We start from the raw sequence: 46,836 nt of genomic DNA, 5'->3' as shown, positions 1-46,836 counted from the left end.
CATCTGCGAGATGCCCTTCGTAGTGGCCGAATCTTTCCCTAGACAAGATTGATTCTTTCACCACGACAGGGCATTTCGTATTCACAACTCGCGCTCAGTTGTCACTTCATCGGTGTATTCAGGTTTAAAGCCGTCAGGTCGAAGCGATGGTGGCCTCGGCGACGGTTTCGAGAGGTACGGTCGGGTCCCCGAAGAGCAGTTCACTGGTCTTCGCCGGGCGGAAGTACCTGTGCAACGGGCATTCCCGCACATCAGTGGTCAATGAGCACCGCTCTGGTGCAGATCGGCGTCTAGCTGTAGCGGGTCATGAAGTTGTAGTCACGAGCTGATGCGTCCCCGATACGGGTATCTCACAGGCCTGCACCACCCGTGGGTGCAAGCGCTACCCGGGAGTTCGGCGACCTCGGTCTCGAGGACCGCGCCTCTGCTCCACACCGTCAGCCCACGGCGGCGCAGACGGTGAACTCACACTGACCGAACAAGCACGCCGAACCCAGCGCCAACGAGAAATCGGACATTCTGCGCAGAGACAGCACTTGATTCTCGACAAGGCCGGAAATTCAACGTCGAATGCCACTCGTGCAACGCATCTCGCTCGATAGCCTCCGTTGAGCTGGAGACTCCCATTAGGCTCGGGAGGTGACAGACGCATCAGAGGACGGATATGTGCGTGTTCGCGGTGCCACCGAGCACAACCTCGCCGCGGTGGATGTCGATATCCCCCGCAATGCGTTCGTCGCGTTCACGGGTGTGTCGGGGTCCGGAAAGTCGTCGCTGGCGTTCAGCACCCTGTACGCCGAAGCGCAACGACGCTACTTCGAGTCGGTTGCCCCCTACGCCCGTCGGCTACTGCAGCAGGTGGGCGCGCCGCACGTCGCCTCCATCACCGGTCTGCCCCCGGCTGTTGCGCTGCAGCAACGCCGGGGATCGCCCAGCTCACGTTCCAGTGTCGGCACCATCACCACCTTGTCCAACCTGCTGCGCATGCTCTACTCCCGGGCCGGTACCTATCCGGCCGGGGCGTCGCTCCTGGAGGCCGAGGCGTTCTCCCCCAACACGGTCGCCGGAGCCTGCCCGCGATGCGGTGGGTTGGGCGTTTTCCATGACGTCACCTTGGAACTGCTGGTCCCCGACCCGTCGCTGAGCATCCGCGAGGGGGCGATCGCGGCCTGGCCGGGAGCCTGGCAGGGTGCGAACCTGCGCAGCATCGTCAGCGGTCTGGGTATCGACATCGACGCGCCGTGGCGCACCCTCGGACGGAAGGACCGGGAATGGCTTCTCTACACCGATGAGCAGCCGAAGGTGTTCATCAAACCGCAGGCCGACCGTGTCGACCACAGTTATGAAGGCAAGTTCTGGAGCGCCCGCCGTCATGTCATGCATGTCCTGTCGGACTCCGCCAGTCAGCGGATGCGTGACCGCGCTCTGCAGTTCACCGAGAGTGTCCGCTGCCCGAAGTGCTCTGGCAGTGGGCTGCGGGCCGACGCACTCGATGTCACCGTCGCTGGATATTCGATAGCCGGGATCAACGCACTCTCGCTGATCGAGGTTGCCGGAGTATTGCGCCCTGTCGCCGAACAATCAGGGATGGCCGCCGCGACGCCGTCGGCGTCGTCCGGGGAGGCCACGGAGGTGGCGGTACGTATCACCACAGACCTGCTCGCCAGGATCGAGGTGCTGCTGGGGCTGGGTTTGGGATACCTGTCGCTGGGACGTAGCTCGACGACGCTGTCTCCCGGCGAAACACAGCGACTGCGAATTGCCACCCAGCTTCGATCCGGGCTTTTCGGTGTTGTGTACGTCTTGGATGAACCATCCGCCGGACTGCATCCAGCCGACGCCGAGCCGCTGCTCGACGTCCTGGACCGACTGAAGGCATCAGGCAACTCGCTGTTCGTCGTCGAGCACGACATGGACGTTGTCCGGCGGGCCGACTGGGTAGTCGATATCGGCCCCGCCGCAGGTGAGGGCGGCGGCCGCGTGTTGTACAGCGGGCCAGTGGCCGGGTTGGAACAGATCGAGGAATCGATCACCGGCCGGCATCTTTTCGGGCGTGCGGAGCAAGTCCACCGTGACGCGCGCGCGACCCATGACTGGCTCACTTTGACCGGCGTAACCCGGCACAACCTGTACCAGCTGACGGCATCGTTCCCACTGGCGGTTCTGACGGCAGTGACGGGGGTGTCGGGCTCAGGGAAGACAACGCTTGTCACCCAAGTCTTGTTCGAGGTGGCGCGCCATCGACTGGAGACTTCGGCAGAGGAGGATGGGGAAGCGCAGATCGAGATCGATGTGGCCGACGTCTCCGGGATCGAGACGTTCCACCGGCTGGTCCGAGTTGACCAGCGGCCCATCGGGCGCACGCCTCGCTCGACACTGGCCACTTACGTCGGAATGTTCGACATCGTCCGCAAACTGTTCGCCGCCACCGACGAGGCCCAGGCGCGCGGCTGGGCGCCCGGCCGGTTCTCCTTCAACGTCCCCGAAGGACGGTGCCCCACCTGTCAGGGCGACGGTTTCGTCGAGGTGGAGCTTCTATTCCTCCCCGGCACGTATGGACCCTGCCCCACATGTCACGGTGCCCGATACACCCCGGAGACGCTCGAAGTGACGTGGCGCGACAAATCCATTGCCGAGGTGCTCCACATGTCGGTGGACGAGGCTGCAGGATTCTTCGCCGACATCACCGGCGCATCCCGCAGTCTGGAGACGCTGCGCGATATCGGGCTCGGCTACGTGCGTCTCGGTCAACCCGCGACCGAGCTCAGCGGCGGCGAAGCACAGCGAATCAAGATCGCTACGGAGTTGCAGCGCGCCCGCCGCGGCAACGCCCTCTATCTATTGGACGAACCGACCGCCGGGTTACATCCCGCTGACGTCGCACTACTCATGCGACAACTTCACCGCCTCGTCGACGCAGGCAACACCGTCGTGATGGTGGAACACGACTTGGACGCGATCGCCTCCGCCGACTGGGTCATCGACCTCGGACCGGGCGGCGGCAACAATGGCGGCACCGTGGTTGCCACCGGGACGCCCGCCGAAGTGGCGGCGTCTGCGGACAGCATCACGGGCCCTTACCTGGCCCGACGCCTCCAATCCTGACCGTCTGTCTTGGGCAGGCGTGTAGTGCTTCGGCCGGCCCTAGCCATTTCGGACCGGCCGGCGCTGGGTCGCGGCGTTGTCTGGCACTGCACCGACGTTCGCGATGAGGCCATCGTCGGGCCCGGACCGGATCGGGTGAACTGCACCGGCTATCCACGGTACGAGACTGCGGCAGTCGGGCAGGCTCTTTCGGGCGTGGGCCAGGTCAGCTCAGCAGGCGCGCCAGTTGCGTGAGCGACGTCGCTTCCACGTCCGGGGTGTGGAAGTAGTGCGGGTACACACTGCCGGTGCGGTTGAGCCATGTCGTTGCCAAGCCGGCTCGGTGCGCTCCGTCGATATCCCAGGGATGGACCGCCACCAGCATGGCGTCGTCGGGATCGATGGCGCACTGGTCGAGTGCGTATTCGTATGCGTGGGCGGCGGGTTTCCACGCGCCGGCTGCGTCGACGGACAGCAGCATCTCGAAGTTGCTTCGCACCCCGGCTGAAGTGAGTAGTTCCTCGGCGACGTGTGTGGAGCCGTTGCTGAGGGTGACCAACCGGATTCCGAGGCTGGCCAATGCTTCGACCCCCTCGGTCACGTCGGCGTGCACGTCGAGGCCGATAAACCCACTCATGATGTGCTCCACTGCCTCGTCGAGAGGCCGGTTGAGCTTTACGTCGGGGAGCATGACTCGCAGCAGCCCCGAACCGACGTCCGCGAATGGACGCGACGCGCCTGCTGCCGTGAGCGCGAAGCCGTCGCGTAGGAGGCGGGCGAACCACAACGAAGCCAAGTGGATGGGCGCTCCCACGTTCGTGAACCGTTCCGACATCGCCGTCATGTCGGACAGCGTTTCGTTGACGTCGAACACGATTACCAAAGGTCGACGGGGCTTGGGGGCGCCCACCGAGTGGTCGGGGCCGGGAACAGCTGGGACAGCATTCACGCGAAGGTGCTCCTTGTCGCCGGACCTTCCGAAGTATCGGGTTCACTTCGACCGTACCTACAGCGCTGTCCGATGTTGGCCCATGGAGGGAGTTCCGGATTCGCACACGCGGAGTCCGGCCGATATCGACCGTGTGAGCGCAGCTCGGGCCAGCGGCGGTGTGTGCATACTCGAGTCCATGGGTCTTTCCGTCGATGATCACCTGCCGTTCACGCACAATCGCGGCATGGTGCAGCAACGAGCACGCTTCCGCCGACGAGGGATACCAGTCGGCCTACGACCTTCGGTCCAACCGGGTGGCCGCGTCGTCGAGCCCCCAAAGCCGACAGGAGCCGATCCGGCATGATGTGGTCGAAGATTCGTGCGGCAGTGGGCCGCGCCGGGACGAGTACCCGCCCGGTCGACCCTCGGACACGCGCGGCACTGGACGAGCGGTGGGCGGCCCTGCCCGCAGCGGTACGGACGCCGTCGCAAACACTCGGCCGCCATGCGGTGGGGTGCGAGGGCACCCACGGTGTCTTTCCAAAATGCAACTTGACGTGCAGTCCGTGCTACCACAGTGCGGACGCCAACAAGGTCCGGATCGACGGCGAGCACACCCTGCGTGAAGTGGCGGCACAGATGAGACACCTCGCCTCCCGGCGAGGACCGCGAGCGCACGCTCAGCTGATCGGCGGCGAGGTGAGCCTGCTCGCACCGGGCGTTCATGCGGCCGCACTGACGATCATGCGCGAGCACGGCCGCGAGCCGATGTCGTTCACGCACGGCGACTTCGACTACGAGTATCTCCAGGCCGTCGTCGTCGGCGAGGGCGGGCATACCCGCTTCGGACGTGTCTCGTACGCAGTTCATTTCGACAAACTGATGCGCGGCCGACGGGGAATTCCGCGTCCCAGGTCGGAGGCCGAACTGCATCCGTACCGTCGCCGATTCGCCGAGATGTTCGCACGATTGAAGAGCGAGCACGGAGTGAGCTCGTATCTGGCTCACAACATGACCGTCGCCCCGGACAACATCGATGAAGTGGCCGACGTTGTCGACAGCGTGGTCGGAATGGGCGGCTACTCGATGGTGTCCTTTCAGCCTGCGGCGTTCGTCGGAGACGCCCGCCGGTGGTCCGGCGGCTACGGGGAGATCGATATCGATACGGTGTGGAATCAGATCGAACTGGGAATGCGGCAACCGATTTCCTACCACTCGATTCAGTTCGGTGATCCACGTTGCAACAGAACAGCATTGGGATTCATGGTTGGCCGCAGGTGGCACCCGTTTCTCGATGTGACACAGCAGGCGGAGGTCGATGCCCGAGACCAGTTCTTCACCCACCTCGGTGGAGTGAACTTCGGCGGCACCCGCCCACCTGTTCTGGTTGTCAAAGTGCTCCGAGTGCTCGCCGGATATCCGCAAGGTGTGCTCGTGGCGGTGCGTTGGGTACGTAGTGCACTGCGTCGATGCGGCGGGCTCCGGCAGTTGTTCATCGCATTCGCTCGCCACCAGGTTCGCCCGATGACATTCGTCGTCCACCGATTCATGGACGCCGACAATGTCGGTCCTGCCTGGGACATGATGAAGTCCGGTGAGAGAGCATCCGATCCGGTGCTGTTGGAAACGCAGCAAAGGCTGGCAGCGTGCACCTACTCGATGGCGCATCCCGAAACCGGAGAACTCGTACCTGCCTGCGTGCAGCATTCGGTCCTCGACCCGGGTGAGAACCAGCAATTGCGCCGACTGCTTCCGCTGACCGTCGCGAAACCTCCGTCGCCTGGCTGCTGCAGCTGACGAAGCCTCACCTCTTGACCACGAACCTCGCCTTGGCCGGAGTGTCAAGTCCCACAACATCTCCTATTTCAAGACTGGAACCGGCCGGCAGTTCGACCTTCACGACTGTCGAACCGACGGTCACGTCCGCGATGCTACGAAAACCGGTTGGCCGCAGCGCCGAGACGAAGCCGGGAATTCCTTTGTCTCCCAACCGAATAAATTCGTGCCGGAGCAGCAGCACCGCCGTGCCCGCGTCCATCGCATCGACACCGTCCACCGTGAGTTCGCCGAGATCGGATCGGTGCACTCGGGTTCCGTCCCAGTGCCCCTCGATTTCGTTGATGCCGCCCATCAGTCGCGATACCGCCAGTGTGCTCGGTCTCGTGTAGGCGGTGGCGATATCGGAATGATGTTCGAGCCGGCCGCCCACGAGCACGGCCACCAAATCGGCCAACACGGCCGCTTCCTGCTGATCGTGGGTGACGAGCAGCAACGTCTGATCCAACGACGAGCGCAGTTCGCGGACGAGATCGTGCATCTCGGTGCGCAGGCCGGGATCGAGCGCGCTGAACGGTTCGTCGAGCAGTAGCACCCGGGGCGCGCCTGCGAGCGAGCGAGCCAACGCCACCCGCTGGGCCTGTCCGCCGGACACCTCGGACACGGCGCGATAGCCGATGTCCCCCAGGTGCACCAGATCGAGGTATTCACGGGCACGCTCGCGCGAACGTCGGCGACTGTCCCCGGCAGCCCGAAACGAGAAGCCGATGTTGTCGAGAACCGACATGTGAGGAAAGAGCATCGGACGCTGGAACACCATTCCTACTCCCCGCTCTTCCGCAGCCGTACCGGTGATGTCAACCCCGTCGATGTGCACCGTGCCGTCCGTCGGGACATCCAATCCGGCGATCAATCGCAATGCGGTGCTCTTGCCCGAGCCCGATGGGCCGAGGATCGCCGTGCACGAACCCGGCGGCACCGTCAGGTCCATTCCATTCAGTGCCGCAACCTGCTGACCCGCATGCACTTTGGTGAGCCCGCGAACGGACAACTCGACACTCATCGGACCACCCTACGGCGCAGTCGAGCGAGCATGAGCACCAACAGCAACGGCGGAACGACGGCAGCGACCGACAGTGCGGCCACCACCGAATCGTTGCCGGTCCCCGCGGCGAAGGAAGCAACGAGGACGGGAACGGTGACCAGTCTGCCTCCTCCGATCAGTAGGGTGATCACGTAGTCACTCCACGCCACCAGGAAGGCCAACAAGGCCGCACCGGCCAGCGCCGGCGCCAGCAACGGAATGCGGATACGGCGCACGATCATGGCGCTCGACGCCCCAAGTGTGCGGGCCTCCTCCTCGTAACCGATGTCGTACGCGCCGAACGCCACTCGCATCAGGTACGTCGTGTATGGAAGCGCCGCGACCGTCAGCAGGGCGATCACCGCCACCGTGCTGGGGATACGCGACCGCAGCACGAGCACGTCGAGACCGAGCGCAACAGCGAAGGGAGGCAGCGCGAGCGGAGCAAACAGGATTGCGGCGACCACCCCCGGGATGTGTATATCTCCGCGGACCAGCGCGCGAGCAGCCAACGCGCCCAGCGGGGTTGCAATAGCCGCCACAGCGAGAGCGAGAGACGTCGAGCGGACGAACGCGTCGACGCCGCTGGCTGCGAGCGCGCTGCGCACCCCGTCGAATCCCCATTGTTGGGGCGTGACAGCGGGAAACGACCAACGATTGCTGATGGCCCACAATGCGACCGGAATCAGTGGCAGCAGAAACCACAGGACCAGCAGCGCCCGGCCGAGGCCGGAGAGAAATCGCGCCCGCGTCATTTCCATGCCGCCGATCTGCGCAGAAAATGCAGGGCGGCGGTGGCCACGACGATGGTCAGGGCGGCGGCGATCGTCGCGGCGGCCGCGGCCTGCGGACGGGACGCGAGGTCGATGGAGGTGAACAACCGAACCGCCATGACCGACAATGGCTCCGGATACGGCCTGCCCAGAATGCGGGCCACTTCGTAGGATCCGACGGTGTACGCGAAGGAGATCGCCGCCGACGCGATCAATGCCGGCCGAGCGAGCGGCAGGGTGATCAGACGCAGACGTGCCCACCGACCGGCACCGAGGGTCGCTGCACTCTCGTCGTACGCCGCCACCCGGGTGGCCAACGTCCCGGCGACGACGACGGCGACGAATCCCGATTCCTTCCAGGCGTATTCGAGCACCACCGCGATCCACCACGGTCCGCCGACGACCTGCGGCCAGCCGCCGTCGGTCACCCCGAGGACGCGCGCCAGCATTCCCGAATCAGCGAGCAACAGCGCCATCGCCGCCGCGCCGATGAGGTGGGGCACGCTCACCGTCAGTCCCGCGGCGACCAATGCGCCGCGTCGACCCGACAGTGCCGTCAACGCGACAGTGAGACCGATCACCGTAGCCAACGCAGTCGACACGACCGCGATAGACAGGGTGAGCGCCACCGACCGCCACAGCTCATCGCCCAGAGCGGAGTACGCATCGACCGACAGCTCCGGTGTGCCGACCAGCGGCATCAGTCCCAGGCTCTGCAACGCGACGGTCCCGAGACCGCCGCCGACGACGAGGGCAACCAGCAGCACGGCAGGGATCACCCCAATCGTGGAGCGCCAGCTCTTCGGGGATGCGTTCACTGCCCGGCGAGCACGCTTCGTCGCCATCCCTCGTCCAGCGGTGATACCCAGTCCGCCGAGAGTTCGGTATGAGCATTCGCCGAGATCTCCTCGTACGGCGGCACCACCGGGGAGACCGGTAAAGCCTCGAACTGCGCCCGAGCCTCAGGGGTCAGACGCGAGATGTCCAGGGCGGTGAACTGGCCCCACACATCCGGTTCGGACTTGGCAAGCTGCTGCTCCGGAGACAGAGCGAGGTTGGCCACCACCTGCGCGGCAGCGGACTTGCCCGACGTGGACGGGATCGCGAGGAAGCTGGCGTTGCCGACGGTGCCCTCGTCGAGAGCGAGTACACGGGTCTCGGGGGGATAGGTGCCGTCGGCCACCAACTGAGTGAGGGTGGCCGGTCCGTAGGTCATGGTCATGTCCACCTGGCCGCCCGCATAGAGCGCGTCCAGTTCGGAGGACGATTGCGGATAGGTCGTTCCCTCACGCCACAGCGAAGGCGCAAGCGCGTTCAGTCTGTCGAACAGTGCCGGCGTGAGGCGATCGTAGGATTGACTATCGAACTGCGCCGGAATCTCGTCGACGCCGCCGGAGGCGCTCGCCAATGCTTCACGCACGAAGACCGATCCGGTGAAGTCCGGCGGTGCCGGGTAGGTGAAGCGGCCGGGGTTGGCCTGCGCCCACTCGAGCACACCCTCGAACGTCGTCGGCGGGTTCGGGATCGCTGCCGCGTTGTAGACCAAGGTGAACTGCGCTTTGTGCCAGGGGGATTCGCATTGGTCGACTGGCGTCCCGAAGTCGTCGAGCAGCAACGGGTCCTCGGGATCGGTCAGTTCCATGTTCGGCAGATTCTGCGTCCACCCGCACAGCCAGGCCCCGGCCTGTTTGCCGGTGCCGAAGTTCGCGCCGTTCACCCACACCAAGTCCACCTCGCCGTCGGTGACACCGGCCTGACGTTCGGAGAGGATGCGGTTGACGGCATCGGCGGTGTCCTCGACTGGAACCCTGCGCAGTGTGACGCCTTCCTCGGCGGCTGCAGGGGTGAGGACGTCGTCGACGTAGGCGTTGCCCTGTTCGTCGCCGCCGTACATCCACAGCGAGACGGTCTGCCCTTGGGCCTGCTCCTCGATCTCGTTCCAGGGCAGAGCTTCGGCGCGCGGCGCTGCGGAGTCCGGAGCCGAACAGGCGGTCAGGAGCAGCCCGGCGCTCGTGGCGATCACTATGGTCGATACGGAGAACCTTTTCGGCCGAGAGGTGAGAGATCGGAAGAACAACGGGGGCCTCCTGGTCCGAAGATACTGCAGACACCGATGACGCTGTCCGATCCACCGTAACTGTTCGAATCCGGCGATACGGGAACACACCGGGTGGCCGATGCTTCCCGTATCGAGAAGAACGAATCGCTTTTGACGCTTCGAGAGGTATCGATGGTCCAGCAAGATCCAGATTCCACAGGTGAACACGCCACCGATCAACGCGCGGCCGCTCAACCCAGTACCGGGAGCGAAAGCTCACGCGGGGGCAGGTCCGTGGTCAAAGTGGTGGCTATCGTCGCGGTGCTCATCACGGTCATGGTGGTGGCCAATACCATCGATCTGCCCGATCCCGAGTCGATACGTTCCCGGGTCTCCGACGCAGGCTGGTGGGGCATCGCGGGGTTCGTCGTTGTCTACGCTCTGCTGTCGGCGACCCCGTTCCCTGCCAGCACACTGACCATCGCGTCGGGACTGCTGTTCGGTCTGGCCGTCGGTGCGGCGGTGGTGGTCGCGGCTGCGACGATGGGTGCGTATCTGGCGTACTGGATGGCGCGGTCGCTCGGCCGCGGCCAAGTCGCGCGTTCGGAATGGGGGAAACTTCGCAAGCTCGATGCCCTGCTCGTGCGCCGCGGATTGATGTCGGTGTTGATCGTGCGTCTGATTCCGCTGTTCCCGTTTTCTCTGGTCAACTACGCGGCTGGTATCAGTGCGGTGGGCCAGCGTGATTACGTGTTGGGCACGCTGATCGGCATCGTCCCGGCCACCATCGGCTTCACCGCTCTCGGTGCGTACGGCACATCCCCGCTGTCCTGGCCGTTCGCGGCTGCACTGTTGGCGGTACTCGCCCTCAGCATCGGTTCTTGGCTCTTGGCCCGGCGCCTCGGCCTGACCGCGGATTCAGCAGGCACCGACCCCGACAGCACCGGCCCCGTAGCAGCCCGATGATCGACAACTACCTTCGCGGCTGGCTGGAAGGCCCGCTGGACCGCTGCGCCCGCACACTCGACAAGGGCCCGATCACCCCGGACCGCATCACCGCGGCCGGACTGGCGCTCGGACTCGGCAGTGCTCTGGCGGCGGGACTGCAGTTCTGGTGGCTCGCGTTGGTGTTGTGGATCCTCTCGCGCATCGCCGACGGTCTAGACGGGCCGCTGGCGCGAAGACGGGCAACACACGGCAATGTGGATGGTGGCGCGGGCGGATTTTTCGACATCACAGCAGATTTCGTGGTCTACGGCACGACGGTGGTGGGCGTCGCGGTGGGAGCCTCGGCGGGCTACGACGCCCCGTGGTGGCCGTTTCTTCTGGTGCTGCTGGCGTACTACATCAACGGCACCGCCTTCCTCGCATTCTCCTCCATCGCCGAGCGCAACGGTCGCCAGATCGACGACGGGCGCTCACTGTCCTTCCTCGGAGGTCTGGCAGAGGGCGCAGAAACCATTGCGGTACACAGTCTCTGGCTACTACTGCCGGGCATCTCGCCGCAGATCGCCGTGGTGTGGGCCGCGGTGGTCGCGATCAGTTCCGGTCAACGCATCATCGCCGGCTACCGTGCCTTGTCCTGATGCGCATCAGGACAAGGCGCGGTCGTTACCGGTGTTCAGTCCCGGGTGGACCGTTGCGTCGCTGAATGGTTCAGGGAGCAGAACGTCGTCGCACCCAAGTGTTGCGGATTTTTGCGACGGCGCGGAGAACGCGGGCGGCGACGGGAGACTGGAGTTGCGTGCGAACGTCAGCGATGGCAGCGTTCCACGGACCGTCGTTGTATGTCGGGTACGGGTGCGTGGCGGCGGCGATATCGCGTGTGCGCAGACCGTGTTTGACGGCGAGCACGAGTTCACCGATGGTTTCACCCGCTCTCGGACCCACCACGCAGGCACCGACGATGCGATGCTTGCCGTCGAGGACCAGGGTAGTGAAGCCCCCGGAATTGCCTTCGGTGACAGCGCGGTCGACCTCCTGATGCTGGAGTGTCTGCAACCGCAGTCCCGGGATGCGGCGTGCAGCATGGACATCGATTCCCGCGGAGGCGATCTCGGGGTCGGTGAACGTCACCCGCGGGGTGCCGGTCGTGTCGATACTGCGGGGAAATCCAAAGACAGCGTTGCTCGCCGCGAGGCTGCCGTGCATCCCGGCGGTGTGGGTGAACTGCGGGTGACCGGTGAGATCTCCGGCGGCCCGGATGCGCGGATTACTAGTAACTAGATGGTCGTCGACCGTGACGTATCCGCGTTCGTCGACGGCGACGCCCGCGGCATCGAGGCCCAGTGAATCGGTACGCGGGGTGCGGCCGGTGGCGACGAGGACCTGATCGAACTCGATCCTGCGTCCGGAATCGGTGAGTGCGGAACGGGCGTCGATCTCGACGACCGAAGTGGAGGTCAGAATACTCACTCCGTCCTCGCCGAGAGCGGTGGCAAGCACCGCTGATGCGGACTCGTCCTCCTTGGGCAGGACGGTCGCGGCTCGGCCGACGAGGGTTACGTTCGAGCCGAGTCGGGCGAAGGCCTGGGCCATTTCGCTGCCGATAGTGCCGGCGCCGATGACTAGCAGGCGCGCAGGTAGCGAGGTCAGGTTCCACAGAGTGTCGCTGGTGATGTAGTCGACGGATCCGAGCCCCATGATCGCTGGCACGGTGGGACGAGCTCCGGTGGCAAGGATCGCCTGGACGAAATGCAGGGGCCGCGAATCGACGGTCAGGGTGTTCGGTGCCGTGAAGACGGCGTCGCCGTGTACGACGGTGACCCCGCCGGCGGTGAGGGCTTCCGGCGAATCGATGGGTGCGATGTGCGCGATCGAGCGGTGCACGTGGGCCATCACCCGTGGGAAGTCGATCCTTGTCGCGCCGGTGTCGACACCGAATCGGTGGGCGGATCTGGCTCCGGCGGCGGCCGATGCGGCTGCGATCAGCGCTTTCGACGGGACGCAGCCCGTCCACAGGCAGTCGCCGCCGGTGCGGTCGCGTTCGATCAGTACGACGCTGACGCCGAACCCTGCTGCGGTCTTCGCAGCAACGATGCCGGCGGTACCGCCGCCCACCACTACGAGATCGACGATCGCGGGCCACTCGTCGCTGCGAAACTTGTGTGCACTCATGCGGTGTCGCCTGTCAATCGGTCGAGGAAATCTCGGACATGTTCGACGCTGTTCTGGTCTGGCATCGTCTGCACGGACAGCGCGGCACTGATCTGCTGTAACTCTTGCTCGGCACCGCGGCATGTCTCACACACGGTCAAGTGCGCTTCGAGCCGTCGGATGTCGGTGGGGCCGTCTGACGCAGCCGGGTCGGCGTCGAGGTAGCGCTGTATGCGGCGCGCCGACCAATGACACGTCAACATCATTCGTGCAGCCCTGATCATGAGGTTCCTTTCCTGGTCGCGGCCACGAATGTGGGCCGGGTCGAGGTGAGATCGGCGATATCGGCAACCAGTGTTTCCTGAACCAGATCCTCGGCCTCGGAGAGACCGGTCAGGGTCGACGCCACCCGCAGGAGAACCTCGATCTCAGGCTCGACGTACCGACGGAATCCACGCGCCCGAGCCTCGGTCACATCGACTGGTTCGGATTCGTGCACGATGAGGAGAACCCTTCGACTTGCTCGCGGTGTTCCCACGGTGGGAATCAATTGCCGTATGCCCACGAATGGCTGACTCAACCGTATCGGCACCGCCCCCGACCCCGGAACGGACACAACTAGATGAAGAAGCCGATCCCGTACACAATCTCGGCGCGCCTGTACGATCTGATCTCCTTCGAATGGCCCGTCTACCGCGCCGGGCGATCGGCGGCGATCGAACTACTCGCCCTCGCCCCGGGCAGCCGCGTCCTCGACATCGGGTGTGGAACCGGACTGAACTTCCCCCTACTGCAACAACAGATCGGGCCCAAGGGCAGCATCACCGGAATCGATGCCAGTGCGCAGATGCTCGCGCAAGCCAGACGCCGAGCCACCTCCGCGGGATGGTCCAACGTGACACTGATCGAAGCCGACGCCACCGTCGTGAACCCTGCCGGATTACGAGCTAACCGACCGTTCGACGCCGCGATCAGCACCTACGCACTGTCCTTGATGCCCGCCTGGCAGTCGGCACTGGCGACGATGATCGCGGCGACGCGGACCGGCGGGACCGTGGCTGTCGTGGACATGCGTACCCCGACCGGAGCCGCCAAGGTGTGGACTCCACTCGCTCGACTGGCCTGCAGGCTCGGTCGATCCGACATCGATGCCCACCCGTGGACCGGTATGGCTCAACGTCTGGGGTGCGTGCGCTCAGCATCCGTGCGCGGCGGCCACATTGAGGTGCGCGTGGGGTCAGTTCTGCCGGACGGTGACACCGTGCAAGAACGCGACACGGCCTTTGATGGGAAGTAGGCATTTCCCTCGACCATCACGATGTCGTCGGACTCCGCAATTTGTGCTCACCCACCCATGCCGACATGCTGCTCACAACCTCACCCGTTTCCACATAACGCATTGCATTCGCCAACAAAACCGCCGAACATATTTGGAACCGCACCCGCTCATTCGACTGCAGACGGCACCGAGTAATCACCGGAGGCTCTCGTATCGACCGACCCGCCGACTCCGGGTCGGTGCACTCACTGAAAGACCGTCAGGGGCGCGTAATGACTGCGTAACCTTCCAGTTGAAAATCCAGCCACGTCCAGCGGCCCAGATCGGTAGCTGACGGCATAACCAGGCAAAGCGACACTTGTGCAACGTCATTCGAGCGAATGAACTCTCACGAAATCCTGCCCTGGACACAAACAACGATTTTACCGGCGCTAAAGTTCGGTCAAACGCGATATCCTGCGCTCAGGCGACAGGGGATCGGCAATGGTGCGGTGCCTGTGGGTCGCGGCTTCCGCTGTTTCCTGATGGCGATCACGAGCTGTTCGACCGCGGACGACGTAGTCTCGCCGACTCCGACGACGGCAATCCCACCCTTGATGTGTGCCCAACCGCAGCGAGTGACATTCACGAGTGGCCACGTCATCACAGGGACACTGCTCCTGATCTTCGTCGCATCGTTGGCGACGTACGACGCCGAACGCTCAGCGGCCGACTCCACCATCACAACGTTCTCCGACGCTCTGTGGTGGGCAGTCTCAACAGTGACGACTGTGGGATATGGCGATTACACCCCCAGCACCGCCACCGGCCGTTGCATCGCAGTCGGATTGATGATCGTCTGCATCGCCCTGCTCGGAGTCGTCACCGCAACTCTCGCATCGTGGCTCGTGCAGAAAGTCGCCGAACAAGACGACCACAACCAAGCCGCAACGCACAGCCAGATCGCCGAACTCACCCGGCAAATCGTTGCTCTTCGAGCAGAACTCGTTTCACATCCAACAGCGGACAATGCCCACGAACAAGGTGCCATCTATTACGTCGCGGCGTCCGGTTCGCGATCCACGGCTTCCGGCGCGGATGGCACCCACGGCTTGAGTGGTTGCAGCACTACACGGTAGAACTCGTCGACGCCCTCGGTGACACTCCCGATGAACCCCGCCGCCGACCCGGATCGCTTGCTGCCCATCTTCGTCGGCGCCGTCAACGTGAAGCGCGTGAGCACACTGACCCGGCCCGCCGTCAGTGTCTTCGCATCCGCACGCACCGTCGCCAAATTCTCACACGAAATCTCCGCCGTATCCGAGAACACCGCCTCCACCAACGTCTCCCCCGGCGCATCCTTCAGCTGCCGTATCAACCACGCCGTCCGCTTGAGCGCAGTCCCATCCTCGGGAGCCTCGATCGAGGTTCTGCACTGAATCTTGTTGGTCCGAAGATCCGCCTCCACCGTCAAATCACCAGCTGCATCGGGAATCCGCAGCGTCGCCGCCAACGAACCAGCCGAGGCGAGCCGCTCGACGAGGTACTCGTTTCTGGCCTGCGGATCGCCGCTCAACTTACGAGGCAGATGATATTTCACGCTTGCACCCAACTCTGCAGTCATCCGCAACGCCAGATGCCGCGACAACGAAGCCCAAGTATTGGCCACCGCCAAGCCCTTCGCATCACTCGCCCGCAACGTTCCTGCGGCCACTGAATCACGTACCGCCACCCAATGACGCCCCATGTCCACGAACTCCGTCGCCCCCGACTTCGGATGCGTCAGGTACCGCACGAACTCGTCGAGAATCCACACCTGCAGCGGATCCGTCAAACCGCCGTGAGACAACAACATTCGAGCTTCGTGAATGACCTCGGACCACGAAATATGGCGGAGTGCAACCTTCACCAACCTGGACTTGCTCACCTCCACCGGCAACTCCCCCGCCGACGCCGGAATGTCGTTGGACAAGCTGAGTACCACTTCGTATTTGTGACGGCGCGCCACATCGAGATAGTTCTCCAACTGCTCCTTCTGCAGCCGGCCACTACCAGTTTTCACTTCCAGCAACGCCGTCCACACGTGCCCGGCACGCGCGACCCGAAATACACCGTCGGGGATGACCTTGCCTTCACCTTTGACGAACGGTACTTCCAGGTACCCCTCGAACGGCCCTGCCGGTGCCCCCGCGCGCGAGCAGATCGCGCGCGCAAACGGACGGACCGCTTGCATCGTCGCAATCAGTGCAGAAGTGGCGCGCTTCTCCTGCTCTTCCCCCGACCCGACTCCCGAGATCGAGAACAACCGAGCGCTCTGCCACGTCTCCGCACCGGCGAGGGTGAACTGCGGCATCGCCGCCTTCTTCACCGTCGGCTTCTTCGTGCGCACTCCGCGTTTGGGTGCATCGACAGTGGTCAGTGCGACCTCGACAACGCCGCCATCAGATGTGACGGCGTGGGTTGTCGAATCGACGACCTCGGCGACGACAATGTCGTCGGTAGCCTCTGCGGCTTCACTGTCGTCGACATCAACACCGAAATCAGCGGCGAGACCGGCCAAACCTGACTCCCAGCCCTGCCCCACAGCACGAAGCTTCCAGCCAGCGTCGCGTCGATAGATTTCGCCGAACACCAACGCACGCTCGGTGTCGGCGTCCGCGGTAACGAACTCCCCGAGGACCGAACCCGACTGATCACGCACCTGCAACGACAGCTTCCCAAACTCCCCCAACGCCAGATCCGTCGAACTGCCGGCGATCACGATCTTCTCCACATCAACCGGGACGGATTGCAGCTGAATCGAGATCCGCTCCTGCTTACCCTCGTCGGTGCTGCTACTCCCAAGATACCGAACCGAAGCTTCCGCAGACTCGGGCTGGTTGTAGAAGACAAAGTCGGCATCGATGCGCACCCTGCCGTCTGCACCGACCAGCAACGCCGACGCATCGAGGTCGCGATCCGAATCGATCCACGAGACAACGACATCGAGCACACTTGTCTCGGCCGGCAGCGACACGTTCTGACCTTTTGCCAACATCGGTGAACTCACGAACGCACTCCAATCACAACCACGGACCCTGAACAAAGCAGACTATCGGGACCGTTGGCCCAGCGCAGGAACCGCGACCCAGTTCATTCATACGAATGACCGGCCGAGCGTGGGATCCCGAGCACCCCACCCTGTACATCCCGTGCAATTGATCAAAGCGGATTCCGCGCTTGTCCTCATCGCACTAGCCAATGACACATCCGGTGCTGATAGCGGTTGTCATACTTGGACCGAGCGAAAAAGCCCGTCAAACTCGGCTACGACTGTTGCGCTTTCGGCTGGCAACCCATTTCAACCGGATCGATTGCGTTGCCGTCCATCCTGGTATTCCGACACCTCAGCAAAAAACTTTCGAACTTTCTTCAAGTCGCAAGAAACACCACCATAAAGGTCTACTGCGACCGATCTTCAGCCGCACCTTCGGCGACACGCACTCACGGGTCAATCGGAAAGCTTGCACGCAACAGGCACCGATTCGGAAGCCGTAGGGCGGGGCTCGACGCCGTCCACGTTGTACTGTCACACCGTGGTGGACAGCAGAGGACTCGACCGAATCAGAACTGCGTCGGTGGTCGTCACAATTATCTCTGTAGGCGTCGTGGCCGCCAGCTTTATTTCTACGCCGAACAATGTTGTGGCGGACGGCGGCACCGCGGCAACGACGTCCGAGGTCGTGACCGAGCCGGTCGAGTATCCCGTGGACATTCCGGGTTGCGACGATGTGCAGGAGCCGCCGACGGAGAGCGAGTCCATGCTTTTCTCGAGCTCGATCGGGGGAGGCGAGAGCACCTACGACAACCCGGCGTTTCCGTGGATGACCTCTGGCAGAGCGGCCGTGATGTCGGAGGCCGTGCGCGCGGCACTACCGTCCGACGTGGACATCGTATTGGCTGCACCATCGCAATCGCTGAGCTTCGGCCCTGTGGAGGATATCGATGTCCCTGGATTCGATCCCGTCTCGAACGCCACTGCTGAATTGATGCGTGACGGCTCCGCTGCTTTCGTGTCCCTCGGTGTCGGCCCGTCGGATAAGGGTGCGCCTCCGTGTGTCGCAGGCTCTCTCGATAGCCGTGACACCGACAGTGACGGCACAGTGGTCGACATCAACGACACGTGGTACGAAATTGCCGGCACGCGAACCTATTCACGATCGGCCACCGCCTACCGCCAGGACGGCACCCGCGTCAGCGTGCACCTGAGTGCTCCTTCCTCCCCCACGCTGCCACTCGAACAGGACGAAATTGCAGCAATTGCAGCGCTGCCCGAGCTGGGCGTGTCCACGCCTTTACCCAGCGAACCGCCGGTGCTGCGACGAGATTGCTCGGTGTACTCGTCCGATGAGGGAACGGTTCGAGACATTAATCCAGAAGCGCTCGATGCAGCGAACGCTGCATTTACGGCGAGTTGGGCTTCGCTCCGGGGCGCGCCCGCCCTGGACCGCCCTGTGGGATCGTTGATCCCCGCGGGTTTCGGGTCAGGGATTTGCACCGACGTCGCGGTCTTGGGCAGCAGCATCCGTCTAGCAGTGTCCGTGGTCGGCAACCAGCCTCTTCCTACCGCTCCTGACCCGTACGACCCATCCTTCTACGGGCAACTGCCGGAGACCCGCACCCTGCCCGACGGCTCGGTGATCCAGTACTTCGACGCCGACGTCACCAACATGTTGACGTCCGAGGACGGGACCGGGTTGCTGTCGCGGTCGGTCACCGTCACGCGCCCGTCCGGCGTGCAGGTGTCGGCACGATCGTCGGTTGAAGTCGGTGCCAATGGGAAGGCGCCGCTGACGCTCCCGGAGCCCCTACCAGTGGGAATTCTCGACGTCGTCGCCGCCACTCCCATCGGACAGTGGCCGTGAACACCACATTGATCGGCGATGGCCACGACCGACCCGCACGACGCACCGACAAGTCTCGAACCACACTTGCCGTCGTGGTGGCCACAGTTGCGGTAGCGGCTGCGGTCGTGGCGGTCACTCGCGTCGATGTCGAACCGGACCCGACGGTGCCAGGCGACGACTGGACCGCGGCCTACTCCGACCCCACGCCCACCACCACGCAAGAACCTCATGGTCCAATCCACATGTCCGGCTGGTCGGTCGACGCACAATCGGCCTACGGTCGTGAATTCGCGGCGTTCCGTTCTCCCGCAGCGGGACTCATGTTCGATTCCGGTGCCTACGGCGTTATCGACGGCGGTGATGTGCTGATTTCGGCCGTGGGTCTGCCGAACCCGCGCACCTACTCTCTCGACTCCCCAAAGCTGGTAGGTCTCGACGAGGGTGACGGTGAGGTGCGCTGGTCGGTGTCGCCGGGAGGAATCGACAGCTGTGCGAGCCGACCGGTGCTGGGCGAAGTGGTATGCCTGGATTCGTACGCAGATGTCCCTGCTCTTGTCGCCATCGACATCGAGGATGGATCGGTTCGTAGAATTCCCCTGCCGGACGGCTGGTTTCCGTTCGGAATCGAGTCCGACGGCGACTCGGTGTACGTCCTGGAAGGCAACCCAGAGGACGGTGAATCCGTCCTGCACGGGGGGCCAGTCAACGCGCTCGCCGATGCCTGGTCCCTTCCTGTTCCGGCCTTTGCGCCGTGGGAGGGTGTGGACGGCACGTTGATTCACATCGACGACGACCTAGGTCTCGTCACTCTCGGCGGGGATGCTCAATTCTTCGATACACGAACAGGTTCCGCAATTGCAGACCTCGAGTTGATTTCGGAGACCTCAGTGGTCGACACTGAAAGCGGCGAGGAGGTATTGCAACTGATCGACCCGTATGCCACCGAGTTGACAGTTGGAGACACGCACTTTTCGCAGAGCGAGGACTCCGTTACCGCCACCGACACCGAGACCGGTGACATCACATGGACGTGGCCACTTCCGACGACGACGGACGGTTTCACTGGGTCGGGCACGATTATCGAAGCAACGTCTGGTGTCTACTTTCTGAACTCGGAGTCGATAGTCCAGCTCGAGCCGGATGGGAACTGAGTTTCACGTCGGCAATTGCACATCATGCCGCGCAGGCAAGTGCACTCCGCGTACGCGCTAGGTTGCAAGTCTGTCGACTGACCAGACTTGACGAACACGTGAATACGAGGAATGGAGCGGTGGTCTCGAATGACCATCGGACAGTCCCGGCGCCGAGAGCGCCAGCGTCCTGGCCAGTTGGACACCCGACGCCACCCACTGGCTCAATCCCCGAATTGCCCGCATCAGTGACACATCGATCGAGTACCTGCGCCACGACGGCGGCGAATGGGCAGTCGCTGACTCATGACGCAACCGAGAGAACAGCCGCCCGGACCCGACGTTCACCGGCACGAACTGGCCCGGTGCCAATCGAAAATAGCCCATCGTCGACGAAAACCCACCCGGTTCCGGCCACGATCGCATAGACGTCGTCTTTTCGATCGTCGAGGTGACCGTGCTTCACCGTTTCCGAGCCTGCCAGCAACTTGACCTGGTTAACCTCGATCGCGGTGACACCCAGTGCGTTGCTGATGCGTGTGCCGTAAGGACTAGCCGCAGGATGTGGACCGTGCCCAACAGGAATCGAACCGGCATCGACTGCGACGACGTCGACGTGCTGCAACAATCGAGATGCCTCCTCCTGCTGCGAAAACAGGAGGGTAGAGCGGCGTCGGCCGCTGACCTAAGGGACGTGGATATATGACGCTCGACAAGAAGAAGGCCGCCGAAGCGGTGCTCGAAGCGAAAGTGCGGCACGGAGTCACGTGGGCGCAGCTCGCGGAAGCGATCGACAGAGCTCCGGCGTGGACGGTCGCGGCGTTGCTCGGGCAGCACCCGGTGCCCGCCGATCTCGCGGACAAGGTTGCCGCGATTCTCGAACTCGACGCAGACACCAGGTTGGCGTTGACGGTGCAGCCGTATCGCGGGCCGTGGGACGGAGCGGTGCCCACCGATCCCACGATGTACCGCTTCCACGAAGCACTCATGGTTTACGGCCCGGCGCTGAAGGAACTCATTCACGAAGAATTCGGCGACGGCATCATGAGTGCCATCAATTTCAAGCTGGACGTGTCGCGTAGACCCGACCCCGAGGGAGATCGCGTCGTGGTGACGTTCGACGGAAAGTTCCTCGACTACCGCTGGTAGCGCCTGAGTCTCGCTTCGGTCTCGACTCGGCGACAGGTCGCGAAATAGGGTAACGGTCGGTCGGTTCGTTCTGATGAACCAAGCATGAGCCCACGATTTCTCGCAGGTCTGGCCGTCGTCGCGTTGTTCGCTGTGGGGTGCGGGCAGGCGGGGACCGGTGCTGCGCCGTCTGGTTCGCTGCCGTCTGGATCGGTGCCGTCCGGTGCGGGGACATCAACCTCGTCGACGACCACGGTCTCTCCGATGCCGGAGACAACGACCGCCGCACCGGTCGGAGGAGGATCGCCGTCGTGCGTCGAGGATTCCGTCGTGCAGGCAGGTGTGGAGTCGCTGCCTCAGTTCATCGGTCTGGGATGGAAGGTCTACGAAAAGGGCGACCTCTGCGCGACGCTCTCGTGGGTCCTCGCGTATCCGATCGGTGCGACCGGGAGTAGTCCCTGGACAGTGTTGTTCTTCCACAACGACACCTACCTGGGAACCGCGACTCTGGAGCCGTATGCATTCACGTCCATTGCTGGACAAACCGATGACACCGTCACAGTGGCGTATAAATGGCTCCGAGAAGGGGAATCCACGGCAGGTGTTTCAGGCGGCCCAGCGTTGATCCGGTATCGGTGGAACGGGGCGTCGGTGGAGATGTTGGACGAGTTGCCGGCCGAAGTGACAAACAACCGGGGGGACAATCCCGGGGACGACCCAGCGCCGATTCCGCAACCGGCTCCGGACCCCACTCCCGCGCCCGACCTCCGCTGCATCGACAGGGCCGCACAAGACACGGCCATGGCGACCCTCCCGCCGTTCGAGGGCCGTAAATGGGAGATGTCGACCTATACGAACGAGTGCTTGCCGTTGACGTGGTTTCTCGCTCGACCGGCAAGCCGAAACCGAGCGGACGATCCCCAGTATCTGTTGTTCTTTCACGACGGGCAGTACCTCGGCACGGCAAACGAAGTCCCGTACCCGAACATGTCTGTCGCTGAGACGGACTACTACTCGGTGACGATCAACTACGGGTGGCGCGTCCCCGGTGACGACGAATACCATCCTGGCGCTTCGGTTCCGGTTCACTACCAGTGGGATGGGTCGCAGGTCGTGACGACCGGGACGATACCCGTCGAGGTGACTGGGTAGTTCGTGTCGACGCACCGTGGACCTACCTCGTCCGCCGCGGTGGCGCCGGCCAGATCACCGCCTACCCGAGCCGACCGTAACTCCCCGACGCCATCGCGCTGGTTCTTCGGGCCGACGTGGAGATGCACGAGAACTATCGACCCCGGGTCCGCACCCCGTCGCTGGGCGACACCGGACCTGGGTGCGAGCACTACCTGGACATGTTCATCGCGTCCAGACACGGCACCCAACTTCCGAGTTTCGACGCCTACTACCCAGCGCAGCAGCAGTACTAGTCAACGCCTCAACCACTGTGAATCAGTGATTTCGGAGCGCATTGATGAGATCGTCTTTCTTCAGTTTCGAGCAGCCCTCCAGGCCCAATTCTTTGGCCCTGTCGGTCAATTCGTCGACCGTCCAGTCCTCGTAGGATCCTGACTTTCCGCCCTTCTCACCGATTTGCTCTCTCCCCTTGTTCGCAGCGGCATTGGAGATGCGGGCAGACTTCTCCTTCGAGTTGCCTTCCTCGCGGAGCCTTTCGTACAGGTCCTGGTCCTTCAGCTGTGGCTGGTCATCGGATTCGGTATCGCTCTTCTTCGCCGGCATCGGAACTCCTCTCGCTGGACTACCTCGAATGTTGGAGCGCTACCCGGTCTGCACGAGGACAAACCTCGTTCCGCGAGTGCTGTGCATCGGGTGAGCGATCGTACTGTTCTCGGCAGCGGTGGTCGTTTCACGCCATTACGGTCACCGCGAGCTGATTCGGAGACCGTCGGCGACATCGTCGTCCTGAGACACACGAACCGGATCCCGTTGTGAGTGAGATCAACAAAGTTTGGGTACGTTCGGGAAATGCCATACCTCGAGCGAGTTGCTGACGTCTTCGTGCTGAACCTCGGAAGTCGAGGTGTCGACGAGACCGAAAACCGCATAAGTCCGGACTGGGTTGCCGAGATCAATGCTCTGCTCGACGACGTCGAGGCCAGTTCCGGCCCCGCCGCGCTCGTCACGACGGCGACGGGCAAGTACTTCTCCACCGGAGTGGATCTGTCGTGGGGTGCTGAGAACCTCGACCAGATCAATCGCTTCATCAGCACGGTGCAGGAGATGCTGGTGCGTTTCCTGACGTTCCCGATGCAGACAGTCGCGGCCATGCAAGGACACACATACGGTGGTGCCGCATTCTTCGTAATGGCACACGACTACCGAATCATGCGATCCGATCGAGGCTTTCTCTGCTTCCCCGGCGTCAACATCGGCGCGACCTACAGCCCGGGCACCGTCGACATGGTCAACGCCAAGCTGGCACCTCACGCCTTCCACGAGGCGTTGACCACCGGACGACGCTACGGCGGAGGCGACGCGATGGCGCTCGGATTGGTCGATGCGGTATCGACCGAAGAGCGATTGTGCGACGACGCCATAGCCCGCGCGAGCGAGCTGGCCGGAACGCGAGGGACCGTTCTGGGCGAGATCAAGCGAACGATGTACGCCAACGAGATTCGTTCACTGCTGACCCCGGTTGCGGGCGTCGACGAAATGGAATGGGCCTCGAACTGAGCAGACCAACCATCAGCAGAGTGCTAACTTTTGGTCACCAGAGGCGCGACCTGGGTACCGAGCAGTTCGATGCCGCGTAGCAGATCACTGTGCGACAGCCGCGGATTGGTCATCTGCAGCGACAGTCGGTCGACACCTCCCAGTTGTTCGCCGACTCGCAGGATCTTGTCTGCGACGGTCTGCGGATCGCCCATGAAGAACGCACCGTCGGGACCGGAGGTGGCGTCGAACTGCTGTCGACTCGGCCGAGCGAATCCACGCTCCCGGGAGATCTTGGTGAACATCTCGTTCCAGCCGGGGTAGATGGTGTCTGCTGCGGCGTGGGTGGTCTCGGCGACGAAGCCGAACACGTGCAGACCCACCTTCAGCTGCTCCGGCGGGTGGCCCGCTTGGGCTCCGGCGCGCCGGTACAGGTCGATCAGCGGAGCGAACTGGCGTGGTTCCCCACCGACGATGGCGATCATCAGCGGGAGCCCGAGAAGCCCTGCGCGGGCGAAAGATTCGGGTGTTCCACCCACCCCGACCCAGATCGGCAACGGATCCTGTAGCGGACGCGGATAGATCCCCTGACGGACCAATGCCGGGCGGTGCCGGCCGGACCAGGTGACTTCGACGTTGTCGCGGATCTGCAGCAGGAGGTCCAACTTCTCGGCGAAGAGTGAGTCGTAATCGGCCAAATCGAGGCCGAACAGTGGGAACGATTCAGTGAAGGAGCCGCGTCCCACGACCAGGTCGATCCGGCCTTTCGAAATGAGGTCGAGGGTGGCAAACTCCTGGAACACCCGCACTGGATCGTCTGCGCTGAGCACCTTCACGGCGCTGCCGAGCCGGATGTTCTCGGTCCGCGCCGCCGCGGCGGCCAGAATGATCGACGGGGCCGAGTCGTAGTACTCGCTGCGATGATGCTCGCCGATGCCGAACGAGTAGAGCCCTACCTGATCGGCCAGGGCGATCTCCTCGAGCAGGTGACCCATCCGCTCCTCCGGTGCAATCACCCGACCGTCGGTCGGGTCGGTCACGGAAGAAGCGAAACTGTCGACGCCCAGATGCACGATGGGACCTCTCGATTAGGGATGGACATATCCGTCAGCGTCAGTGAAACTTCAATTATTCCAGCGGAAGGCGAGCAGGCGACAGTTACGCTCCACAGCGCTTCAACTCGTCTATGCCCGTTATCAAGCTGGCGATATCCACTATCCAAGCGGTCGATAGAGACAAAAGAGACAAAAGATACGGTATATCGGGGCTTCCCATCGTGAAGCTTTTCCTCGAGACCAGCCGACATGCGAAAATCATCCGTACCCCAAAATTTCGCTCGTGAACGGTCCGTTGATGTCTGATCCCGTGGGGCGTCGAGCTACGCCCGTACGACAAGTCGGTCGATCCACCCGATCACCTCGGGGTAGGCAGCGGCATTCATGGCCGAATGGTCGAATGCCGATCGAGGCGAAACGCCCCCAGGTAGACCGAACAGACCCTGCCCGAAAGCCAGACGGAACAGGTCACGTAGTTGCAGCGATACATCTCTTGAGGTGACATCCTGTGGACCACACTCGCGCGGAGACGAGCATCGGCACGGACCCCGTGTCCGTCCTGGCTCCCTCGTGCCGGTCGCCACCGAGCCGGGCCCGGCCGCGCAACCCCGTCACACTCGGACACACCAGGGTTTTGCTTTGGAAATGGAGCAGGAAATGGAGCGACTTTCGCTGATTTGCTTGCCGTACGCGGGATCAGGAGCTTCATTCTTCCGGGCGTGGCGGCCGGTAGCCCCGAAACGAATCGATGTCGTGGCCGTTCAGTTGCCAGGACGCGAGGAGCTTTTCGCCGAACCTGCGCTGACCACGGTCGAAGAGGCCGTCGACGCGTTGATGCCGCAGGTGCTCCCTCAGGTCCGCGACAGTGACCGGTTGGCGATCTTCGGTCACAGTCTGGGCGCCGTCCTGGCTTTCGAGATGGCCCACCGGTTCGAGGAGATCCGCGGCGTCCAGCTCGACCACATGTTCGTCAGCGGGTCCGCCGGACCGTTCACGTATCGCCAGATTCGCGCCTCGGACCTCGACGACGAGGAGTTTCTCGAGCAAGTTCACCTCCTCGCCGGATACAGACATCCCGCACTCGCCCACCCCGAACTTCGCGAATTGCTGCTGCCGGTTCTTCGGGCCGACGTGGAGATGCACGAGAACTATCGACCCCGGGTCCGCACCCCGTTGAAAGTTCCGATCACCTCGATGCGAGGTCGCGATGACCTCCTGGTCAGCTCCGAGCAGGCGGCACAATGGTCCACAGTCTCCTCGGCGGCGACCGAGACGTTGGAGCTGGACGGCGGACACATGTACCTCGTCGACCAGGCCGCCGTTCTGCTCCGGTTGATCGCCGCCCAGCTGGCAACGCCGGAATTCCGATGACCGGCACACTCACCGGCAAAACCGCGATCGTCACCGGCGCCGCCCGTGGCCTCGGCAGAGCCTGCGCCCTTCGGTTCGCGCACGAGGGCGCGGACCTGATGCTGATCGACGTGGCGCACGACTTGCCAGGAGTGCCGTACCCGCTCGGCTCGGAGAGTCAACTCGAGTACACGGCCCAGATGTGCCGCAAGCGCGGCATTTCGGTGCTCACCGAACAACTGGACGTCCGCGATTTGCCCCGCATCGTCGAGGCCGTCGACGCCGCTCACGACCGGTTCGGCGCCCTCGACATTCTGGTGAACAACGCAGGCATCGCTGCCCCGGCAGGCAAACTCGCGCACGAGATCACCGAGGCGGAGTGGCAATTGATGCTCGATATCGACCTCTCCGGCGCGTGGCGCGCGATATCGGCGGTCGGCGCCATCATGGTCGGGCAGCGATCCGGGAGCATCGTCAACATCGCCTCCACCGCCGGCCTGGTCGGATACACCCGGTTCGCCGGCTACGTTGCCGCGAAGCACGGTCTGATCGGATTGACGAAGGCCGTTGCGCTGGACTACGCGCCGTACAAAGTCCGGGCGAATGCGCTCTGCCCGGGCTCGGTGCGGGACAGCCCGGATTTCGAGGGCCGCATGCTGTCCGAGATTGCCCGCGCACTCGATGTCCAAGCCGAAGAGTACGAAACGCTCTTCGTCCAGTCTCAGCCCATGAACGCCCTCGTCGAGCCAGAGGATGTCGCCGCCGCCGCGCTCTGGCTCGGCTCGGACGACTCACTCCAAGTCACCGGGACCGTGCTCACGGTCGACGGCGGATTTTCCGCTCGGTGAGAAGGAATACTCCAATGCACCAATCCCTCTGGTCATGGCAAGGATCGCACAGCCCGGCGTACACCCACGGTCTGCACGCAGAAGTACCTACAGGTGTCGGCGACGAGGACATCCGATCGGCGTACCACTCCATCTGCAGCCGTTGGTGGGCACCGGAACACGGCGAGGCCCGAGTGTGGATCGAAAGGGTACCGGAGCCGTCCGGCGGCAGCGCGGCCCACAGCCGGGTGAACTCGGAACTCGATCGCCCACTTCGCGAATCGGGACCGTCGATTCGTGTCGTGGTGCTCAGGTATTCGGACGGCGCTGCCGACCTGATTCTGGTTTCCGACCGGCGGCACTTCGACTACTCCTCGCTCGTCGTCCTGTCCGAGGCGCTCTGCGGCCGCGTCGACCCCGAATCGATTGCTGCACAGCAGTCCGAGCCTGCGGGTCATATTTCCTCGGGGGGACAGACAACCGTCGCCGACGGCGTTCTCGGCTGGGCGTCGGCGGACACCGAGGCGACTCCGGGAACAGGGCTCGTCGTCATCCCTCTGACCTGCGTCCCACCCACCGGCATGCTTGCTGCCGCGGCCGGGTTGGTGCTGGCCAGGTACGAAAACTTGGACACCGCAACGGTCCTCGCATGGACGCAGCGATCGGACCGACCGGCGAACCTCATCGGCGGCTTCGAGCGGACCACCGTGCTTCCCGTGGATGCCTCCCCGTCCCGACTGCAGCGCGATATTGTCGACGACTGCACAGGGCGGCTCACCGGCGATCGGACCGGGACGCAGGCCGAGCAAGCCACCGCCCCGAACATCGGGATCCTCGGGGGCGGGACGAGTCCCGGATACTCGGCCTGCCGGAGCGCGCCGTTTCCCTTGACCCTCGCACTGCATCGCAGCGACGATGGTGTGTCATCGCTGCAGGTGTTCCACCGATTGCCGCGCGTCGGGATGGATTCGGCGCGGCAGTTCGGCCGGGATGTGGCCGCCGCCCTCCAACAATTGTGCTCCGCCGAACCCGACACAACGGTCGGCGAACTCGACCTGAGTACCGGCAGACGCCTGGGCAGTTCGGACCGAGTTCTCCGGCGCACACCCCAACGTATCGAAGCCGCCTTCAGTGCCATCGCCGCCCAGCGGCCCGGGGCTACTGCGGTGATGCACGGAGACCGGCGGATGACCTACGGCGAACTCGACCAACTCTCCGATCGGTTCGCCGTCGGCCTGCGCAATCTCGGGGTTCTACCCGGTGACCGGGTTGGGCTCTGCCTCGATCGATCATGCGAACTCGTCGCGTCGATGCTGGCAGTCCTGAAGGCCCACGCTGTTTATGTCCCGATGGATGTCCGTCACCCCGGGGACAGGCTCGCCTACACCGCGACAGATTCCGCGCTGTCCATCGTCGTCACCGACCTGGCAGACGATCCGTGGGGCGGGGACGTCTCCGCCGTCCGACCCGAGGATCTCGCCCAGCACCCTCCGGCTTCGATCGCCCCGACCCCTGATCCCGACGCCCCGACCCCCGATCACGCCGCCTACGTCATCTACACCTCTGGATCCACCGGCCGTCCGAAAGGAGTCGTCGTCGCGCACGCGAACGTGGACGCGTTATTGGCGGCCACCGCGGAGTTGTTCGACCTCGGACCCGAGGACACCTGGTCGTTCTTCCACTCGAGCGCGTTCGACTTTTCGGTGTGGGAAATCTGGGGCGCCTTGCTCACCGGCGCAACACTGTTGGTGGTGCCGCACTGGGTCTCACGCTCACCCATGGAATTCCACCGGCTGCTCGTCGAAGCACGAGTCACCGTGCTCAGCCAGACTCCGTCCGCCTTCACGCAACTCGCCGTGGCCGACCGGGACCTCGAGCCTCTCGACGCGATTCGGCTGGTGGTGTTCGGCGGCGAACCGTTGGACGTACGGACCCTGCGAGACTGGATGGACCGCTACCCGGAGCCCCGGTGTCGGCTGGTCAACATGTACGGCATCACCGAGACCACCGTGCACGCCACCGCCAAGACGGTCACTCGCAGCGACATCATCGCCGAGACTCGGTCGGTCGGAAGTCCATTACCCGGTTGGTATCTGGATGTGCTGGACGAGCGTGGCCGACGACTCCCCTCCGGGGTCGCCGGGGAGATCTACATCGGCGGTGCCGGCACCGCCCTCGGCTATCTGAACCGCCCCGATCTCACTGCACAGCGATTCGTCGTCGACCCTGCCACCGGCGAACGGATTTACCGCACTGGTGATCTCGGTCGGTTGCGCCCGGACGGCCAGGTGGACCATCTCGGCCGTGTGGACAACCAGGTGAAGATCAGAGGCTTTCGAATCGAACTCGACGAGATCCGCAACGTGCTCCTGGACGACCCTGCGGTGGCTGCGAGCGCGGTCGTCGTCGGCGGCGACATCGCCGATCCAACCGGACTGCGAATCGATGCGTACGTAGTGGCGGCCAACTCCGACGCATCCGAGATCGCGCGACGCGGAATCAGACGTCGAGCAGCGGGCTTCCTCCCCGACTACATGGTGCCGGCGACCGTCACCATGCTGGCGGAGCTCCCCCTGACGATCAACGGCAAGCTCGACACTGCTCGGCTACCCGCACCGCGGCCGGGAACGGCAACGGCAACGCGAGACCGCTGCTCGGCCGACACCGACGGGACCAGCAATGGCGAGCAGACCGATCTGCTCCGAGGTATCTGGGAATCCCTTCTCGGCGTAACTGTTTCGGCGGATGACAATCTCTTCGAACTCGGCGGCAACTCGCTGGCAGCGATCAAGGCAGACGCGATGATGCGTCAGGCCGGACTGCCTGTCCTGCCGATGAGGGACCTCTATCTGCATCCGAGTATCCGGGGCATCTGTGACACCTTGGCTCGGCGCTACCCGGTCCCCGAACCGCCCGTGCTGTAACGCCCCTGGGTATCAGCCCGGCCCTCGAGGTAACGCTCGACCACGGGTCCGATCCGTGCCAGGGCACGCTCCTCGGTCATCCGGTTGTGTTCGCAGTCCACTCCGTACTCGTCGATCGAACCGGCGATCAGCGGCCGCCATTCCCGCGCGGAGTGACCACGGCCGCTACTCTCCGTCGCTTCGAAGAAGAGCAGATCGCCGTCGAAGAGATCGGGTTCGTGCTCACGCACAATCCTCGTGGAGTTCGCGTATCCCTCATTGATACGTCGTAGGTGCGTCGGGCGAATTCCGGTGTCCTGACCGTACGAGGCGTTGAGCAGCTCGACAGCCCGCTCGTAGGTAGGGCCGCCGGGACCGAAGGGGTCGATCGGGTCCAGCGGCACCCCCAGCCCGGCAAGCAGGTGTTCGAGGTCAAGCACGCCAACCGGTCCGACGTCGTCGGCGGGCGGGTATGCGTCCATGAGGACCAGAGCCCCGACTTCCTCGCCCGCCCGGCGCAACTCGGTGGCCATGGCGTGTGCAATGACACCGCCGAGCGACCAGCCGAGCAGATGGTAGGGCCCCTCCGGCTGCACCGCCCGAATCACCTCGACGTACCGGCGGGCCAGTTCTCGAATCGAACCGGCGATCGGACCGCCGCCGATGCTCGGCAACTGCAGTCCGTACACGGGCCGACCGGACGCAAGGTGACGCACCAACCCGGTGTAAGCCCAGGCGAGTCCCATCCCGGCATGCACACAGAACAATGCAGGTCCGGTTCCATCGCGTCGCAACGCGATCAGCCCGCCGAGCGCCTCCTCGGTTCGCGCCGCCTCACCGTCGATCGCATCCGCGATACGAACAGCCAGACCCGCCGGGGTCGGATCGAGGAACATCGACTGCAGGCCAATCTCGGTGCCCATGCGCTGTTGCAGCTCCGCGACCACCCGGGTAGCGCTGAGCGAGTTGCCGCCGAGGTCGAAGAAGTTGTCGTCCACGCCGACCTGCTTCAATCCGAGAACCTCTGCGTACGCATCCGCCACTGCCTTCTGCACGGGGTCTTCGGCTTCTCTGAACTGCTCAGTGTTGGCGCCGAATCGGGGTGCAGGCAGGGCAGCACGGTCGAGCTTGCCGGTCGGAGACAGTGGGATCTTCTCGATCGGCACGATGCCCCTGGGCACCATGTGCGAGGGGAGTCGCTTCGCCAGGTGCTCGGTGAGCGACCCGATGTCCACCGTTGAGTCAGGCGCAGGCACTACGTAGGACACCAGCACCATGTCGCCGTTCGACGCTGCGGCGCCCGGGGCTGGTACGCCGAGCGTGATCGCGAAAGCGACGGTGGGGTGGTCGGTCAGCGCCGAGTCGATCTCGCCGAGCTCGACCCGAAACCCGCGTATCTTGACCTGGAAGTCGCTGCGACCGACGTGCTCGAGGGTGTAGTCCTCGCGCCAGCGAACCACGTCACCGGTGCGATACATTCGGTCGCCCGGAGCACCGAACGGGTCCGCAACGAAACGACCTGCGGTCAGCCCTGCACGCCGATGGTATCCACGGGCGAGGGCGGCGCCGGCGAGGTACAGCTCACCGGTCACGCCGATCGGCACCGGTTGTAGCCGTAGGTCGAGCACGAGTGCAGCGAATCCCTTTGCCGGAGCACCGATGCCGACGACCTCATCAGTGTTCATCGCGCTGCTGGTGCTGGCCATGATGGTGACCTCGGTCGGCCCGTACGCATTGACCATCCTCCGGCCCGGCGCCCATCGCGCAACCAACTCGGCAGGGCACCGCTCCCCCGCCACGTTGAGAACCCGCAGCGACTCGAGTCCGTCCGTCGGCACCGTCGCGAGCGCAGCCGGAGTGATACATGCGTGAGTGACTCGCTCGCGGGCGATTACGCGTGCGAGTTCACCACCGCCATAGATACTGGGTGGGACGATCACCAGGGCGGCGCCTGCGGAGACGGCCGTCAACAGTTCGAAGATCGAGGCGTCGAAGCTCGGCGAAGCCAGATGCGAAACTCGCGAATTCGGGTTCACCTCCAGGTTTTCGAGGATGTGCGCCACGACACCCGACAAGCCCCGGTGGGTGAGCACCACGCCCTTCGGTACACCGGTGGAGCCGGAGGTGTAGATCAGGTAGGCCGGCTGCCCGAGCAGCAGTGGCGTCCTGCGGTCTGCGTCCGTCACGGCCGCAGCCGACCGAGTGGCGAGGCGATTTCCGATCCCGTCCTCGTCGAGAACCAGCCAGGTCGACGAATCTGGCAGTCGGTCGCGTTTTTCGGCCAGGGTCAGGCCGAGCGCCACGGCGGAGTCGGTGAGCATGTGCGCGATCCGTTCCGTCGGGTAGTCCGGATCGATCGGCACGAAGGCAGCGCCGGTCTTGGCCACCGCCCAGACCGACATCACCGACTCGATCGAACGCGGAAGCGCGCAAGCGACATATGTCTCGGGTCCGGCACCCTCCTCGATCAGCACGCGCGCGAGTCGGTTCGACTGCTCGTCCAGTTCCCGGTAGGTGATTTCGCGGTTCCCGCTCGAGACCGCGACAGCAGTTGGGTCGATCGCGACAGCCGCGGCGAACAATTGTGGCAAGAGCCGCGGCGCCGCATTCAGCCCGCCGCGTACCTGGGTGAGTTCGACCACCTGGTCGGGGCCGAGAAGTCCGATGTCTCCCACCGAAGTGTCGGCCGCACCCGCCGCAGCCTCGAGTATTCGGACGTACTGCGCCGCGAACCGGTGCACGGTGGCGGGGTCGAATAGATCGGTGGCGAAGACGAACCCGGCGTCCACACCCGCCGGCGCACCGACATCGTCGAACCGCTCTGCGAGTACGAGTTCGAGGTCCTCCTTGGCTGCGGAGACGGCGAAATCCAACGGCTCGACACTCAACTCGGGCGTGGGGACAAGACGCGGACGCTCCGTGTTGTCGAACTCCAGCGAGACCTGGAACAACGGGCCGTGGGCTGCCGATCGAGGCGGATCGAGCACACTCACGAGCAGCTCGAACGGAACGTCGGCGTTGGTGAATGCACCGATGTCGACCTCGCGCACCGCGCTGAGCAGCTCCGCGAAAGTCGCTGCCCCGTCGACGCGGGTGCGCAGGACCAGGGTGCCGACGAACATGCCCACCATTTCGTCGAGGGCGGGATCGCCGCGGCCGGCCACCGGAGTTCCGATCGCGATGTCCTCATCGCCGCCGATCCGCGCCAGCAGCACGGCCAAGGCTGCGTGCATGGTCATGAACATCGTCGCGGAATGCGCCCGGGCAAACGACCGCAGCGCGCGGTGCAGGTCGGCGCTGATCTCGAACCCGACCCGCTGCCCACGCAGCGTGCGCTGGGCCGGGCGGGGTCGATCGGTCGGCAACGAAACAACCTCGGGCAGTCCCACCAAGGCTGCCGTCCAGTAGGCGAGCTGGCCGGCCGCGACACTGTTCGGATCGTCCGCGTTACCGAGCCACTCATGTTGCCACAGTGCGTAATCCGAGTAGCGCACCGGGAGCGGAGTCCACCAGGGGGGATGGCCGTCGACCCGCGATGCGTACGCGGTCATGAGGTCTCGCACGAGCGGTGCCATCGAGTAACCATCAGCGCCGATGTGGTGGATGACCACAACCAAAACATGAGCAGTCTCTTCGATACCAAAGAGCCTGGCACGCAACGGCACTGTGGTGCAAAGATCGAAGCCGCGGGAGGCGAACGCCGCCATCCGACCCGGAAGTTCCGGTTCCGGCACAGTCTCCGGACGCAGATCGGGAACTGCCTGCGCAGTCGCAACCACCAGCTGATGCGGTCCGTCGCCCGAGTCGGGGAAGGTGGTGCGCAACGACTCGTGCCGTTCGATCACGTCCGCCAACGCCGCAGTGAGCGCGTCGAGGTCGAGCGTCCCAGTCAGCCGAACGGCCAGCGGGATGTTGTACGCCGCAGAGGAACTGTCATAGCGGTTGAGGAACCAGAGGCGTTGCTGCGCGGGCGAGAGCGGGATCTGTGCGAGCTGGGGCCGCGGGCTGAGTGCAGGCCGCTGCGCCGCGCCCACAGGTCCGTTCTGCACCCTTGTCGCCAGGGCCCGGACCGTGGGAGCCTCGAACACCGCGCGGACCCCGGCGCCGGTGTGCAGAGCGGCGTTGACCCGGGCGATGACCCGGGTAGCGGTCAGTGAGTTGCCGCCCAGCTCGAAGAAGCTGTCATCGGCGCCGACCCGTTCGACCCCCAGCACCGCCGCGACGATCTCCGCTATCGTCTCCTCCACTGGGCCCGCCGGTGGCGCGAACTCCGCCACAGCGGTGAAGTCGGGTGCGGGCAAGCGCTTTCGGTCCAACTTCCCCACCACGGTCAACGGAATCTCATCGATCACCGTGATCGACGCCGGCACCAGATGAGCCGGCAACAACCCCGCCAAATACCCCCGCAACGCACCGACATCCACACCATCCCCGCGCACATACGACACCAACGCCATCTCCCCCGACGGCCCCGGCCGCGCAATCGTCACAGCAAAATCGACCGACGGATCACCACCCAGCGCAGCATCGACCTCACCCGGCTCGATCCGAAAACCACGAACCTTCACCTGAAAATCACTGCGTCCCACATACTCCAACACCAACCCACCCGGTTCACCCTCCAACCACCGCACCACATCACCCGTCCGATACATCCGCTCCCCGCCCCCGAAGAACGGATCGGCAACGAACCGTGACGCCGTCAACCCTGCCCGGCGGTGATACCCCCGCGCCAAACCCGCACCCGCCAAATACAACTCACCCAACGCCCCCACCGGCACCGGCCGCAACCACGAATCGAGCACCAACTCCCGCACGCCACGAAGCGGACCGCCCATCGTCACCCGATCACCCACCGCCAACGGCGGGCTGATGTTCGACATGATCGTCGCCTCGGTCGGGCCGTAGCCGTTGAACAAAGCCCGCCCCGGCGCCCACCGCGACACCAGATCCGACTGGCACGCCTCCCCGCCGAACACCACCGTCTCGAACAGATCCAGACCCGCAGGATCCGTCGAAGCCAACGCAGCAGTGGTGATGAACGCGTGAGTGATTCGCTCGCGCGCGAGCAACTGCGCCAACTCGGTGCCCGCGAAGGTCGACGGTGGTGCGATCACCAGTGTTGCGCCCACCCCGAACGCCAGCAGGTAGTCGAACAGCGATCCGTCGAAGCTCGGTGAGGAAAAATGCAGCACCCGCGACTGCGGCGTCGGACCGAACCGCTCGATCTGCTCGCTCGCAAACCCGTCCAGCCCGCGGTGAGCCACCACAACGCCCTTCGGCACCCCTGTCGACCCGGACGTGTAAATCAGGTAAGCGCCATGATCGGGTCGCAGCGGGGCCCGGCGATCGACATCGCTCACCGGCGCGCCGGAATACCCCGCCAACTCCCGCGCGAAGTCCGCTCCGCCGAGCAGCAACCACGGCACCGCCGAAGGCAGACCGCCCGCCCCGGCCGAGAGGGCCAACCCCACAATCGCGCCGGAGTCCGCCAGCATGTGATCGACACGCTCGGCCGGATAACTCGGATCGACCGGACAGAAAATGGCACCGGCCTTACTGATCGCCCAGATCGCCGTGATCGACTCGATCGACTTCTGCACACTGAGCGCTACAACAGTTTCCGGCCCGGCACCACGATCGATCAACAACCGGGCGAGCCGATTCGAACGCTCGTCGAGCTCACCATAAGTGATCTCGCGGCCACCATCGGACACCGCCACACCCGAGGGCACCCGCCCGGCGGTATCGGCAAGAATCTGCGGAAGGGTACGGACCGAATCACTCCAGCGGCCCTCAGCCGGTACCAGTCGGCGTTCGGTGCCTGCGCCGAGCTTGATCTGTGCTATCGGCAGTTCCGGGGATTCGACGATAGCGTCGAGCACCGCGGTCACGCGTGCAAGGATCGACTCGGCCTTGGACCGTTCGAACAAGTCCGGGGCGTAGGCGAGCTCGAGCCGCAGCCGATCGTCGGCGGAGCCGACCAACGCGAGGGGATAGTGCGATGCGTCCCGGCCGTGCACCTCGCCCACATGCACGCCCGCAGCATGCGGGTCCTGCCCCGACAGTCGATCGACCGGGTAGGACTCGAAGACAGTAAGGGTGTCGAAGTCGGCGCCGGGCCCGGTGGCGGCACGGATATCGATGAGCCCGAGGTAGTGGTGGTCGAGCAGCGCCGCTTGTTCCGCCTGCAGCCGATCGAGGAGGGCGCTAAGACTTTCGCTCGGGTCGAGGGTTACCCGCACCGGCACGGTGTTGATGAACAGTCCGATCATCGACTCGATTCCGCGGATGTGTGGTGGACGGCCGGAGACCGTGGCACCGAAGACGACGTCGCCACGAGATGCTAACGCACCCAACATGATTGCCCAGGCCGCTTGCATCATGGTGTTGAGTGTCAGATCGTGGTCCCGGGCCGCCGTCCGCAGTGCGGCCGTCCGCTCCGCGCTGATCTCGAGCAGCACATGGTCCGAGCCGGCGAAGTCCCGTCCCGCCGGAGCCACCAGCGTCGGTTCCGACACGCCCGCCAGCGCGTCGCGCCAGGCGATCACCGATGCGGCGGTGTCGCGGCGATGCAGCCACTCCAGGTAGTCGCGATACGGCCGAACCGGAGGCAGTACGGCGCTGTCACCGTCGGAGGCATAAAGCGTGAGCAGCTCGATGATCAGCGGTTGCGTGGACCACCCATCGAGCAGGATGTGATGGTTGGTCAGCACCAGCAGGTAGGACTCCGCAGCGGTTTTGACCAAATGCAAACGGATCAGCGGCGGACGCGCCATGTCGAACGGGTCGATGCGATCGGCAGCCTTCAGCTCGCCGAGCTCGTGTGCCCGATCTCGGTCGTCGAGGCCGGTCAGATCCACCTCGGTGACGGGCAACTCCACGCCTTCCTCGATCACCTGCACCGCCTCGCCGTCCGCAGTGGTCGCGAACGCCGCCGCCAGGTTCGGGTGCCGGGCGAGCAACGATCGGCCCGCCCGCCGCACCCGATCCCCGTCAACCTGACCCTGCAGCGCGAGCGTGATCTGCACCAGGTAAGCATCGACCGCGTACTCGGCGAGACGCGCCTGGAACAACAGCCCCGCTTGTAGCGGCGTCAGCTGCCACACCTCGCTCAGCCGCGGATAGTCGATCGTCAGGCGATCGACCGCTTGCTGATCGAGACCCACCATCGGCAGATCTGTCGGTGTGAATCCGCCCGCGCCCGGCTTCTCCGCGTGCCGGACCAGCGCCGTCACCGCCAGTTGCCACAGCCGCGTCAGCTCACCGACCTCATTCGCGGTGAGCACCCCGTGGGGGAAGGCGAGGACAGCCCGCAGCCGGGGCCCGGCGGTGGTCGCTGTGATGACCGCATTGATGTCGACCGCAACAGCCACCGGCATTTTCGGTTCGGCCGGGTCACTGAGTCCAGGAACCTCGACCGGTACCCATCCACGGTCGGGTTCGTCCGACTGCGCCCCCGTCATCCGTCCGAGATAGTTGAAACTGATCTGGGGTGAGGGCAAGCCGGCCAACACCGGGCCCGCCGCGTCGTCGAGGTACCGAAGCATCCCGTATCCGATGCCGTGATCGGGTATCGCGCGCAACTGCTCCTTGACCGCCTTGATCGCGGTACCCGCCGCCTGCCCACCCTCGAAGGACTCGTCCAGGTCGATACCCGAAAGTGCCAGTCGTACTGGATGAATCGAGGTGAACCAGCCGACTGTGTGGGACAGATCGGCGCCGGGCACTGCCTGTTCTCGGCGACCGTGTCCCTCGACGTCGATCAACGCATCGTCGAGCACTATTCCCCGATCGCGCCGCCACCGGGTCAAGGCCAGTGCCAATGCAGTCAGCAGGCCGTCTTCGACGCCACAGTGGAACGCTTTCGGCAACGTAGCGATCAGGGACGCGGTGACATCCGTCGGCCACTCCACCGGGACGCGTTCGAGGGCCGCATTGACGTCGACCGCCGGGTCGAGCGGACGCGAACCGAGCTGCGGGTCCGGGCCGTCCAACTGCGCGGTCCACAGGTCCAGCTCACTGTGGCGGCGGCTCGCTGCCTCTTCCAGACCGTGGGCCCAGCGTCGCATAGAGGTACCGGCGCGCGGGAGATCGGGCACATCACCGGCCCGGATGCTGGACCACGCGTAGACCAGATCGGGCACCAGCACCCGCCAGGACACCGCGTCGATCACCAGGTGATGAGCGACGATCATCAGCCGGCCCGCGCGAGGGCCGGCGTCGAACCAGACGAACTCGATCATGACACCCCGAGCAGGATCGAGCCGGCCCGCGGCCTCCCCGCAGGCCCGCGTCGCCGCTTCCGTGAACGAAGTCCCCTCGGGCGAATCGATCTCGATGCGGTGCAACGCAACGTGGGCCGACACTGCCCCCGCCGGTGGCACCTCCAACTTCCAGCCCGCCGCAGATCCGGTGTCGGGCCGCAGCCGCGCGCGCAGCATGTCATGGCGGTCCAGTACCGCCTGCGCTGCACCGACCAACGAATCGTGGTCGACGCCGACCGGCAGGGTCAGTACTGCAATCTGGGCGTAGCGGTCGAAGTTCTTCCCGCGCGCCAACATCCATCGGACCACCGGTGTGAGGGGGACCTCGCCGACGGCCACATCGGGCTCCGCAACGACCGACGGCAGCCGATCAGCCGCGGCTGCAGCCACTTCGGCAAGTCCCGCAACAGTTTTACGCTCGAACACATCTCGCGGTGTGATCGCCAGTCCGGCCGAGGACGCGCGCGCGACCAGCTGGATCGACATAATGCTGTCTCCGCCGAGTCCGAAGAACGAATCGTGGGCCCCCACGGGTCCCGAACCAAGCACCTCGGCGAACAACTCGGCCAGCACGCGCTCCGCATCCGATTGGGGCGCTCTACTCGCGGACACCCGCGCCGCCGGTGCGGGTAGTGCTTTCCGATCGAGCTTGCCACTGGCCGTCAGTGGCAGTTCATCGAGTACCACCACTGCCGACGGCACCATATAGGAAGGCACGAGCTTGCCCACGAACTCCGAGACCGCCGCGCTATCGAGTTGCGCCCCAGTGCCCGGCACCACGTAGCCGACCAACCGATCACCCGAACCTGCGTCATCACGCACCACCGCAGCCGCTCCGACCACCCCCACGCAACGCAGCAGCGTCGATTCGACCTCACCGAGCTCGATCCGGTAGCCGCGAAGCTTCACCTGAAAATCGACACGACCCACATACTCCAATTGCCCGCCTGAACCCCACCGCGCCACGTCTCCGGTTCGATACATCCGCTCCCCACATACGAATGGATCAGCGACGAACCGACCCGAGGTCAACGCCGTACGCCCCAGATATCCACGCGAGAGCTGAACACCCGAGACATACATCTCCCCCGCAGTGCCCGGCGGCACCAGATGAAGCCGGGCATCGAGCACATAGACCCGCAGACCAGGAATCGCTCGACCGATCACACTCGAGGACTCCGAACCCGCGAGCGGTGCATGCGTGACGTGCACCGTGGTCTCGGTGATGCCGTACATATTCACCACCACACCGGCGCCCCAGTCCGATACCCGCGCCGGATCGAAGGCCTCACCGCCGAGAACGACATACCGCAACGACAACGCTCCACCCGCCGGCAGCTCCGCAAGCTGATAGAAGGCGGTCGGCGTCTGACTGAGCACCGTCACCCTCTCCCGGCGCAACAACTCACCGAACTCCTGCGGCGACCGCGCAGTCAGATAGTCGACAAGGACCAGCCGTCCACCATGGAGCAACGCACCCCACATCTCCCACACCGAGAAATCGAATGCGGACGAATGAAACATCGTCCACACATCCCGCTCATCGAAACCGAAAAGACCTCCGGTGTGCGCGAACAACGCCACCACGTTGCGGTGCGAGACCGCCACCCCCTTCGGCCGGCCGGTAGACCCCGACGTGTAGATCACATAGGCCGTCGAATCCGGGGCCGCAAGTGCCCGCCGCTCGCCGATCCCGATCGGCCCCGACGGGGCACCCTCGCCCCCCGCTGCGAGTAGCACGACCGGGACATCGGCGGACGGCACCGAATCAGCCTCCGCCCCCGTGGTGAGCACACACACCACGCCGGCATCGTCGAGCATGAACGTCAACCGATCCGACGGGTAACCCGGATCGAGCGGTAGGTAGCCCCCGCCCGCCTTGATCACTCCCAACACCGCTACCACCAAATCCACAGACCGACCCACCGCGACCCCAACCAACGACTCCGGACCGACCCCTACTGCGATCAACTGCCGCGCAACCTGATTCGAACGTGCATCCAACTCCGCATACGTCACACTCACCGCGCCGCTGCACACTGCAACTGCCTCCGGCGCCCGCGCCGCCACACGAGCGAACAGGTCCGCCAACGTCACCGCCTCCACCGGCGCGGACGGCGGATTCCACTGCTCCAACATCCGCGCGCGGTCGCCTGCCGCCACGATCTCCAGATCCCCCACCGCCATCGAGGAATCCGCGACCACCGCGTCGAGGATTGCAAGGAATATCTTCGCGAACCCACTGACCGTAGACCGGTCGAACAGATCGGTCGCGAAGGTGAACGAGGCCGAGATCCCTGCCTCCGCGTCCCCCTCGAAACGCTCCGTGGCCGTCAACTGCAGGTCGAATTTGGCGACCCCCGGGTCGACGTCGACGGCGCTTGTGGTCAGACCGGGCAATTGCAGCTGTGTGGGCGAGTCGTCGCGGTATTCGAGGAGCACCTGGAACAGCGGTGAATGCGCGGTCGAGCGCTCCGGGGCGAGCACATCGACGAGTCGCTCGAACGGCAGGTCGGCATTGGTGAACGCAGACAGATCGCGCGAGCGGGCATCCGCGAGCAACCTCTCGAAGGACTCGGACCTGTTCACCTCGGTACGAAGCGCCAGGGTGCCGACGAACATCCCGACGAGATCGTCGAGGACGGCCACGCTCCGCCCCGCCACCGGGGTTCCGATCACGACGTCGTCCTCGCCGCCGACCCGGGCCAGCAGGACCGCCAGTGCGGCGTGCAGTGTCATGAACATCGTCGCGGAATGGGCCCGGGCCAGGGATCGCAACGCGTGGTGCAGATCCGCTGAGATCTCGAACTCCACTCGATCACCGCGCATCGACCGCCGGTCCGGCCGCGGACGGTCCGTCGGCATCGCCGACACCTCCGGCGCACCGGACAAGGTCGCCGTCCAGTAGGCCAACTGCCTGGCCACCACGCTGTCGGGATCCGCCTCCTCGCCCAACCATCCGCGCTGCCACAGGGCGAAATCGGCGAACTGCACCGGCAGCGGCGCCCAGCCGGGCGCCCTGCCCGCCGCCCGTGCGGCGTACGCGCTCATCACATCTCGACCCAGCGGCGCCATCGAGGAACCGTCCGCAGCGATGTGGTGCAGGACCACTGCGAGGATGTGTTCGGTCGCACTGAGCTCGAACAGCCGAGCGTGCATCGGTGGCTCCGAGCCGACATCGAACCCTGTTGCCACGAATCGGTCGAGCGCGCCCCTTGAGTCACCCTCCTCCACCGTGGTAACCCGCAGGTCCGGCGCCGCGCTCTCCGCGGGTACGACGACCTGGATCGGGGACCCATCCACCGAGGGGAAAATGGTACGTAGGGATTCGTGCCGCTCCAGCACGTCCACCATCGCAGCCTTCAGCGCGTCGAGATCGAGGGTGCCCGTCAGCCGCACCACGAACGGAAGGTTGTACGCGGGCGATGCGGTGTCGTACTGGTTGATGAACCACATGCGTTGCTGCGCAGGCGACAACGGGATCCGATCCGGTCGCGGCGACGCCACGAGTTCGGGCCGCGGCGCAGCGTCCGAGTGATGATGTTTGACCTCGACCGCGAAGGCGCGAACGGTCGGCGAATCGAACAGGGTCTGCACCCCGACTTCGGTCCCGAAGGCCGCACTCACTCGGGCCGTCACTCGGGTCGCCGCCAGCGAGTTCCCACCGAGATCGAAGAAACTGTCATCGGCACCGACCCGTTCGATACCGAGGACAGATCGGTAGATTTCGGTGATGATCTCCTCCACGGGGTCGCCGGCCCCCCGGTGCGCTCCCGATTGGACACCGAACTCCGGTTCGGGCAAGCGCTTTCGGTCCAACTTCCCCACCACAGTCAACGGAATCTCATCGATCACCGTGATCGACGCCGGCACCAGATGAGCCGGCAACAACCCCGCCAAATACCCCCGCAACCCACCCACATCCACACCATCCCCGCGCACATACGACACCAACGCCATCTCCCCCGACGGCCCCGGCCGCGCAATCGTCACAGCAAAATCGACCGACGGATAATTACCCAGCGCAGCATCGACCTCACCCGGCTCGATCCGGAACCCACGAACCTTCACCTGAAAATCACTGCGCCCCACATACTCCAACACCAACCCACCCGATTCACTCTCCAACCACCGCACCACATCACCCGTCCGATACATCCGCTCCCCGCCCCCGAAGAACGGATCGGCAACGAACCGTGACGGCGTCAACCCCGCCCGGCGGTGATACCCCCGCGCCAAACCCGCACCCGCCAAATACAACTCACCCAACGCCCCCACCGGCACCGGCCGCAACCACGAATCGAGCACCAACTCCCGCACCCCACGAAGCGGACCACCCATCGTGACCCGATCACCCACCGCCAGCACCGGGCTGATGTTCGACAAGATCGTCGCCTCGGTCGGGCCGTAGCCGTTGAACAAAGCCCGCCCCGGCGCCCAACGCGACACCAGATCCGACTGGCACGCCTCACCGCCGAACACCACCGTCTCGAACAGATCCAGACCCGTAGGATCCGTCGAAGCCAACGCAGCAGTGGTGATGAACGCGTGAGTGATCCGCTCGCGCGCGAGCAACTGCGCCAACTCGGTACCCGCATACACGGTCGGTGGTGCGATCACCAAAGTTGCGCCCACCCCGAACGCCAGCAGGTAGTCGAACAGCGATACGTCGAAGCTCGGTGAAGAAAAATGCAGCACCCGCGACTGCGGCGACGGACCGAACCGCTCGATCTGCTCGCAGGCAAACCCGTCCAGCCCGCGGTGAGCCACCACAACACCCTTCGGCACCCCCGTCGACCCGGACGTGTAAATCAGGTAAGCGCCATGATCGGGTCGCAGCGGGGCCCGCCGGTCGACATCGCTCACCGGCGCCCCGGAATACCCCGCCAACTCCCGCGCGCAATCCGCTCCGCCGAGCAGCAACCACGGCACCGCCGAAGACAGACCGCCCTCCCCGGCCGAGAGGGCCAACCCCACAATCGCGCCGGAATCCGCCAGCATGTGATCGACACGCTCGACCGGATAACTCGGATCGACCGGACAGAAAACCGCACCGGCCTTACTGATCGCCCAGATCGCCGTGATCGACTCGATCGACTTCGGCACACTCAGCGCTACAACAGTTTCCGGCTCCGCACCACGATCGATCAACAACCGGGCGAGCCGATTCGAACGCTCGTCGAGCTCACCATAAGTGATCTCGCGGCCACCGTCGGACACCGCCACACCCGAGGGCACCCGCCCAGCAGTGTCGGCGAAGATTTGTCCCAGAGTGCGTGCACTCTCCCCCCTGGGCAGTCCGCGCACCGGGACCAAGCGGCGACGTTCATCACCGGTGAGTGGCTGCAGGCGCGCGACAGGCACGGTTGTGTCGGTGATGACGGCGTCGAGTGTGCGGGTGACACCGTTCAGGAAGCCCGCTACTTCCTCGCGGTCGAACATGTCCGGCAGGTACGACATCCGCAGGCACAGGCGGGGATCGGTGGAGGCGATCAACGAAATCGGGTAGTGCGTCGCATCGGTGGCCTGCACGTTCACGACCTGCAGGTCCATCAGAGCACCCGCGATTGCGGCACGGTCCACCGGGTAGGACTCGAATACCGTCAACGTGTCGAACTCTGCGGCAGGCCCGGCAGCGAGCCGAATCTCGGACAATCCGACCTGGTGGTGCAGCATGAGTTCCGCTTGCTCAGCCTGGATTCGAACCATCAACTCGGCCAATGTCTCTGCGGGATCGAGCGCGACGCGCACCGGTACGGTGTTGATGAACAGACCGATCATCGACTCGATACCCGAAATTTCGGCGGGTCGACCGGACACCGTGGCGCCGAACACCACATCGGTTCGAGAAGTCAACGTGCTCAGCACGATTCCCCACGCCATCTGGATGATGGTATTCAGAGTGACGCCGTTGGCACGCGCCACCGCCGTCAGCGCGCTCGTCTGCTCCTCGGAGAGGGTGGCCACCAGGTCCTCTGGTAGCGCGGTCACGCTGCGACGGGTCGCCGGCGCCAAGCGTGTCGGTTCCGTCAGGCCGGACAACGCTCGCACCCAGACATCCGTCGAATCGGACACGGACTGCCCTGTCAGCCACTGCAGATAGTCCCGATACGGGCGGGCCCGTGGCGGCGCAAGCAACTCGCCGTCAGCGCGATACAGGATCAGCAGCTCTTCCAGCAGCAGCGGTGTCGACCAACCATCCAGCAGGACATGGTGATTGGTCAGTACCAGTCGATGGTGCTCGTCCGCCTGCTCGATCACCAGGAATCGCAGCAGCGGCGCGCGAGACATCTCGAATCGGGTGGTCCTGTCCTCGGCAAGGATGCGGTCGAGTTCGGCCGTCTGCGCCGCGGCAGGCAGAGCAGTAATATTTATTTCGGTCCAGGGCATTTCGACGCTGGGCATGATTATCTGCACCGCGCCGGCGTCGGCGTCGGCAACAAAGGCCGCGCGCAGGTTGGGGTTTCGATCGAGCAACGCCCCCGCTGCCCGGCGCATCCGGGGTAGGTCGAGGGCGCCTCGAACATCGACGGCCAACTGCACGACATACGTGTCGAGCGAGTGCGCCGCCAACTGTGCGTGGAAGAGCAACCCGGATTGCAGTGGCGTCAGCGGCCAGACATCCGACATCCCCGGGTATCTACCCTCGAGCCGGTCGATCGACACCTGATCGAGAGCGACCAACTCGAGATCGGAAGGAGTCAGACCGCCTGCACCGGGCCGGGCAGCATGCTCGGTCATTGCAGTCAGTGCTTGGCTCCACAACTGCGTGAGCTCGTCGACCTCACCGCGGGCGAGGAGTCCGCTCGGGAACGACCACGATGCCTGCAGCCGGGTGCCTGCGCCGTCACGGACAACCGCGGCATCGATGTTCAGCGCGGCGAGCGCCGGCGTCTGTGGGTGCACGGTGCCACCGAGCTCGTCGACTGCGACTGGATGAAATCCGCCATCTTGCGGGGCTTCCGAACCCGCGGCGTCGAACCTACCCAGATAGTTGAAACAGATCTGTGGGGCGTCCAGGCGCTGTAACACCGGCCGCGTGTCCTCGTGAAGGTAGCGGAGCATCCCGTACCCGATTCCGTGATCGGGGATCCGGCGGAGTTGCTCCTTGACCGCCTTGATGGCTGTACCCGCAGCCGCCCCACCCTCGAACGCATCACCCAGGTCGATGCCGGACAGATCCAGTCGCACCGGATACATCGCGGTGAACCAGCCCACCGTCTGCGAGAGGTCCGCGCCGGGCACGACCTGCTCCTCGCGGCCATGGCCCTCTACGCCGATCAGTGCGTCGTCGACCATCTCTCCGCGTTGGCGGCGCCACCTTGTCAGTGCCAGCGCGAGCGCGCACAGCAGCACATCGTCGACACCACAGTGGTACTCGGCGGGGAGCGTGGTCAGCAATTCTTCCGTCACCCCGGCAGGCAGCTCGACGCCGACCCGATCGAGCGTGCCAACGAGATCCACCGCCCGATCCAAGCTCCGGGTGCCCAGCATCGGGTCGGCACCGGTCAGGATGTCGGTCCACAGCTCGAGCTCACTGTCCCGACTGCTCGCGGCCTCGACCAGACCGTGCGCCCAGCGTCGCATCGAGGTGCCCTGTGGAGCGAGATCCGCCGATCCGCCCGCCTCGACCCGTGCCCATGCCGTCGCGAGGTCGGGCACGAGTACCCGCCAGGACACTCCATCGACCACCAGGTGATGGGCCATGATCAGCAGCCGTCCGCCCTCGTCGCCCCCGTCGAACCACACCGCCTGCACCATGACCGCGGCGGCAGGGTCGAGCCGTTCGCCTGCGGCCGCCAACTCGCGGCGGGCTATCCCGATGAACTCTTCACCCGTCACGGCCTCGACGGATACTCGGCGCAGCGCCGTACCAGCGGACACCGCGCCGACCGGGAGGACCTCCATCGCCCAGCCTGTTTCGAACTCGGATGCTCGGCGTAGCCGCGCTCGGAGCATGTCGTGTCGATCGATCACGGCTTGCAAAGCCTGTGCCAGGTCGACCGGTCCGGCCGTCTCGGGCAAGGTCAACAGTGCGGCCTGCGAGAACCGCTCGAATCGTTCATCGTGCTCGAGCATCCACCGCACAATCGACGTCAGGGGCACGGCGCCGACGCCCCCGCCCGGCAATTCTGCGAGTTCCGAACCGCGTGACCGGTCGGCGCAGACCGCCACAGCTGCCAGTCCGGCAACCGTTCTGCGATCGAACACATCGCGGGGGGCGAGCACAACGCCGGCCGCCTTGGCGCGCGCGACCAACTGAATCGACATGATGCTGTCACCGCCGAGCGCGAAGAACGAATCGTCCAGACCGACGGAGGCCACGCCCAGCACTTCTGCGACCAGCCCCGCCAGCACCGTCTCCATTTCGGTGCCCGGCGACCGCACCGGCGAGGTGCGCGACTCGTAATCCGGAGCGGGAAGCGCCTTCCGGTCCAGCTTTCCGTTATTCGTCAGTGGCAGTTCATCGAGTACCACCACTGCCGACGGCACCATATAGGAAGGCACGAGCTTGCCCACGAACTCCGAGACCGCCGCGCTATCGAGTTGCGCCCCAGTGCCCGGCACCACGTAGCCGAC

28 protein-coding genes are annotated in these 46,836 nt (G+C 64.7%); 15 read left to right on the top strand and 13 right to left on the bottom strand.

Translation table 11 applies throughout. The features are described from left to right. The first annotated feature begins 639 nt into the window (after window positions 1–639). Window positions 640–3,105 carry an excinuclease ABC subunit UvrA gene (locus QMK17_RS22745; RefSeq protein WP_283511577.1) on the top strand — a complete coding sequence of 822 codons (2,466 nt, stop codon included), beginning with the start codon at window positions 640–642 and terminating at the stop codon, window positions 3,103–3,105. A 205-nt stretch (window positions 3,106–3,310) separates the two neighbouring features. Here the strand turns inward: QMK17_RS22745 and QMK17_RS22740 are convergent, their stop codons facing one another. Next, window positions 3,311–4,033 (bottom strand): haloacid dehalogenase type II, encoded by a 723-nt coding sequence (locus QMK17_RS22740; RefSeq protein ID WP_283511576.1) that lies wholly within the window; start codon window positions 4,031–4,033, stop codon window positions 3,311–3,313. A gap of 342 nt (window positions 4,034–4,375) precedes the next feature. Here QMK17_RS22740 and QMK17_RS22735 point away from each other — a divergent pair, with 342 nt between their 5' ends. Then, window positions 4,376–5,812 carry a radical SAM domain-containing protein gene (locus QMK17_RS22735; RefSeq protein ID WP_283511575.1) on the top strand — a complete coding sequence of 479 codons (1,437 nt, stop codon included), beginning with the start codon at window positions 4,376–4,378 and terminating at the stop codon, window positions 5,810–5,812. Window positions 5,813–5,819: 7 nt separating this feature from the next. Here the strand turns inward: QMK17_RS22735 and QMK17_RS22730 are convergent, their stop codons facing one another. Genes QMK17_RS22730 through QMK17_RS22715 form a run of 4 tightly spaced genes read right to left on the bottom strand, consistent with a single transcriptional unit; the run spans window position 5,820 to window position 9,671 of the window. Then, a complete protein-coding gene (locus QMK17_RS22730) occupies window positions 5,820–6,854 on the bottom strand; it encodes an ABC transporter ATP-binding protein (protein ID WP_283511574.1) in 1,035 nt (344 codons plus the stop codon). Continuing rightward, window positions 6,851–7,636, bottom strand: coding sequence for an ABC transporter permease (locus QMK17_RS22725; RefSeq protein WP_283511573.1), 786 nt, complete (start codon window positions 7,634–7,636; stop codon window positions 6,851–6,853). The genes QMK17_RS22730 and QMK17_RS22725 overlap by 4 nt, the downstream gene beginning before the upstream one ends. After that, a complete protein-coding gene (locus QMK17_RS22720) occupies window positions 7,627–8,493 on the bottom strand; it encodes an ABC transporter permease subunit (RefSeq protein WP_283511572.1) in 867 nt (288 codons plus the stop codon). Before QMK17_RS22720 ends, QMK17_RS22725 begins: the two co-directional genes overlap by 10 nt. Further along, window positions 8,463–9,671 carry an ABC transporter substrate-binding protein gene (locus QMK17_RS22715; RefSeq protein ID WP_283511571.1) on the bottom strand — a complete coding sequence of 403 codons (1,209 nt, stop codon included), beginning with the start codon at window positions 9,669–9,671 and terminating at the stop codon, window positions 8,463–8,465. Before QMK17_RS22715 ends, QMK17_RS22720 begins: the two co-directional genes overlap by 31 nt. Before the next feature lie 147 nt (window positions 9,672–9,818). Between QMK17_RS22715 and QMK17_RS22710 the strand changes: the two genes are divergently transcribed. Together QMK17_RS22710 and QMK17_RS22705 are read left to right on the top strand one after the other, a co-directional pair. Beyond that, window positions 9,819–10,652 carry a TVP38/TMEM64 family protein gene (locus tag QMK17_RS22710; protein ID WP_283511570.1) on the top strand — a complete coding sequence of 278 codons (834 nt, stop codon included), beginning with the start codon at window positions 9,819–9,821 and terminating at the stop codon, window positions 10,650–10,652. Next, complete coding sequence (locus tag QMK17_RS22705; protein WP_283511569.1) at window positions 10,649–11,272, top strand: CDP-alcohol phosphatidyltransferase family protein; 624 nt, start codon at window positions 10,649–10,651, stop codon at window positions 11,270–11,272. The genes QMK17_RS22710 and QMK17_RS22705 overlap by 4 nt, the downstream gene beginning before the upstream one ends. Before the next feature lie 70 nt (window positions 11,273–11,342). On the opposite strand, the gene QMK17_RS22700 is transcribed toward QMK17_RS22705, so the two are convergent. From QMK17_RS22700 to QMK17_RS22690, 3 genes are read right to left on the bottom strand one after another with little or no spacing between them, the layout of a single operon-like run. Further along, window positions 11,343–12,803 (bottom strand): dihydrolipoyl dehydrogenase family protein, encoded by a 1,461-nt coding sequence (locus QMK17_RS22700; RefSeq protein WP_283511568.1) that lies wholly within the window; start codon window positions 12,801–12,803, stop codon window positions 11,343–11,345. Beyond that, a complete protein-coding gene (locus tag QMK17_RS22695; protein WP_283511567.1) occupies window positions 12,800–13,066 on the bottom strand; it encodes a zf-HC2 domain-containing protein in 267 nt (88 codons plus the stop codon). Before QMK17_RS22695 ends, QMK17_RS22700 begins: the two co-directional genes overlap by 4 nt. Further along, the gene (locus tag QMK17_RS22690) at window positions 13,063–13,281 is read right to left on the bottom strand and encodes a hypothetical protein (RefSeq protein WP_283511566.1); all 219 of its coding nucleotides are present in this window, start codon (window positions 13,279–13,281) and stop codon (window positions 13,063–13,065) included. Before QMK17_RS22690 ends, QMK17_RS22695 begins: the two co-directional genes overlap by 4 nt. Before the next feature lie 123 nt (window positions 13,282–13,404). On the opposite strand from QMK17_RS22690, the gene QMK17_RS22685 reads away from it, so the two are divergent. Together QMK17_RS22685 and QMK17_RS22680 are read left to right on the top strand one after the other, a co-directional pair. Beyond that, window positions 13,405–14,079, top strand: a complete 675-nt coding sequence (locus QMK17_RS22685; RefSeq protein WP_283511565.1) for a class I SAM-dependent methyltransferase — start codon at window positions 13,405–13,407, stop codon at window positions 14,077–14,079. Between the two features lie 506 nt (window positions 14,080–14,585). Further along, a complete protein-coding gene (locus QMK17_RS22680; protein WP_336620181.1) occupies window positions 14,586–15,179 on the top strand; it encodes a potassium channel family protein in 594 nt (197 codons plus the stop codon). On the opposite strand, the gene QMK17_RS22675 is transcribed toward QMK17_RS22680, so the two are convergent. Beyond that, window positions 15,095–17,089, bottom strand: a complete 1,995-nt coding sequence (locus tag QMK17_RS22675) for a TerD family protein (RefSeq protein ID WP_283511564.1) — start codon at window positions 17,087–17,089, stop codon at window positions 15,095–15,097. The genes QMK17_RS22680 and QMK17_RS22675 overlap by 85 nt on opposite strands. A 526-nt stretch (window positions 17,090–17,615) precedes the next feature. On the opposite strand from QMK17_RS22675, the gene QMK17_RS22670 reads away from it, so the two are divergent. Then, window positions 17,616–18,944, top strand: a complete 1,329-nt coding sequence (locus QMK17_RS22670) for a hypothetical protein (protein WP_283511563.1) — start codon at window positions 17,616–17,618, stop codon at window positions 18,942–18,944. Further along, window positions 18,941–20,077, top strand: a complete 1,137-nt coding sequence (locus QMK17_RS22665; RefSeq protein WP_283511562.1) for a PQQ-binding-like beta-propeller repeat protein — start codon at window positions 18,941–18,943, stop codon at window positions 20,075–20,077. Before QMK17_RS22670 ends, QMK17_RS22665 begins: the two co-directional genes overlap by 4 nt. 283 nt (window positions 20,078–20,360) lie before the next feature. On the opposite strand, the gene QMK17_RS22660 is transcribed toward QMK17_RS22665, so the two are convergent. Next, complete coding sequence (locus QMK17_RS22660) at window positions 20,361–20,684, bottom strand: cupin (protein ID WP_283511561.1); 324 nt, start codon at window positions 20,682–20,684, stop codon at window positions 20,361–20,363. A gap of 74 nt (window positions 20,685–20,758) precedes the next feature. Here QMK17_RS22660 and cynS point away from each other — a divergent pair, with 74 nt between their 5' ends. From cynS to QMK17_RS22645, 3 genes are all read left to right on the top strand, one after another. Beyond that, on the top strand, window positions 20,759–21,205 hold the full coding sequence (gene cynS / locus QMK17_RS22655) for a cyanase (protein ID WP_283511560.1): 447 nt from the start codon (window positions 20,759–20,761) through the stop codon (window positions 21,203–21,205). 84 nt (window positions 21,206–21,289) lie between these two features. Then, window positions 21,290–22,336, top strand: a complete 1,047-nt coding sequence (locus QMK17_RS22650) for an LppP/LprE family lipoprotein (protein WP_283511559.1) — start codon at window positions 21,290–21,292, stop codon at window positions 22,334–22,336. Between the two features lie 122 nt (window positions 22,337–22,458). Further along, window positions 22,459–22,611 (top strand): hypothetical protein, encoded by a 153-nt coding sequence (locus tag QMK17_RS22645; protein ID WP_283511558.1) that lies wholly within the window; start codon window positions 22,459–22,461, stop codon window positions 22,609–22,611. Window positions 22,612–22,633: 22 nt separating this feature from the next. On the opposite strand, the gene QMK17_RS22640 is transcribed toward QMK17_RS22645, so the two are convergent. Beyond that, a complete protein-coding gene (locus QMK17_RS22640) occupies window positions 22,634–22,921 on the bottom strand; it encodes a DUF7218 family protein (RefSeq protein ID WP_283511557.1) in 288 nt (95 codons plus the stop codon). A 246-nt stretch (window positions 22,922–23,167) separates the two neighbouring features. Here QMK17_RS22640 and QMK17_RS22635 point away from each other — a divergent pair, with 246 nt between their 5' ends. Continuing rightward, on the top strand, window positions 23,168–23,875 hold the full coding sequence (locus tag QMK17_RS22635; RefSeq protein ID WP_283511556.1) for an enoyl-CoA hydratase-related protein: 708 nt from the start codon (window positions 23,168–23,170) through the stop codon (window positions 23,873–23,875). A 23-nt stretch (window positions 23,876–23,898) separates the two neighbouring features. Here the strand turns inward: QMK17_RS22635 and QMK17_RS22630 are convergent, their stop codons facing one another. After that, the gene (locus QMK17_RS22630; RefSeq protein ID WP_283511555.1) at window positions 23,899–24,927 is read right to left on the bottom strand and encodes an LLM class flavin-dependent oxidoreductase; all 1,029 of its coding nucleotides are present in this window, start codon (window positions 24,925–24,927) and stop codon (window positions 23,899–23,901) included. Window positions 24,928–25,554: 627 nt separating this feature from the next. On the opposite strand from QMK17_RS22630, the gene QMK17_RS22625 reads away from it, so the two are divergent. The 3 genes from QMK17_RS22625 to QMK17_RS22615 are packed head-to-tail and all read left to right on the top strand — an operon-like array spanning window position 25,555 to window position 30,010. Then, complete coding sequence (locus tag QMK17_RS22625) at window positions 25,555–26,280, top strand: thioesterase II family protein (RefSeq protein WP_336620180.1); 726 nt, start codon at window positions 25,555–25,557, stop codon at window positions 26,278–26,280. Continuing rightward, entirely contained in the window at window positions 26,277–27,107 is an 831-nt protein-coding gene (locus tag QMK17_RS22620; RefSeq protein ID WP_283511553.1) for an SDR family oxidoreductase, read from the top strand. The genes QMK17_RS22625 and QMK17_RS22620 overlap by 4 nt, the downstream gene beginning before the upstream one ends. 14 nt (window positions 27,108–27,121) lie before the next feature. Further along, window positions 27,122–30,010 (top strand): amino acid adenylation domain-containing protein, encoded by a 2,889-nt coding sequence (locus QMK17_RS22615; protein WP_283511552.1) that lies wholly within the window; start codon window positions 27,122–27,124, stop codon window positions 30,008–30,010. On the opposite strand, the gene QMK17_RS22610 is transcribed toward QMK17_RS22615, so the two are convergent. Beyond that, window positions 29,980–46,836 (bottom strand): amino acid adenylation domain-containing protein (locus tag QMK17_RS22610; protein WP_442972815.1); only part of this gene is annotated, 16,857 nt, incomplete at its 5' end. The genes QMK17_RS22615 and QMK17_RS22610 overlap by 31 nt on opposite strands.

The sequence above is a fragment of the Rhodococcus sp. G-MC3 genome, from assembly GCF_030063335.1.
Classification (GTDB): domain Bacteria; phylum Actinomycetota; class Actinomycetes; order Mycobacteriales; family Mycobacteriaceae; genus Rhodococcoides.
This window is presented reverse-complemented; position numbering and strand designations above follow the sequence as displayed.

What these genes read in the sequence shown, in the direction of transcription:
- QMK17_RS22645 (WP_283511558.1), top strand. Translation starts at nt 22,459, where the DNA reads ATGCACGAGAACTATCGACCCCGGGTCCGCACCCCGTCGCTGGGCGAC.
- QMK17_RS22625 (WP_336620180.1), top strand. Translation starts at nt 25,555, where the DNA reads ATGGAGCAGGAAATGGAGCGACTTTCGCTGATTTGCTTGCCGTACGCG.
- QMK17_RS22635 (WP_283511556.1), top strand. Translation starts at nt 23,168, where the DNA reads ATGCCATACCTCGAGCGAGTTGCTGACGTCTTCGTGCTGAACCTCGGA.
- QMK17_RS22685 (WP_283511565.1), top strand. Translation starts at nt 13,405, where the DNA reads ATGAAGAAGCCGATCCCGTACACAATCTCGGCGCGCCTGTACGATCTG.
- QMK17_RS22730 (WP_283511574.1), bottom strand. Translation starts at nt 6,854, where the DNA reads ATGAGTGTCGAGTTGTCCGTTCGCGGGCTCACCAAAGTGCATGCGGGT.
- QMK17_RS22695 (WP_283511567.1), bottom strand. Translation starts at nt 13,066, where the DNA reads ATGATCAGGGCTGCACGAATGATGTTGACGTGTCATTGGTCGGCGCGC.
- QMK17_RS22705 (WP_283511569.1), top strand. Translation starts at nt 10,649, where the DNA reads ATGATCGACAACTACCTTCGCGGCTGGCTGGAAGGCCCGCTGGACCGC.
- cynS (WP_283511560.1), top strand. Translation starts at nt 20,759, where the DNA reads ATGACGCTCGACAAGAAGAAGGCCGCCGAAGCGGTGCTCGAAGCGAAA.
- QMK17_RS22640 (WP_283511557.1), bottom strand. Translation starts at nt 22,921, where the DNA reads ATGCCGGCGAAGAAGAGCGATACCGAATCCGATGACCAGCCACAGCTG.
- QMK17_RS22735 (WP_283511575.1), top strand. Translation starts at nt 4,376, where the DNA reads ATGATGTGGTCGAAGATTCGTGCGGCAGTGGGCCGCGCCGGGACGAGT.
- QMK17_RS22650 (WP_283511559.1), top strand. Translation starts at nt 21,290, where the DNA reads ATGAGCCCACGATTTCTCGCAGGTCTGGCCGTCGTCGCGTTGTTCGCT.
- QMK17_RS22720 (WP_283511572.1), bottom strand. Translation starts at nt 8,493, where the DNA reads ATGGCGACGAAGCGTGCTCGCCGGGCAGTGAACGCATCCCCGAAGAGC.
- QMK17_RS22680 (WP_336620181.1), top strand. Translation starts at nt 14,586, where the DNA reads ATGGCGATCACGAGCTGTTCGACCGCGGACGACGTAGTCTCGCCGACT.
- QMK17_RS22615 (WP_283511552.1), top strand. Translation starts at nt 27,122, where the DNA reads ATGCACCAATCCCTCTGGTCATGGCAAGGATCGCACAGCCCGGCGTAC.
- QMK17_RS22725 (WP_283511573.1), bottom strand. Translation starts at nt 7,636, where the DNA reads ATGGAAATGACGCGGGCGCGATTTCTCTCCGGCCTCGGCCGGGCGCTG.
- QMK17_RS22700 (WP_283511568.1), bottom strand. Translation starts at nt 12,803, where the DNA reads ATGAGTGCACACAAGTTTCGCAGCGACGAGTGGCCCGCGATCGTCGAT.
- QMK17_RS22620 (WP_283511553.1), top strand. Translation starts at nt 26,277, where the DNA reads ATGACCGGCACACTCACCGGCAAAACCGCGATCGTCACCGGCGCCGCC.